This is a genomic window from Streptomyces xingningensis (assembly GCF_054957865.1).
This window is the reverse complement of the sequence record NZ_JBDJPF010000062.1, coordinates 1-44,930: the sequence shown is the minus strand read 5'-3', so window position 1 is coordinate 44,930 and position 44,930 is coordinate 1. Positions and strand designations below refer to the sequence as shown.

General features: G+C 69.6%; 45 protein-coding genes and 2 pseudogenes. 16 read left to right on the top strand and 31 right to left on the bottom strand.

The genetic code is table 11. From position 1 onward, the window contains the following. Nucleotides 1-132 precede the first annotated feature (132 nt). From ABCR83_RS26420 to ABCR83_RS26390, 7 genes are all read right to left on the bottom strand, one after another. On the bottom strand, nt 133-435 hold the full coding sequence (locus ABCR83_RS26420) for a hypothetical protein (protein ID WP_462697698.1): 303 nt from the start codon (nt 433-435) through the stop codon (nt 133-135). A 160-nt stretch (nt 436-595) separates the two neighbouring features. Beyond that, nucleotides 596-853 (bottom strand): hypothetical protein, encoded by a 258-nt coding sequence (locus tag ABCR83_RS26415; RefSeq protein WP_462697697.1) that lies wholly within the window; start codon nt 851-853, stop codon nt 596-598. Beyond that, nucleotides 850-1,812: an ABC transporter substrate-binding protein gene (locus ABCR83_RS26410; RefSeq protein WP_462697696.1), complete on the bottom strand. Its 963-nt coding sequence runs from the start codon at nt 1,810-1,812 to the stop codon at nt 850-852. Before ABCR83_RS26410 ends, ABCR83_RS26415 begins: the two co-directional genes overlap by 4 nt. Further along, a complete protein-coding gene (locus tag ABCR83_RS26405; protein WP_462697695.1) occupies nt 1,802-3,790 on the bottom strand; it encodes an ABC transporter permease subunit in 1,989 nt (662 codons plus the stop codon). The genes ABCR83_RS26410 and ABCR83_RS26405 overlap by 11 nt, the downstream gene beginning before the upstream one ends. After that, on the bottom strand, nt 3,787-4,860 hold the full coding sequence (locus ABCR83_RS26400) for a quaternary amine ABC transporter ATP-binding protein (RefSeq protein WP_462697694.1): 1,074 nt from the start codon (nt 4,858-4,860) through the stop codon (nt 3,787-3,789). Before ABCR83_RS26400 ends, ABCR83_RS26405 begins: the two co-directional genes overlap by 4 nt. Then, nucleotides 4,857-6,419, bottom strand: a complete 1,563-nt coding sequence (locus ABCR83_RS26395) for a GMC family oxidoreductase (protein ID WP_462697693.1) — start codon at nt 6,417-6,419, stop codon at nt 4,857-4,859. The genes ABCR83_RS26400 and ABCR83_RS26395 overlap by 4 nt, the downstream gene beginning before the upstream one ends. 72 nt (nt 6,420-6,491) lie before the next feature. Further along, nucleotides 6,492-7,997, bottom strand: a complete 1,506-nt coding sequence (locus tag ABCR83_RS26390; RefSeq protein ID WP_462697692.1) for an aldehyde dehydrogenase family protein — start codon at nt 7,995-7,997, stop codon at nt 6,492-6,494. A gap of 263 nt (nt 7,998-8,260) precedes the next feature. On the opposite strand from ABCR83_RS26390, the gene ABCR83_RS26385 reads away from it, so the two are divergent. The 5 genes from ABCR83_RS26385 (at nt 8,261) to ABCR83_RS26365 (ending at nt 12,012) form a co-directional block, all read left to right on the top strand. Then, entirely contained in the window at nt 8,261-8,638 is a 378-nt protein-coding gene (locus ABCR83_RS26385; RefSeq protein ID WP_462697691.1) for a hypothetical protein, read from the top strand. A 14-nt stretch (nt 8,639-8,652) separates the two neighbouring features. Then, on the top strand, nt 8,653-10,194 hold the full coding sequence (locus ABCR83_RS26380; RefSeq protein WP_462697690.1) for a WXG100 family type VII secretion target: 1,542 nt from the start codon (nt 8,653-8,655) through the stop codon (nt 10,192-10,194). A 138-nt stretch (nt 10,195-10,332) separates the two neighbouring features. Then, nucleotides 10,333-10,692 (top strand): protease inhibitor I42 family protein, encoded by a 360-nt coding sequence (locus ABCR83_RS26375; RefSeq protein WP_462697689.1) that lies wholly within the window; start codon nt 10,333-10,335, stop codon nt 10,690-10,692. 13 nt (nt 10,693-10,705) lie between these two features. Continuing rightward, a complete protein-coding gene (locus tag ABCR83_RS26370; RefSeq protein WP_462697688.1) occupies nt 10,706-11,077 on the top strand; it encodes a hypothetical protein in 372 nt (123 codons plus the stop codon). Between the two features lie 92 nt (nt 11,078-11,169). Further along, nucleotides 11,170-12,012 (top strand): NAD(P)H-binding protein, encoded by an 843-nt coding sequence (locus ABCR83_RS26365; RefSeq protein WP_462697687.1) that lies wholly within the window; start codon nt 11,170-11,172, stop codon nt 12,010-12,012. 10 nt (nt 12,013-12,022) lie between these two features. On the opposite strand, the gene ABCR83_RS26360 is transcribed toward ABCR83_RS26365, so the two are convergent. Next, nucleotides 12,023-12,859, bottom strand: a complete 837-nt coding sequence (locus ABCR83_RS26360; protein WP_462697686.1) for a ZIP family metal transporter — start codon at nt 12,857-12,859, stop codon at nt 12,023-12,025. Between the two features lie 192 nt (nt 12,860-13,051). Further along, a complete protein-coding gene (locus tag ABCR83_RS26355) occupies nt 13,052-13,444 on the bottom strand; it encodes an SgcJ/EcaC family oxidoreductase (RefSeq protein ID WP_462697685.1) in 393 nt (130 codons plus the stop codon). Between the two features lie 190 nt (nt 13,445-13,634). On the opposite strand from ABCR83_RS26355, the gene ABCR83_RS26350 reads away from it, so the two are divergent. Then, nucleotides 13,635-14,516 (top strand): esterase/lipase family protein, encoded by an 882-nt coding sequence (locus ABCR83_RS26350; RefSeq protein ID WP_462697684.1) that lies wholly within the window; start codon nt 13,635-13,637, stop codon nt 14,514-14,516. A 105-nt stretch (nt 14,517-14,621) separates the two neighbouring features. On the opposite strand, the gene ABCR83_RS26345 is transcribed toward ABCR83_RS26350, so the two are convergent. Further along, on the bottom strand, nt 14,622-15,452 hold the full coding sequence (locus ABCR83_RS26345) for an SDR family NAD(P)-dependent oxidoreductase (protein ID WP_462697683.1): 831 nt from the start codon (nt 15,450-15,452) through the stop codon (nt 14,622-14,624). Between the two features lie 104 nt (nt 15,453-15,556). On the opposite strand from ABCR83_RS26345, the pseudogene ABCR83_RS26340 reads away from it, so the two are divergent. Beyond that, nucleotides 15,557-16,543, top strand: a pseudogene (locus ABCR83_RS26340) (JmjC domain-containing protein); the annotation flags it as partial. Further along, nucleotides 16,480-16,764 (top strand): annotated as a pseudogene (locus ABCR83_RS26335) (aldo/keto reductase); the annotation flags it as partial. The pseudogenes ABCR83_RS26340 and ABCR83_RS26335, both read left to right, overlap by 64 nt. A gap of 10 nt (nt 16,765-16,774) precedes the next feature. Here the strand turns inward: ABCR83_RS26335 and ABCR83_RS26330 are convergent. Then, nucleotides 16,775-18,100 (bottom strand): RNA-guided endonuclease InsQ/TnpB family protein, encoded by a 1,326-nt coding sequence (locus ABCR83_RS26330; RefSeq protein WP_462697682.1) that lies wholly within the window; start codon nt 18,098-18,100, stop codon nt 16,775-16,777. A gap of 23 nt (nt 18,101-18,123) precedes the next feature. Between ABCR83_RS26330 and tnpA the strand changes: the two genes are divergently transcribed. Further along, nucleotides 18,124-18,555, top strand: a complete 432-nt coding sequence (gene tnpA / locus ABCR83_RS26325; RefSeq protein ID WP_462697681.1) for an IS200/IS605 family transposase — start codon at nt 18,124-18,126, stop codon at nt 18,553-18,555. An 89-nt stretch (nt 18,556-18,644) separates the two neighbouring features. On the opposite strand, the gene ABCR83_RS26320 is transcribed toward tnpA, so the two are convergent. Together ABCR83_RS26320 and ABCR83_RS26315 are read right to left on the bottom strand one after the other, a co-directional pair. After that, on the bottom strand, nt 18,645-19,211 hold the full coding sequence (locus tag ABCR83_RS26320) for a transposase (protein WP_462697680.1): 567 nt from the start codon (nt 19,209-19,211) through the stop codon (nt 18,645-18,647). Next, on the bottom strand, nt 19,208-19,960 hold the full coding sequence (locus ABCR83_RS26315; RefSeq protein ID WP_462697679.1) for a transposase domain-containing protein: 753 nt from the start codon (nt 19,958-19,960) through the stop codon (nt 19,208-19,210). The genes ABCR83_RS26320 and ABCR83_RS26315 overlap by 4 nt, the downstream gene beginning before the upstream one ends. 457 nt (nt 19,961-20,417) lie before the next feature. Here ABCR83_RS26315 and ABCR83_RS26310 point away from each other — a divergent pair, with 457 nt between their 5' ends. After that, nucleotides 20,418-20,783, top strand: a complete 366-nt coding sequence (locus ABCR83_RS26310) for a hypothetical protein (RefSeq protein WP_462697678.1) — start codon at nt 20,418-20,420, stop codon at nt 20,781-20,783. On the opposite strand, the gene ABCR83_RS26305 is transcribed toward ABCR83_RS26310, so the two are convergent. Next, the gene (locus tag ABCR83_RS26305) at nt 20,771-21,628 is read right to left on the bottom strand and encodes a hypothetical protein (RefSeq protein WP_462697677.1); all 858 of its coding nucleotides are present in this window, start codon (nt 21,626-21,628) and stop codon (nt 20,771-20,773) included. The two genes, ABCR83_RS26310 and ABCR83_RS26305, sit on opposite strands and share 13 nt — an antisense overlap. A gap of 322 nt (nt 21,629-21,950) precedes the next feature. Here ABCR83_RS26305 and ABCR83_RS26300 point away from each other — a divergent pair, with 322 nt between their 5' ends. Next, nucleotides 21,951-22,610, top strand: coding sequence for a class I SAM-dependent methyltransferase (locus ABCR83_RS26300; protein ID WP_462697676.1), 660 nt, complete (start codon nt 21,951-21,953; stop codon nt 22,608-22,610). Between the two features lie 51 nt (nt 22,611-22,661). Here ABCR83_RS26300 and ABCR83_RS26295 read toward each other — a convergent pair whose 3' ends face one another. The 6 genes from ABCR83_RS26295 to ABCR83_RS26270 all read right to left on the bottom strand — a co-directional run bounded on the left by ABCR83_RS26295 (nt 22,662) and on the right by ABCR83_RS26270 (nt 26,348). Continuing rightward, nucleotides 22,662-23,192, bottom strand: coding sequence for a DUF6879 family protein (locus ABCR83_RS26295; RefSeq protein WP_462697675.1), 531 nt, complete (start codon nt 23,190-23,192; stop codon nt 22,662-22,664). 26 nt (nt 23,193-23,218) lie between these two features. Continuing rightward, nucleotides 23,219-23,752, bottom strand: a complete 534-nt coding sequence (locus tag ABCR83_RS26290; RefSeq protein ID WP_462697674.1) for a DUF6879 family protein — start codon at nt 23,750-23,752, stop codon at nt 23,219-23,221. A gap of 63 nt (nt 23,753-23,815) precedes the next feature. Beyond that, nucleotides 23,816-24,337, bottom strand: a complete 522-nt coding sequence (locus ABCR83_RS26285; RefSeq protein ID WP_462697673.1) for a DUF6879 family protein — start codon at nt 24,335-24,337, stop codon at nt 23,816-23,818. A gap of 398 nt (nt 24,338-24,735) precedes the next feature. Continuing rightward, nucleotides 24,736-25,584, bottom strand: coding sequence for a helix-turn-helix domain-containing protein (locus ABCR83_RS26280; RefSeq protein ID WP_462697672.1), 849 nt, complete (start codon nt 25,582-25,584; stop codon nt 24,736-24,738). Between the two features lie 25 nt (nt 25,585-25,609). Next, a complete protein-coding gene (locus tag ABCR83_RS26275) occupies nt 25,610-26,134 on the bottom strand; it encodes a DUF6879 family protein (RefSeq protein ID WP_462697671.1) in 525 nt (174 codons plus the stop codon). Further along, nucleotides 26,109-26,348: a hypothetical protein gene (locus tag ABCR83_RS26270; protein ID WP_462697670.1), complete on the bottom strand. Its 240-nt coding sequence runs from the start codon at nt 26,346-26,348 to the stop codon at nt 26,109-26,111. The genes ABCR83_RS26275 and ABCR83_RS26270 overlap by 26 nt, the downstream gene beginning before the upstream one ends. A gap of 35 nt (nt 26,349-26,383) precedes the next feature. Here ABCR83_RS26270 and ABCR83_RS26265 point away from each other — a divergent pair, with 35 nt between their 5' ends. Both ABCR83_RS26265 and ABCR83_RS26260 read left to right on the top strand, forming a co-directional pair. Further along, on the top strand, nt 26,384-27,595 hold the full coding sequence (locus ABCR83_RS26265) for a transcriptional regulator (protein ID WP_462697669.1): 1,212 nt from the start codon (nt 26,384-26,386) through the stop codon (nt 27,593-27,595). 164 nt (nt 27,596-27,759) lie between these two features. Beyond that, complete coding sequence (locus tag ABCR83_RS26260; protein WP_462697668.1) at nt 27,760-28,695, top strand: hypothetical protein; 936 nt, start codon at nt 27,760-27,762, stop codon at nt 28,693-28,695. A gap of 83 nt (nt 28,696-28,778) precedes the next feature. Here ABCR83_RS26260 and ABCR83_RS26255 read toward each other — a convergent pair whose 3' ends face one another. The 5 genes from ABCR83_RS26255 to ABCR83_RS26235 all read right to left on the bottom strand — a co-directional run bounded on the left by ABCR83_RS26255 (nt 28,779) and on the right by ABCR83_RS26235 (nt 34,513). After that, a complete protein-coding gene (locus ABCR83_RS26255) occupies nt 28,779-29,960 on the bottom strand; it encodes a multidrug effflux MFS transporter (protein WP_462697667.1) in 1,182 nt (393 codons plus the stop codon). A 199-nt stretch (nt 29,961-30,159) separates the two neighbouring features. Then, nucleotides 30,160-31,149 carry a malate dehydrogenase gene (locus ABCR83_RS26250; protein WP_462697666.1) on the bottom strand — a complete coding sequence of 330 codons (990 nt, stop codon included), beginning with the start codon at nt 31,147-31,149 and terminating at the stop codon, nt 30,160-30,162. Nucleotides 31,150-31,319: 170 nt separating this feature from the next. After that, entirely contained in the window at nt 31,320-32,477 is a 1,158-nt protein-coding gene (locus tag ABCR83_RS26245) for a helix-turn-helix domain-containing protein (protein ID WP_462697665.1), read from the bottom strand. 321 nt (nt 32,478-32,798) lie between these two features. Then, a complete protein-coding gene (locus ABCR83_RS26240) occupies nt 32,799-33,737 on the bottom strand; it encodes a helix-turn-helix domain-containing protein (protein WP_462697664.1) in 939 nt (312 codons plus the stop codon). After that, nucleotides 33,734-34,513, bottom strand: a complete 780-nt coding sequence (locus tag ABCR83_RS26235) for a helix-turn-helix domain-containing protein (protein ID WP_462697663.1) — start codon at nt 34,511-34,513, stop codon at nt 33,734-33,736. Before ABCR83_RS26235 ends, ABCR83_RS26240 begins: the two co-directional genes overlap by 4 nt. Before the next feature lie 320 nt (nt 34,514-34,833). On the opposite strand from ABCR83_RS26235, the gene ABCR83_RS26230 reads away from it, so the two are divergent. Then, nucleotides 34,834-35,274: a hypothetical protein gene (locus tag ABCR83_RS26230; RefSeq protein ID WP_462697662.1), complete on the top strand. Its 441-nt coding sequence runs from the start codon at nt 34,834-34,836 to the stop codon at nt 35,272-35,274. Nucleotides 35,275-35,358: 84 nt separating this feature from the next. Here ABCR83_RS26230 and ABCR83_RS26225 read toward each other — a convergent pair whose 3' ends face one another. The 3 genes from ABCR83_RS26225 to ABCR83_RS26215 all read right to left on the bottom strand — a co-directional run bounded on the left by ABCR83_RS26225 (nt 35,359) and on the right by ABCR83_RS26215 (nt 38,032). Continuing rightward, a complete protein-coding gene (locus ABCR83_RS26225; protein ID WP_462697661.1) occupies nt 35,359-36,573 on the bottom strand; it encodes an NADP-dependent isocitrate dehydrogenase in 1,215 nt (404 codons plus the stop codon). A gap of 159 nt (nt 36,574-36,732) precedes the next feature. Beyond that, entirely contained in the window at nt 36,733-37,155 is a 423-nt protein-coding gene (locus ABCR83_RS26220; RefSeq protein ID WP_462697660.1) for a DUF3017 domain-containing protein, read from the bottom strand. Beyond that, nucleotides 37,145-38,032: a bifunctional methylenetetrahydrofolate dehydrogenase/methenyltetrahydrofolate cyclohydrolase gene (locus ABCR83_RS26215; RefSeq protein WP_462697659.1), complete on the bottom strand. Its 888-nt coding sequence runs from the start codon at nt 38,030-38,032 to the stop codon at nt 37,145-37,147. Before ABCR83_RS26215 ends, ABCR83_RS26220 begins: the two co-directional genes overlap by 11 nt. A 258-nt stretch (nt 38,033-38,290) precedes the next feature. On the opposite strand from ABCR83_RS26215, the gene ABCR83_RS26210 reads away from it, so the two are divergent. Further along, nucleotides 38,291-38,878 (top strand): hypothetical protein, encoded by a 588-nt coding sequence (locus ABCR83_RS26210; protein WP_462697658.1) that lies wholly within the window; start codon nt 38,291-38,293, stop codon nt 38,876-38,878. Nucleotides 38,879-38,936: 58 nt separating this feature from the next. Here ABCR83_RS26210 and purH read toward each other — a convergent pair whose 3' ends face one another. After that, nucleotides 38,937-40,508, bottom strand: coding sequence for a bifunctional phosphoribosylaminoimidazolecarboxamide formyltransferase/IMP cyclohydrolase (gene purH / locus ABCR83_RS26205; RefSeq protein WP_462697699.1), 1,572 nt, complete (start codon nt 40,506-40,508; stop codon nt 38,937-38,939). Nucleotides 40,509-40,519: 11 nt separating this feature from the next. Next, complete coding sequence (gene purN / locus ABCR83_RS26200) at nt 40,520-41,149, bottom strand: phosphoribosylglycinamide formyltransferase (protein ID WP_462697657.1); 630 nt, start codon at nt 41,147-41,149, stop codon at nt 40,520-40,522. A 312-nt stretch (nt 41,150-41,461) separates the two neighbouring features. Here purN and ABCR83_RS26195 point away from each other — a divergent pair, with 312 nt between their 5' ends. Further along, complete coding sequence (locus ABCR83_RS26195) at nt 41,462-42,244, top strand: hypothetical protein (protein ID WP_462697656.1); 783 nt, start codon at nt 41,462-41,464, stop codon at nt 42,242-42,244. 112 nt (nt 42,245-42,356) lie between these two features. Here the strand turns inward: ABCR83_RS26195 and ABCR83_RS26190 are convergent, their stop codons facing one another. Next, complete coding sequence (locus tag ABCR83_RS26190) at nt 42,357-44,606, bottom strand: cell division protein PerM (protein WP_462697655.1); 2,250 nt, start codon at nt 44,604-44,606, stop codon at nt 42,357-42,359. Nucleotides 44,607-44,930: the final 324 nt, after the last annotated feature.

Sequence of the window (44,930 nt, the reverse complement as noted above, 5' to 3'; positions counted from 1 at the left end):
GTGAAGTGCCATCTATCTCGGCCAACTGGCCCAGCTATTCAGTTAGTTCAGAGAAGCCCAGGTCCAGACACGCTGGGTCACCGGGCAACTTCTCGGCAAGGCCGAGGAGTTGAGCAGTGTCCACATGTTGGGTCATGCGACCGCAGACCGCTTCTGCAACCGGCGCAGCTCGCGGCTGCCCATGGGCGCCTCATCCGTCTGACCGATCACTTCCTGCCGCTGAGCTGCCTCGCGCTCGGTAACGACCGGCACCAGTCGCTCGATTGAGACCTGGGCGTTCATCAGCGCGTGGTCAAAATTCCCATCGACCTCCGCCATGATCGCGTCATGAGCGAGTGATTGCATGCTGGTACCGATCCGGCGTGCGGCGGCCGCCAAGCGTTCAAGCTCGTCTTCATCGAAGCGGACGTTCAAACCACGTTTCGTCTCAGCCATGAGATCGACGGTACCAGCGGTACCACCCCCTACCGCGGAACCTTCACCGATACGGATGCCGCACCTCAGAAACCCACCCGACGGCAGAGCTGGATCTGCTAAGCCACTCAACGCGGCTGGCCATGGCTGCCAACAAGTGAAGGCGGCGGAGCACCCGCCCTCAACGCCCCGCCCCCTTCAGCGAATCCAGCTCCGCCCGCCACAGCCGGATGTACGCGATCAGCTGGGCCCGGTCGTCGGCGGGCACGGCCCGCGCCGTGCCGCGCAGCCGCAGCGCCTTCTCCCCCCAGCGCTCGCGCGCATTCCCGTCGGTCTCCGACAACGCCTCGTACTGACCGGCCAGCCGGGCCGCCGTCTCGGTGAAGATGTCGTGGACGACGGACGTGTCCACATGCTCGTACCGTAATGACCCGCTCACAGCCACTTCTTCCATACCTCCGGGTGCGCCTTCACCCACCGCTTGGCGGCCTCGTCGGCCGAGAGCTTCTTCTCGGCCATCAGCTGTGCGACCTCGTTCTGATCGGCCTTGGTCCAGCGGAACTCCTTCAGGAACCGGGCCGCATCCCCGCCCTTGCGGGTGAAGTCGGCGTTGAAGAACTTCTTCAGCGAGGACGTCGGATACGCGCAGTTGACGGACGACGGATCCTTGGTGCCCTGCTCCGCGCAGGCGTCCGAGTAGGCGGGCAGCTTGACCTCGGTCATGGGGACTTCGTTGAAGAGCCACTGCGGCTCGTACCAGTAGGTCAGGAAGGGCTTCTTGTCCTTGGCGAACTGCTTGATCTGGGTGATCTGCGCGGCTTCCGAGCCGGCGAAGACCACCTGGTAGTCCAGGCCGAGGTTCTTCACCAGCGCCTTGTCATTGGTGACATAGGAGGGCGAGCCGTCCAGCAGCTGGCCCTTGCCGCCGCTCTCGGGGGTGCGCAGTTGCGAGGCGTATGTGTTGAGGTTCTTCCAGTCGAGGACGTCGGGGTGGGCGTCGGCGAAGTAGGTGGGCACCCACCAGCCGATGTGGCCGGTGACGCCGAGTTCGCCGCCGTCGACCACGGTCTTCTTGTCCTGGACGTAGCGCTTCTCCTGGTCGGGGTGGCCCCAGTCCTCCAGGATGGCGTCCACCCGGCCCTGGCCGAGCGCGTCCCAGGCGGGCACCTCGTCGACCTGGACGGTGTCCACCCGGTAGCCCAGTTCGTGCTCCAGCAGATAGGCCGCGACGGCCGCGTTGGCGCGGGCGCCGACCCAGGACTGCACGGAGAGGGTCACGGTCTTGGCGCCCGCCGCGTTGGCATAGGGCGAGCCCTGCTTGGTCATGTCGGCGGCGCCGCAGCCGGTGAGGGCGAGCAGGCCGAGGGCGGCGACGGCCGCCAGTGGTTTACGCACCATCGCGCGCTCCCTTCGTCGGCTGGGTGACCCGGTCGAGCATCAGCCCCAGGCAGGCGATGGAGACGCCCGCGACCAGGCCGGTGGCCAGGTCGCCCTGGGCGAGGCCGAAGACCACGTCATAGCCGAGGGCGCCGCCGCCGACCAGGCCGCCGATGATGACCACCGACAGCACCAGCACCACGGCCTGGTTGACGGCCAGCAGCAACTCGGCCCGGGCCAGTGGGAATTGGACGTGCAGCAGCTGCTGGCCGCTGGTCGCGCCGAGGGAGCGGGAGGATTCCAGGGCGGCCGGGTCGGCCTGGCGCAGGCCCTGTCCGGCGATCCGGATGACGGCGGGCAGGGCGTAGACGATCGCCGCGGCGGCGGCCGGGGCGCGGCCGACGCCGAACAGCGCGACGACCGGGATGAGGTAGACGAACTGCGGCATGGTCTGGAAGACGTCCAGCACCGGGCGCAGCAGCCGCTCCGTCCGCCGGCTGCGGGCCACCGCCACCGCCACGGCGAAGCCGACGACGAGGGTGACGGCGACGGCGGCCAGCACCTGGGACAGGGTGTCCATGGCGGCGTCCCAGCGACCCAGCACGCCGATCGCGGTGAGCGCGAGCGCGGCGGTGAGAGTGGTGCGCCAGGTGCCGATGGGCCAGGCGAGGAGGGCCACCAGCAGCAGGGCTCCCCACCAGGGCAGGCCCTGGAGGCCGTCCCGCAGCGGGTCGAGCACCCAGCCGGTGTAGTGGGCGGCCCAGTCGGCGGTGCCGCCGATCCCGGGGATGCCGGAGTAGAGGTGGTCGACCATCCAGTCCTTGGCCCGGTTGACCGGTGCGGTGATGGCGACGGTCCAGCCGTCGGGCCAGCTCTGCGAGCCCGCCAGGCGGCCCGCGATCGCCACGGCGGCGGTGGCGGCCCCGGCCGACGCCCAGGCCCAGGGGGCGGGCACCCGGCCGAACGGCCCGTTGGGCGCGGGGTGGGCGCGGCCCGGGGCGTCCGTCCCCGCGGTGGTGCGGTCCAGCACGATCGCCAGCAGCACGATCGGCACTCCGGCGGCCAGCGCCGCACCGACGTCGACAGTCGACAGGGCCTGGTAGACGCGGTCACCGAGGCCGTCCGCGCCGATCACGGAGGCGATCACGGCCATGGAGAGGGCCATCATGATGGTCTGGTTGACGCCGAGCAGCAGCTGCCGCCGGGCCAGCGGCAGGCGCGCGCCGAGCAGGCGTTGCCGTCCGGTGGCGCCCAGCGAGTCGACGGCCTCCAGCACGCCCCGGTCGGTGGAGCGCAGGCCCAGCGCGGTGAGCCGGGCCATGGGCGGGGCGGCGTAGACCACGGTGGCGAGCACGGCGGGGGCCACTCCGATGCCGAAGATCAGCACGATGGGCAGCAGATAGGCGAAGGCGGGGAGGGCCTGCATGGTGTCCAGGACGGGGCGCAGTGCGCGGAATGTACGGTCCGACAGCCCGGCCGCGAGGCCGAGCAGCGCGCCGACGGCGACGGACACCGCGACGGCGACGGCCATCAGGGCGAGCGTGCGCATGGTGGGCACCCACATGCCGAGCAGGCCGCACACGGCGAAGGAGGCCAGCGCCGTCAGGGCGGCGCGGCGGCCGGCGGCGCGCCAGGCGATCAGGGTCGCGCCGGCCGTGACCCCGGCCCAGCCGAGGGCGAGCAGCACCACATAGACGGCCCGGACGGAGGCGATGATCGCCTCGCTGATGTACCCGAAGAAGTAGCGGAAGATCCAGTGGCTGTCGCGGTTGTCCACGATCCAGTCGTTGGCCCGGCCGAGCGGTCCGTCCAGCGAGACGGACAGCTGGTGCGGCCAACTGCCGCTGCCCCAGAGGGCGTTGGCGATGGGTGCGAGCACCGCTCCGGCGGCGAGCAGGACCAGCACCTTGCGGGCGGCCCGGTGCCGCAGCAAGGCGCGCAGCGGGTTTGGTTCGGACCCGGTGGCGACGGCCACCGGGGTGGTACTGCTGATGCTCATGCCGCGGCTTTCTCGATCCGGTCGAGGCCGCCCGGGCCGTCGAGGCCCGCGACGACCCTGAGCAGGCATTCGAAGTCGACCACGCCCACGCACCGCCCCTGGTCCACGACCCGGGCCGATCTGCCGCCCCGGGCGACCACGTCGATGGCGTCGGCGACCGTGGTGCCGGGGGGTACCGCCGGACCGTTCTCCGCCTCGCCCAGGGTGACCGGCCGCATGGCCCGGCGGACGGTGATGACCTGTTCGCGGGGGACGTCCCGGACGAACTCGCGGACATAGTCGTCGGCCGGGGAGCCGACGATCTCCTCGGGGGTGCCGCACTGGACGACCCGGCCGTCGCGCATCAGCGCGATGCGGTCGCCCAGGCGCAGCGCCTCGGAGAGGTCATGGGTGATGAAGACCATGGTGCGGCCCTCGTCGCGGTGCAGCCGGACCACCTCGTCCTGCATGTCCCGGCGGATCAGCGGGTCCAGGGCGCTGAACGGCTCGTCGAACAGCAGGACTTCGGGGTCGGCGGCGAGGGCGCGGGCGAGCCCGACGCGCTGCTGCTGGCCGCCGGACAGCTGGGTGGGGCGGCGCGCCTCCAGGCCGGTGAGGCCGACCTTGTCGACCATCTCGGCGGCCTTGGCGCGGCGTTCGGCCTTGCCGATGCCCTGGATCTCCAGGCCGTAGGCGACGTTGTCGAGCACGGTGCGGTGCGGCAGCAGCCCGAAGTGCTGGAAGACCATGGCCGCGCGGTGCCTGCGCAGTTCGCGCAGCGCGTTCTTGTCCATGCCGCACACGTCCTCGCCGTCGATGGCGATGGTGCCGCTGGTGGGCTCGATCAGCCGGGTCAGGCAGCGGACCAGGGTGGACTTGCCGGAGCCGGACAGGCCCATGACGACGAACACCTCGCCCGGGCGGACGTCGAAGGAGACGTCGCGGACGGCCACCGTACAGCCGGCCTGCTTGCGCAGTTCTTCGGGGGGCAGTTCGGCCAGCGGGCCGCCGGGGACACGGTCGGCCTTGGGTCCGAAGACCTTCCACAGGTTGCGTACGGAGAAGACCGGCGCGGTCTCGGTGGTACTCACTGCGCATCACCCCTCTCGTCGGAGCCCTGCGCAAGCAGCGTTGCGCACTTCTCCCCCACCATCAGCACGCCGATCATCGGGTTGACCGCGGTCATGGTCGGGAAGACGGACGCGTCGGCGATCCGTACCCGCTCCAGGCCGCGTATCCGCAACTGCGGGTCGACCACCGCGAGTTCATCGGCGGCGGCGCCCATCCGGCAGGTGCCGGCCGGATGGTAGACGGTGTGGGCGACCTTGCGGGCGTATTCGCTGAGCTCCTCGTCGGAGGTGATCTCCGGGCCGGGGCACACCTCGCGCTTGAGCCAGCCGGCCAGCGGTTCGGTACCGGCGATCCCGCGGGCGAGGCGGATGCCGTCGACGAGGGTGCGGGCGTCGTAGTCGTCCTCGTCGGTGAAGTAGCGGAAGTCCAGGGCGGGCTTGACCTCGGGGTCGGCGCTGGTGAGGTAGAGGCGGCCGCGGCTGCGCGGCTTGGGGATGTTGGGGGTCATCGACACTCCGTGCTCGGGCTTCTGGTAGCCGAGGCGCTCGGGGTTGTCGGTGAACGGGATCTGGTAGAAGTGGAACATCAAGTCGGGCCCGCCGGCGGCCGGATCGCGCCGGACGAACAGTCCCGCGTCGGAGTCCATCGCCGAGTTCTCGGGGATCGGCCCGTCCGTCTCCCAGACGATCACCGACTCGGGGTGGTCGAGCAGGTTCTCGCCGACGCCCGGCAGGTCGTGGACGACCGGGATGCCCAGCGCGTCCAGGTCGGCCTTGGGGCCGATGCCGGAGTGCAGCAGCAGCCGCGGGGTGTCCACCGCGCCCGCGCAGAGCACCACTTCGCGCCCGGCCTCGACCAGCAGCTCCGTGCCGTCCTCGGTGCGGACCCTCACGCCCGTCACCCGGGTGCCGTCGAGCTCCAGCCGGTGTGCCCAGGTCTCCAGCAGGATGCGGAGGTTGGGCCGGTCACCGGCCTCGATGTGCGGGTGGAGGTAGGCGACGGAGGCCGAGGAGCGCTTGTTGTTCTCCGGGTGGTAGGCCAGGTCGAAGAAGCCGACGCCCTCGTGAAAGGGCTCCTTGTTGAAGCCCTCGACCCGCGGCACCCCGGCGGTCTTCCGCGCCGCCTCGACGAAGTCGCGGGCGATGGCGTTGCGGTCCTTCTCGTCCACCGCGACGATGTTGTTGCGCAGCCGGTCGAAGTAGGGGTCCATGGCCGTGGCGTCCCAGCCCTCGGCTCCGGCGGTCGCCCACTCGTCCCAGTCGCCGGGCAGCGGCTTGAAGGAGATCAGGGTGTTGTGCGAGGAGCACCCGCCGAGCACCCGGGCCCGGCTGTGCCGGATGTGTGAATTGCCGCGCGGCTGCTCGGTGGTGGGGTAGTCGTAGTCCAGGTCGCCGCCGAGCAGGCCCAGCCAGCGGCGCAGCGTGAGCACATCGTCCCGGTCGATGTCGGTGGGGCCGCCCTCGATGACGATGACGCTGGTGCCGGGGTCCTCGGCGAGCCGGGAGGCGATCACCGATCCGGCGGTGCCGCCGCCGACCACGACGTAGTCGGCCGTGAGCTTCTCAACTGCGGGGGGCATACAGGTACTCCTCGTGGGCGAAGGTGCTGCGCGGTCGTCTTGGCCTTTGCCGGGCCGGCCGGGCTGGCCGGTTCAGCCGGCGAACCAGCGCACCGGCCGCGGCGCCAGGTTCTGGTAGATGTGCTTGGGCTCGCGGTACTCGGCGAGCCCCGAGGGGCCCAGTTCGCGGCCGATGCCGGACTTGCCGAAGCCGCCCCACTCCGCCTGCGGCAGGTAGGGGTGGTAGTCGTTGATCCATACGGTGCCGTGGCGCAGCCGCCCGGCGACCCGGCGGGCCCGGCCCGCATCCTGGGTCCAGACCGCGCCCGCCAGCCCGTACTCGGTGTCATTGGCGAGGGCGACGGCCTCGTCCTCGGTGCGGAAGGTCTCCACGGTGAGGATCGGCCCGAAGGTCTCCTCGCGGATGACCTTCATCCCGCGGTGGCAGTGGTCCAGGATGGTCGGCTGGTAGAAGTAGCCGGTGGCGGGCCGGTCGTCGGAGGGCTCGGGCCGGGCGCCGCCGCCGCGCAGCACCGCGCCCTCGCCGAGTGCGGAGGCGACATAGGCCTCGGTCTTGTCCAGCTGTGCGGCCGAGACCAGCGGGCCGCACTCGACGCCCTCGGCGGTGCCGCGGCCGAGCCTGATCCGCTGGGCGCGGCGGGCGAGTTCGGTGACGAACCGCTCGCGGACGGATTCCTCGACGATCAGGCGCGAACCGGCCGAGCAGACCTGGCCGCTGTGGATGAACGCGGCGTTGAGCGCCTGGTCGACGGCGGTGTCAAAGCCCTCCTCGGTGGTGCAGGCGTCCGCGAAGACCACATTGGGGTTCTTGCCGCCGAGTTCCAGGGCGACCTTCTTCACGGTGGGCGCGGCGGCCCGCATGACCTTGGTGCCGCTGGCCAGTCCGCCGGTGAAGGAGATCAGGTCGACATCGGGGTGTTCGGCGAGCCGGGCGCCGACCGGGTCGCCCGCGCCGGTCACCAGGTTGGCCACTCCGGCGGGCAGCCCGGCCTCCACCAGCAGGCGGATGAGGTGCACGGTCGACAGCGGGGTGACCTCGCTGGGCTTGATGACAAAGGTGTCGCCGGCCGCCAGCGCGGGGGCGATCTTCCAGCTGGCCTGCAGCAGCGGGTAGTTCCACGGCGTGATCAGCGCACAGACGCCGACCGGCTCGTGCACCACCACGCTGTGCACCTCGGCCGAGCCCGCGTCGACGACCCGGCCGCCGCCCTCGTTGACCACCAGGTCGGCGAAGTAGCGGAAGGCGTTGGTGACGTCGTCGACGTCGACCCGGCCCTCTTCCAGGGTCTTTCCGGTGTCGCGGCTCTCGGTGAGCGCGATCGCCTCGCGGTCGCGCTGCAGCAGCTCCGCCACTCGCCGCAGCAGCGCGGCGCGTTCGGCGACGGGCGTGTGCGGCCAGCGGCCGGAGTCGAAGGCGCGACGGGCGGCGGCCACGGCCGCGTCGGTGTCCTCGGTCCCGCCTTCGGAGACCACGGCGAGGGTCGTGGCGTCGGCGGGGTCGAGCACCTCCCGGTGCGCGCCGGACGTGGCGGAGCGCCACACCCCGTCCACGTGGATCGTCTCGACGTGGCTCGTCATGTTCCTCTGTCCTCCGGTTCGACAACATGGCGCGCCTAACCAGAAAGACGGAACGTATGCAGCTTTTCACGCAAAACGTGACCTTAATCACTGTGGACTGCGGTTTTCACGGGGGTGCACGGGGGTGCACGGGGGTATCGGCGAACCCGGCTTCCGCGACCGGGCTCGGCGAACGCACGGGCCCCGGCTGCCGGTTGGCGAAGATCCGGTACGCTCACTGCCCGGCGTGAACCTGTCACGCCATTCTTGCCGGGGGGGACCAGGTGACAACGGGCGGCGGGGCACAGCCTGACCTCAAGTTCGATCACGGCGGGGTGCGCACCCAGGGAAACCTGCTGCACCAGGCCGCCGAGGAGCTGGCCGGGGTCAACAAATCCCTGGGCGGCGGCCACGGCGGCGGCCTCCTCGACCTCTCCGGCATGCTCGACACGGCCCTGGCACCCATGCAGTTCGGGGAGTACGCGGGCGCCGCCTTCCATGCCTTCGCCCAGGCGTGGCACACCGAATGCGCCACGCTCGAGGGGGCCCTGCGCGAGCTGAAGGGCGGGCTCGGCACCAGCGGCGGTGACTTCCATCACACCGACCACCAGATCAAGGGCGGCCTGGAGGCCATCGTCCCCGCCCCGCGCGGCCGGTCCTGAGCAGGGCGCACGCCATGGCGAAGAGCACCCAACAGCAACTCCGCGACCTGCTCGGCCAGGTCGAGCGCCTCCAGCCCGAGGATGACAACCGGCTGGCCTGCCAGGCACAGCTGGCCGCCGCCATCACCCAGGCGCGAAGCCACCCCGCCCCGCTCGGCGACCCCGGCCACATCGAGTCGGTGTGCTCGCGGTACCGCGACGCCGCCTCCCGCGTCGACGGCGTATCCGGCAAGGTGCGCGCCATCGCCACCGAAGGCCTTCCCGGCTCCTGGACCGGCCATGCGGGAGAAAAGGCGGGTGAGGCGATCCACGCGGCAGCGCATTCCACCGGCCGGATGGCGCAGAAGTTCCAGGAGGCCGGACCCGTACTCCTCGCCCTCGCGGACGGCATCCGCGAGGCCCAGGATTCCCACGCCCAGGGACTCAGCGCTCTGCAGGCGGCCGGTTCCGTGGTGGACCTGAGCCCCCTGCTGCTCCATGCCGACGACCTCAAACGCGTCCGTGCGGCCGTCAGCCACGGCATCGGCCTGCTCATCAAGGCGGCGTCCCGGGCCGAGGAATCGGGCCGGCAGGCGGAAAAGGCGCTCCACAAACTGGCCTCCGAGGCCCGGGCGGGAAGGCTCGGCACAAACAGTCTGACCGACACCGACCGTCTGGTACTCGCCGACGCCGCGGGCCCCGAAGGCCCATCGGATCTCAATGAGATCCTCACCGCCAATGAGCTCAGCCGCTCCTCCCAATTCCGCGACCGGCTCGGCGAAACCGACCGCGGGGAATTCGACCGGCTGCTCGGCCAGGCCAAATCCCCGCAGGAACGGGCCTATTTGATGAAGGCCCTGGCCGCCGGTTACGACATGAACGCCCTCCGCCCCTATGCCGAGCAGATCCACGGCCGGGAGCCGATGTGGCTGGCCCGGCATCTGGCCCCGTTCCACACCGAAAGCACCAACTCCACCACCCCCGCCGAATTCAGCCCCGGCGCCCCCTGGGCCCAGGCCCCCAACGAGGGCACCTGCGTGGCCTCCTCCACGGTGACCGCACGCGCCATGGCCGACCCCCTCTACGCCCTGCGGCTGACCACCGGCGGACGCCCGGGCGACCCCAAGGAGGACAGCCCGGAGAGATTCCAGCAGCGCCTGCTGGACGAGCAGCACCGGGTGAACGAGGAGGGCCACGGCGGCCCGCTCCCCGAGGCGGGAATGGGCCTGGAAGGCAAAACCACCGTCCTGGGCGACGAACTCACCCCGCACACCGGCGGCCGCTACGAACTGCGCAACACACCCAGCGCACAGGCCCGCCACGACGCCCTGCCGGAGATCGAACAGGCCGTGGACGACGGCAAACCGGTCCCGATCGGCGTCCAGGGCTTCGACGCCCAGGGGCGGCGCTCCGGGCACGCCATGCTCATCGTCGGCCACGAGGGAGACCGGCTCCAGATCTACAACCCCTGGGGCCACACCACCTGGGTGACCGAGGACGACTTCATCAACAATCACATGGACAAGGCCTCGGACTCGCGGCTGCCCGAGTCATACGCCTACCACCTGCCGAAGTGAGCCGCAGTGCCGACATCCTCCACGCCGCCCGCCCGGCTGTTCGCCGCAGCCGCAGTGCTGTTGGCCCTGACGGGCTTGACGGGCTGCGGCGGCGAAACGACGAAGGCCGCACCGAAGGCGTCGGCCTCACCATCCCGCATGCCGACTTCGCCCTCCCCGCTCGGCACCGTCCACCAGGGCAAACCCGAAAACCCCATCGTGGTCCGGCGCGCCGAACGCTTTTCCATCGCCATGCGCCAGAACATCTCGGCCCGCCAGGACTGGACCGCGTCCGTGACCTCCCGGGACATCGTCCGGGCCGCCGGCACCAGCACCCGGCAATCGCCCGGAGAACAGCAGGCGGACGGCGCCGGCCACACCGAGTTCTTCATCTTCGAAGGGGTGAAACCCGGCAACACCCGCATTGTCTTCAGCAACCGCTGTGGCACGGACAAAACGCAGGGCTGCTACTCCCCCCAGCTCGCCCGCACCCTCACCTACCGCATCACCGTCCACTGACGGGACCCGCCCCATGACGCACCAGAACCTGACCGACGCCGAACTCCTCGCCCTCGACGTCCCCTTGATGCTCCGCTACGGCCTCCTCCTGGGCCAGGACCACCGCACCGTCCTCTTCGGTGACGGGGCCGTCTCCGCCGCCCTCGCCGCCGAGCGGCAGCGCGTCCTGCCCCGCTCGCTCGCCTACCTCGGCGAGGTCGTACGGCGCGGGGGCGTACGAGCCGCGGCCGCCCTGCCCGAGCCGCTGCCCGGGCCCGCGGCGGCCGCACTGGCCCGCGAGTGGCTCACCAGCGCCGCGTCGGTGGCCAGGGACGTGGACGACGACGAGACCGTGGCCCGCTGGCTGGAGGCCGTGGCGACGGTCCTCACGACGCGGCGCCGCTGAGCGCTCCGCCGGCAGGACTGCCTGGACGCTCGCGTATGCGGCCGAGCCTTACGGCCATGGCCCGCCACGACGCACCCGTCTTGACTGGAGACATGACTCAGAACGCACCGCACACCACCACCACGACGCTCATCATCGGCGGCACCGGAAAGACCGGCCGCCGGGTCGCGGACCGGCTCACCGGGCGCGGCCTCCCGGTACGCATCGGATCGCGCTCCGCCGCAGTCCCCTTCGTCTGGGAGGACCCGGACACCTGGGAGGCCGCCCTGGACGGCATCGGCGCCGTCTATGTCACGTACTACCCGGACTTGGGGTTCCCCGGTGCCGCCGAGGCGGTGGGCGAGTTCGCCAGGGTCGCCGTCGCCAAGGGCGCCCGGCGGCTGGTGCTGCTGTCCGGGCGGGGCGAGGAGGGCGCGCAGGCCGCCGAGCGCGCACTGCAGGCCTCCGGCGCCGACTGGACGGTGGTGCGGGCGAGTTGGTTCAACCAGAACTTCAGCGAGAGCTTCTTCGTGGAGCCGGTACTCTCCGGTGAGCTCGTCCTGCCCACCGGGGACGCCGTGGAGCCGTTCGTCGACGCCGACGACATCGCCGACGTGGTGGTGGCCGCCCTCACCGACGACCGGCACATCGGCAGGACATATGAACTCTCCGGCCCCCGGCTGCTCGGCTTCCACGAGGTGGCGGCGGAACTGTCCCGGGCCACCGGCCGGGACATCCGCTATGTCCCGGTGCCGATGGACGCCTACCGCGCCTTGCTCGCGGAGCATGGCGAACCCGTCGAATTCGCCGACCTCTTCGGCCTGATCACGGACGGACGCAACGCCCATCTTGTGGACGGCGTGCAGGAGGTACTGGGCCGGGCGCCCCGGGACTTCACCGAGTTCGCCCGTGCCGCGGCCGAGGCGGGTGCCTGGAAGGCCTCCGAGCCCAGGTAGTCCGCAAGGGTCAGGCACCCGCCGCGGTGACCACGGCATCCGTCGCAAAGCCGAGCACCAGCCCCAACAGCACACACCAGGTGGTCAGTTCCTTCCGCCCCGCCTTGCGGGCCACGGCCAGCAGCTCGATGACGACATAGAGGATGGAGCCGGCCGCCAGCCCCAGGAAGGCGACGGAGAGGGTGCTGTTGACCAGGCTCTGGCCCACCAGGGTGCCCAGGAAGGTCGGCCCGCCGCCGATCAGCCCCAGCCACAACAGGCTGGACCAGGACGGACGTTCGCCCTCGGCCGCCAGCGGCGCGATGATGCCGAAACCCTCGGTGGCATTGTGCAGGCCAAACCCGACGATGAGCAGCACGGCAAGGGAAATCTCGCCCTTGGCGGCCGAGTTGCCGATCGCCAGCCCCTCGGCGAAGTTGTGCAGACCGATGCCGATGGCGATCATCAACGCCAGCTCACCGGCCTGGGTGCGGACCCGGCCCATGGGCGCGGAAATGGTGACCGCCCCGGGCCCCTCCGGGCGGTGCGGTACGGCGGCAGTGCGGCGGCGGCGCACGGTCCAGGCGTCGTAGTGGACGAGTCCGGCCAGGCCGACGGTGAGGCCAGCGACCAGGACGAGACCGCTCGAGGCGACGGTGCCCCAGCGGTGATCACCCAACGCACCGTCGATCGGCTCCCAGGCATGGGTCAGGACGTCCCACACCAGGAAGACCAGGATGCCGATGGCGGTCGCGTTGAGGCCCGCCTTCAGGCGGGGGGTGGGCCGGCGCAGGCGGCCTATGGGCAGGCCGAGATAGATGGTGAAGCCGGCAATGGCGCCGAGCAGCGCGATATTCGAGCTGGACATGGGGGGCTCCGCTTCAGAGAAGGTGGGGGGAAGCGAACGCCGACATTAAGCCAAGTTAGGCTTACCTAACAACTCTCCGGTCAGGATTTTGGGAGAGCCATTACCTTGCAGGTCAGGGCGTTATCAGCGGTGCGAGGCGATGGCAACCCAGCTCTTTTGTCCGCAGTAAACACATTCGAAACTGGCTTGATCTCAGCTCTCCCGCACCTCGGTGTTCTGGCAGGCGTGCAGCAGCCACCGCCCATCACCTTGCTTGGTCATGATGTAGAGCGGGGCACCCTCCGTGACACCCTCCGCCGAGCGGTAGGCCTGCCGGACCTTGACGGCCGCCACATCGGGCCGCAGGAACCGCGTGTGCACCACCTCGTAGGTGACCTCGCCGTCCCAGCTCGCATGTGGCAGCACGGCGCGGGTGAACTCGGCGATCGCGTCAAAGCCGATGAGGACCTTGCCGTGGGCGGTCGTCCACAGGGCGTCGGGATGAAAGAGCGCAAGGAACCCCTCGGCGTCCTTGGCACGCTGGGCGCGCTCGACGGTGGCCACCACCTGTTCGATGGCCTTGATGTCCGCGGTTTCGGTGTTCATGCGGATCACCCTGACACCTCAAGCGAGCTTGAGGTCAACGGTGGCAGTCAGCCGGTTCATGGCGTAGCACCAGGCCCACGCGGTTCACGGAAGGGGGAGCAAGAGCGCTCTTGCCGCACTGCGCCCCGGAGAGGTCGTTCTCCTGGTGGCGTCGTCACACCGCAGCCACCCTGACCCACGAGGAGTTCGCATGAGGCCATGTCGCGTCACCAGCAGATACCGCCGATTCCTCCCGTTGCTCCTGATCGTGTCGGCGCTGCTCCTGCCCGCGCCGTCGGCCGCCGCCGCCAGACGCACCCATCACGAGGCGGCTCCCCTGGCCGGAGGCGTGAACGACTTCTCCTGCAGGCCTTCCACCGCGCATCCCCGGCCCGTCGTGCTCGTCCACGGCACCTTCGAGAACGCCGCGGACAACTGGGCCGCCCTTGGCCCTTACCTGACGGGCCGGGGCTACTGCGTCTTCTCCTTCGACTACGGCAAGACGGGCGTTCCTCGCGTCTTCGGCCTCGGTCCGATCGAGGACTCCGCGAGGGAGCTGGCCACGGAGGTCGACACGGTTCTGGCGGCTACCGGTGCGTCCACGGTCGACATCGTCGGTCACTCCCAGGGCGGCATGATGCCCCGCTACTACATGAAGTTCCTGGGAGGCGCAGCCAAGGTCGGCGCACTGGTCGGCCTGGCTCCCAGCAACCACGGCACCACCGCCGACGGCCTCAGCAGACTCGCGAACGCCATTGGTGTCACAGGAGCGGTGGCCGACAACGCCCCCGCAGTATCCGAGCAGCTGGTGGGCTCGGACTTCATGAGGCGGCTCAACGCCGGCGGTGACACCCTCCCCGGGGTCCACTACACCGTCATCGCGACCCGGTACGACGAGGTGGTCACCCCCTACCAGACCCAGTTCCTCACCGGCCCCGACGTCCGCAACATCCTGATCCAGAATCTGTGCGCAACCGACCTCTCCGAGCACTTGGCCCTGGGCACGGTCGACCGCATCGCGTTCCACGAGGTGGCCAACGCTCTCGACCCCGCCCACGCGACCCCGACGAACTGCCTCTCCGCGCTGAGTTGAGCAACCTCGAGTGTCCAAGTCACGGCAGGTGCCACCTCCGTTGCCCGCCCGGCCCCCCCACGTCACGGACCGTGGCCATCGGCCACAGCACCTGCGGTCGTCAGTTCACAGCCCCGCTTCGAGCTGTCCGATCAGCCCGTGGGTCAGCTCCATGAGGCGTCGGCGGGCCTTGTTGTCGTACGCCTGCTCGTGCGCGCGAGCGTCCGTGAACTGGTCGAAGTAGCGGCCGGTGGTGGATCCCAGATCCGGGTCGGCGATCAGCCGCACGGTTGGCCGTACTCCCTCGTCGATGCTTGTCGCCGGGGTGAGGCCGTATTCACGTACGCCGTTGGTGTCCATCAGATGGGCCGGGTGGAGGGCGTTCACGGTGACGCCGGTGCCGTCGAGTTCTGCTGCCAGCTCGAAGGTCGCCATGATCATCGCGAGCTTGCTCCGGCAGTAGGCGCGCAGTCCCTCATAGCCCCGCTCCAGCATGACGTTGTCAAAGTCGATGGCGTCCTGCCCAATCGAGGCCACATTCACCACTCGGGCGGGCGCGGATGTGGTGAGCAGCGGCAGCAGAGCGCGAGTGAGGGCATACGGGGCGAGGTGGTTCACAGCGAACCGCAGCTCGTGCCCCTGCCTGCTCAGTTCCCTCCGCAAGGGCTCGGAGCCGCCACCTGCAACCGCGTTGTTGACCAGCGCGTCGAGCCGGGGCTCCGCCGCACGCACCTGGGCGGCCATCGCGTGCACCTGGTCGAGGTCGGCCAGATCCGCAAGGTAGGTGCGAACTATCGCGTCCGGGGCGGTGGCGCGGACCTCGTCTGCAACCGCATCGAGGCGGGTGCGGTCGCGGCCGTGGAGCAGGACGGTGTCGCCGCGTGCGGCAAGGTCGAGTGCGATACCACGGCCCAGCCCTTGGGTCGCACCGGTGATCAAGACGGTACGTCGGTTCATGACCACGATCCTGGCAGACGTGGCGCGGGGCTCGGGAGTGTGTGCTGATCCTGGTATTGCCACCACCAGCCGGGATTCCCAACGCCGTTGGCGACAAGGTGCGCCAGGCGCTCTACTACACCGACAGCGTCAGCCCTCGCGGCCAGAGCATCCCTGTGGTCAACATGCGTAGTCTGGGCAGGCTGCTGAGGGAGGGCGCGACGCTCATCCTCGACCAGGTCAACGTCTTCGATCCGACGATGGAAGTCGCCTGCCGGGCGTTGCAGTGGTGGTCGCACGAGCGGGTGCAGGTCAACGCATACCTGACCACGAACGACGCAGCGGGCTTCCCACTGCACTGGGACGACCGCGACGTGGTGATCGTGCAACTCGCGGGGGAGAAGGAGTGGGAAGTGCGCGGCACCTCCCGCAAGGTCCCCATGTACCGGGACGCCGACCCCAACACCACCCCGACCGATGAGATCGTCTGGTCCGGCGTGATGAAGACCGGCGACGTCATGCACATCCCCCGGGGCCACTGGCACCAGGCGACCCGAACAGGAAGCGGCTCGGGCAAAAGCCTCCATGTGACCTTCGGCATCACCAAGCGCACGGGCGCGAGCTGGCTGGCGTGGCTGGCCGACTGGTGCCGCGCGGAGGAGATTTTCCGGCACGACCTGGACCGCCGACAGGAAACCGGCAGCGCGGCCCTGGCCGCAGCCGCCACCCGACTTATCGGCGAACGCTCCCCGGCCGACTTCCTGACCGCGTACGAGCAGGCGACAACACTGCCCCGGCACGTGCCGTTCCTCGACATCCTGGGCCCACTCGACGCCGTGGTGTGTACCACCCAATTCCCGCCCCAGCTCCGGGAGAACGGCGAGACCGTCGACATTGTGGCCTCGGGCAAGAAGCTCACTCTCACGGCCAAAGCCGTCCCCGCACTGCGTCTCTTGCTGAGCGGCAGCCCCGTACCCCTGGAGCGGGCGGCGGCCGTCGTCGGAGCCGAAATGGCGGAAGTCGCAGAGATCCTGGTGAAGGAGGAGATATGCGCGACTCTGACCACCGAGTTGTCCTCGGGCTACACCGGTCTCGTCACGAACGCCGTCTCCTGTCCGGTGCGTTGGACCTCGGCGTCACCGCAATCGACACCAGCTCCAACTACCTCGGTTTCCGCTCCCATGAGGTCCTGGCGCGGACAGCCAGTGATCTGCTGCCAAAGCTCACTCTCTCCACGAAGGTGGGCTACTTCCCGGGGCCGGAGAGGTCGGAGCACTCCCTGGACCCCAACCGGCTGCACTCGGCCTTGAAGCTCTCCCCGGCTGAAGCCGGGGGATTCCTGCCTACCTTGCGGCGGCGGGCTGGACGCCACGAGTGCGCCTGACGACTGCTCTCCCAGCAGCCGGGATGACCACGGTTCCGTGGCCGATCCGGTACAGGTGCAAGATGTTCCGGGCTGCGTTGTGGTCGGCGTTGCCCGACCATCCGCAGTCCGGGTTCTTGCACACGAACGTGGCCTGGTCTTCCCGGCTGCCGGGCGTGATGAAGCCACACGCCGAGCAGCGCTGGGAGGTGTACGGGGCCGGCACCCTGACCAGCTCGCCGCCGTAGCGTTCGAGCTTGTACGTCAGCATCGTGACCGTGCGTCCCCACGCCTCTTGGAGGTTGGAGCGGTTCAGCCCGGACTTGGCCTTGACGCCCGTGCCCGGCTCTTCGGCGGTGCCCCGAGCGGACTTGACCATGTTCGTGATGTTGAGTGCTTCGACCACGATCACGCCGTACGTGCGGGCGAGATAGGTGGTCGTCCGGTGCTGCCAGTCCAAGGCTCGTCGCGTGGCTGTTGCTCGGAGCTGCTTGATCCGGTCGTAGGTGTATTGCAACCGCTTGGAGGACTTCTCCCCGCGCTTGCGGAAGCCCTTGCGATGCGCGGCCTCGCGCTCCAGGCGCAGCAGCTTGGTCTTCTCCTTCGGGGTGAGCCACTTGTCGCGGTCGGAGTTGCCGTCCGGGAGACGGGGCGGACGTCCGTGGTCCTGGTGGTCCTCATTCGAGAGGGCGAGGGGCAGGTTCACCCCGGCGTCGATGCCTACCTCGGGCCCCTGGTGCGGCTCGGGCGCTGGTTCGAGGGTCTGGACGCGAAAGGCGATATGCCAGCCCAGGGCGTCCTTGACCAGCCGGGCACCGGTGATCCGGTTCTCCTTGCCCGCCCGTTTCCCCACGGGCAGGTCTTTGGTCCATCGGAAGCGGACCCGGCCCAGCTTGGGGATGCTGACCATGCCCCAGCGGCGGTGGACACGGACGATGTTGAGGTCCCGCCCCTGCGGGATGTCCACCGACATGACGGTACGGAAACGGCCCTTGTAGTTCGGCTCGTCCGCACGCCCTTCCCAGCAGTTCTTCCAGCTCTGGAAGTACGTCTTCAGCACCGCCTGCGCGGCCTGCGCCGGGAGCTCGGCGAGATAGTCGAGATCCTTACGCGCCTGCCGTATCGCGGCGTCCGCCAAGGACAGTGACCGCTTGTCCTTCGGCATCATCTGCCACCAGGAGTGCAGGCAGTTCCACATCGTGCGGGCAGCGTGCGCCTGATCGTCCAGTGTCAGCACCTCGGCAGGCGACAGCGCAAGCCGGGCGCGGTGCCCGAACTGCCGCTTGACCGTGGTGGGTTGACTCATGATCGGAAGCATATCATTGGCTTATGTCACCTCGATGGAATCCCAACCCTGATGTACGCACCGGCCGTCACGTCGTCTACAACCTGCACGTGCACTTGGTTTTCGTCACGAAGTACCGGCGCAAGGCCATGACGGACGCCATGCTGACACGCTGCGAGGAGATCATGCGGGAGGTGTGTACCGACTTCGAGGCCGAACTGAAGCAGTTCAACGGCGAGGACGATCATGTACACCTACTGGTGCACTATCCGCCGAAGGTCCAGCTCTCCAGGCTGGTCAACTCCCTCAAGGGCGTCTCCGCCCGGCTGCTGCGCAAGGAGTACGACACCCACGTCCGCCGCTATCTGTGGGGTGGCCACTTCTGGTCCGGCTCCTACTTCGCCGGAAGCTGCGGCGGGGCACCCCTGACCGTCGTGAAGCAGTACATCGAGAACCAGAAGCGCCCCGTGGGCTGAGGTGAACAGTGCGGACCCGTGCCCACGGCGCGAGTCAGAGCAGTTCCGAGATGGCCTTCACCCCCGACCTAAAGGACAAGGCCGTGAAGTTACGGGCTGATCGGCGCTGTCAAGATGTCGATGCTGATGGTGGCTTTGTAGGTGTGGCGGTCGACGCGCAGGCTTTTGTGCGCGTAGCGGGACATGGGGCGTTTGACGGCACGGGGGCTGAGACGGGGGCGCCGGGCGGGCATGGGCTGGTCCAGGATTGCGCGTCCGATAGTGCCGATCAGGTCGATGACGGTGTCGGCGGTCACGTTCGCGGCCTGGACGACCTGATCCCGGGCAGTGTTCACGGCGGTGGTGAAACTGCACCGGTCCGAGTCGGTGCCGGCGGTGTGGGCCGCGTCCGAGATCGCGATCCGGATCAGCTGATATGTGCTGAGCAGGGCGTAGATCTCCTGGGCGATGCCGGGCCAGGTGCGGGAGCGCAGGACACGGCGGCCGAGCATGGTCTTCTTGATCTCGAAGTAGGCCGATTCCACTTCCCACCGCTCGTGGTAGAGCCTGACCAGCTCGAACGCGGGATGCCGGTGGGGATCGAGCAGGGTGGTGGCCATCCGGTAGCTGCCAGTGCGGTGCCCCTGGCTGGTGGCGATGGTGATCTCGCAGGTCACGATGCGGACCTCGATGCCGGCGAAGCGGGAGAGGAACGAGCCGTCGGGGCAGCGGGCCAGGACCGGGGGTTTCCAGTGGGAGGAGAGACGGGCCAGAAAGTGGGCACCGCTGGAGGCTGTGGCGTCAGGAAGTCTGTGGTGGCAAACCCCCGGTCGAGCAGGACGAGCATTCCGGGATGCAGGGACCGCATCAGACGGCGGCCCAGGATCGATTCGCCGGGTTTGCCGGGGCCGAACACCGCGTCGATCACCGCGCGTGTTCCGCAGGCCACCAGCGCGACCAGCAGGACCTGCGGGTAGCCCGAAGCGGAGGTGTACTGGTTGGATGCCTTGCCCAGTTTCGCGCGGACCGCCTCGTCATCGCAGACGTCCAGATGGGTGCCGTCGACCGCGACGACCAGCAGGCCCGCCCACCTGGCCCCGGCCGTGCGGATCGCCGAGGCCGGTCCGCGCAACAGGTCGAACAGGGCCCGCATCGGACGCACCCCCAGACGGCAGCGCGCCTGCCACAGTGCCGCAGCAGTCACGCGGGGCACCGGCAGCCTGGACAGCGCACCCGTCAGTTTGCGCCACACCGCCGGATAGCCGCATTCCTCGAACAGTCCCGCCGCGAGCAGGACATAGACCACCACCCGTGCCGGGAGCTTGCGTATCCGCTCCTGGACGGCCCCGCACTCGGCGAGCACCGCGTCGACCATCTCGAACGGCACGATCTGCGTCAGCTCACCCAGGTGTCCCGGTGCGAACACCCCCGTAGCTACCGAGATTTCACTGCTGATGACACACTGGTCCGACAGCGGAGCCTCCGGTGACGTGAACGGCTGTCTTGGTCGACTGCCAGTTCTACCGGGGCTCCGCTTCCTGTGTCTCCGGCTTCACCAGAAACCCCACCAGGACCTGTTGACAGCGCCGATCAGCCCGTAACTTCACGGCCTTGACCTAAAGGACGGAGCACTGGCCAAGATCAAAGGTAGAATGCGCCGCCCATGACCTCAGACGAGAGCCGGACACCGTTTTCCTGCACAACCCGGAACACACGCTTCAGGAGGCCGCCCCACACAACCGGGACGTCCTGGCCCAGGCCTGCGCCGCCCTCGACGACGTCACGACGAAGGGGCTGTGCGGTGCGCCTGGGGCATCGCGACCTGGGACCCCTCCCCGCTGCTCTGCCTGATCGATACGACCGTGCCGAGACCGTCTGTCCTCATGGTCCGCGCCGGCCTGCTGGTCGGAACCAGAACGCTCGATGCCGCCGATGCCCTCACCGCGGCGTGGGGCATGAGCAGCGGCAGGGTGTGGGGCATGAGCCCTTTCGCAGGCAGCACCCGGGCTCCAGTGTGGGACAGGTTCGACCCTCGCGTCTTCCTCCGAGGCGGCGCCGGACTCTCCCGCGCGCAGGCGGCCTTCCGCGTTGCCTACCACCTCCCCCAGGCCGACACCGTGGCTGTGGGCACCGACGAACCGGTCCACCTGGGCGAACTCATCGATGCCTTGGCCGGTGAGATCGACAAGCGAGCGATCCGCCAGTACCGGAGCCTCCTGCGAGACCGGTCGCCCGATCAGTCCGCCTGAAGTTCCGCGATGACCTGCTCCGCTGTCCGACGGGCGGGCTCCAGCCGAGGATCCTCGGGGTGCGCATCCGGCCCCAGGATCTTCGAGCAGACGAACAGCATCATCAGCTTGCCGTCCCGGCTCTCGAAGTCACGGCGCCGCTCCTGCCGTACGCGATCGGCCAGAGCCGGGATGACAAGGGAACTTCCCCACAGCGAAGCGGAGTCCAGGCCCCGCGGCGCGTTCCCCCAGTCTTCCCAGTCGAAGAGGCAGAACGTAGGCGCGGTCATGTTGGCCCAGTTCAGATCCGCGTGGGTCGGCACCCACCGCTCAACCGTTGTGTCGAAGGCGCCGGAGAAAACGCCACGGATGGACTCGGTGATGAGGGCCTGCGTGATGGTGACGGCGTCCGGCGTCGCGATGCGCCTCGTGTCCTGCGCCGCGAGTGCGTCCAGCGAAGTATTGAGCGCCTGCCACCACTCATCGGACAGTTGCGGGTCCTCGCTCAGTACGGCAGTGCCGATCGGCGCTCCCGGCAGGAGCCCGGTCTCGTCGGCCCGCCACATTACCGGCTTGTCCGGCTCCCGCCAGACCACACATCCCTGCCACACAGGCTGGGCGACGCCTTCCAGGCGCGCTGCACACTCGGTGCCGTTCCAGCCCTGATCGCTGATCTTTTCGAGCAGGCGACGTTCAACCCGGACCCAGGAGTCACGGTCTGTCCGTGCCCCCACGGAGCGACGCTTGCGCACCACTGTGTCCCGGACGAAGCGCACCTGGAGACACCGCTCGACACGGTCAAGAACCTCATCGACCGGCTGGACGCGGAGATCAACGGAACGAGCAGCGGAGACCGAGAGCGTCATGAAGGTGACCGTAGCAGCGTGCCGATCAGGTGCAGGGGCATCCCAGCCAGATGCGGGGTGCACGGCTTCGGTGTCGCTGTCCCTCTCGCGAGGTCGCGGAGGCGCCCCTGCACCCACACCATCCCAGTGATCCTTCCCGCCGCGACGCGCAGGACCCGGTGTACAGGGTCACTCCGCGCCACCTGGCTTTCGACAGCGCCGAGATCTCGACCACTGCGATCCTGGACAGGTCAAGCTCAGCCTGCACTGCGTGTTCAGAAGGCAGACGCCCCACTTGAGCCCGCTTGAGCGCGGTAATGCCCGCGCAGCTACAGTCGCCCGCGTGACTGATCTCTCCTACCTCGCCACCGTCCGGGAGTCGTACGACACGGTCGCCGTCGACTATGCCGAACAGGTCAAGAACCCGGTGGAGTTGGATCCGCTGTCACGCGCGATGCTGGCCGCGTTCGCCGAGGTCGTGCGGACGGCCGATCGTGGGGCCGTCGCAGACCTGGGATGCGGGCCCGGGAAAATGACGGCGCACTTGGTGGAGTTGGGCGTGCCGGCGTTCGGCGTCGACCTGTCGCCCGTGATGATCGAGCTGGCCCGTCGGGCCTACCCGGATCTGAGTTTCACCGTCGGTTCGATGACCGCGCTGGCGGTCGACGACGCCGAGCTCGGGGGCATCCTTGCCTACTACTCCGTCCACCACACGCCACCGGCGTTGCTGCCAGTCGTGTTCGGCGAGTTCCGTCGCACGCTCGCACCCGGCGGCTGTCTGATGCTCGCCGGACATGTGGGAGCCGGTGAGCATCTGCGTCCCACGCAGGCGTACGGCGGTCACCCGGTGTCCTACGAGTCTCACCTGTTGCCGCCGGACCGGATCGCCGAACTGCTGGACCAGGCCGGGCTTGACGTCACCGCGCGACTGGTGCAAGAGCCCGGCGAAGGAGCCAAGAGGACTGTCGCCACCTTTCTTGCCCGAAAGCCCGAGCGGCCTTGAGAGGTCGGTGAACGCGCGCACAAGGTGCTGGGTATCCGCGAGGGCGGCTGATCAGACCTTGAACTCCCCATGCGGAATGGCGCGTTCCCAAACGGTTTCGAAGGCCGATGAACAGAGGTCTGCCACTGACGAAGCTTCCGTCCACTCCTCTCCGGTGTACTGGCCATCACCGGAGAAGTGCCCGAAGCGAACGATCTTGTTGTCGAAGACCCAGTAGTCATTACCGGGCAACGCGAGGTCTGACGCCTCGCGCCTGGGGAGCCAGCGCACCAGTTCACCCGCACCGACATTCATAAACGTTCCGTCGTACTCGAACCGGATGTACTCGCTCACCGGCTCGGAGACGATTCGCGCGCGACGCACCACGATGCCACGGGCGACCGTCTCGGAGATCAGCGAGTGCCATGGGCGCCACCACGATGCACGGTCGCTCGGGTTGTATCGGTGCCCGGCCCTCCATGCGGCAAAGCGGTCGGCCTCGTTGTCCACCGCATAGGCGTCCCGCATCTCCAGATGCACGGCGGAGCGGGTACAGCGAGCCAGCACGTCATCGAATTCGGGCTCAAGCACCTTCCGGAACATCCACATGCCTCCTTCAGAAACAGCATTCAGTCCGGACGGTACTCCCCATGGGAAACCGCCCGTTCCCACACCGTTTCAAAAGCCCCTGCAGCCAGTTGCACTACTGACGACTCGCTACACACTTCCCAACCGGGGTCAGCCCAACCACCGTCGCCCGTGAAGTGGTTGAAGAGCACCGTCTCCGTGTCGAACAACCAGAAGTCGTTCCCCGGCAACGCCAGGTCCGAGGCGTCACGTCGCGGAAGCCAGCGGACCTGTTCTCCCGCGTGCACATTGACGGACGTACCCGCGTGCTCGTACCTGATGTAGTCGGTCACCGGCTCGGACACGATGCGAGCCCGACGAACAACGACACCTCGGGCAACGGTCTCCGCGATCAGGGCAACCCATGGACGCCAGTACGGCGATGCGACATTGACGTCGCGCTGCCGTGTACGCTTCCAGTTCTCGAAATCAGCGGCTTCATCGCCCACGCCGTACGAGTCCCGCATCTCCAGGTGCACGGCGGAGCGCCGGGCGGAAGCCAACAGGTCGTTGAAGCTCGCCTCGTTCTGTGACATCCATACGCTCCTTTGGGCGCTGATACATCAGTCTGGCAATCGGCTCCGCTCCCCGCATGCCGCTCAGGCCGGCCGGTACTCCTCGTGCGGCACCGCCCGTTCCCACACCGCCTCGAACGCCGAGGCGCAGAGTTCGATCAGCGCCGGATCGGTGACGACCTCCTCGGCCATGAACTGCCCGTCGCCACCAAAGTGGTTGACCACCACCGTGGAGCCGTCCAGCAACCAGAAGTCGTTACCCGGCAGGGCAAGACCAGTGGCGTGATGGCGAGGCAGCCAACGAACTTGTTCGCCAGACGCGACGTTGGTGAACGTCAGGTCGTACTCAAACTGCACGTAGTCGGAAACCGGTTCGCTGATGACACGGGCTCGGCGCACCTCCACACCACGGGCCGTGATCTGTTGCATGAGGGTCAGCCAGGGGCGCCACCACGACTCCCGGTCGGCTGGGTCGTCCCGGTGCCCGCTCTGCCAGGCCACGAACAGTGGGTCATCACGCATGTAGCCGTCGCGCATCTCCAAGTGGATCGCCGACCGCTGGGCCGTGGCCAACAACCCTTCGAAGTCAGACAGTTTCGGGGACATCCACACGCTTCCTTCCTGGTCGGCACAGACTGGCCGGTCATCGGCTACGTCCAACACAGCGAGCACCTGCACACAACCCATCCGTCTCGCAGTCTGCCCAGCTCCTGCACGGGTACTTGCTTGGTTTGGGCCTTCTCCGGGGTGATGCCGGGCTCGCGCTTGTAGATGGTGACCATGTGGGTTCCGTCGCTGGTCATAGTGCTCTTCATCGCTTGCCCCCGTATGGACGGCGCCCACTCCACACGTTGCCGTCAGCGTTTTCGTACGGGGGGGGCAGGGCAGGATTGGCCCCACACGCCAATTGTTAAAGCTGCCGGTCCGCTTGCTCAGATCCATGCCAGAACCGTAGGAACACGCAGGGCGTTCGCTCCACACTCTTGCACAAGCTTGCAAAGGAACTATCCCAGCGCGGCGATGGCCTTGCTGATCAGTCCACGTGCCGCCGGGCCGTGAACAGCGATGCTGGACAATAGCCCGAAAGCCTTTCCGTAGGAAGCAATTTCACCGGGCTGAGCGACCTTGACCTCGGCCGTCAGCAGTTCCACGTGCACCTCATGGTCATCGAAGATCATGAACGTTTCCACCGTCCACATGCGCCGATAGGCTTCGCGCGGAATGATCCCCAGCGATACCGACGGAAGGGTCATCACCGCCAACAAGTAGCCGAGTTGTCCGGCCATCACCTCGGAGTCACCATAGAGGTGGTACAGCAGGTCTTCCTCTATAACCAAGGCAAACTGATGACGTCCCGCACGGATGACGCCAGAGCGTTCAACACGCGCTGCTGCGGCCTCTGGTGCATCGTTCGGGGTGTCCTGGAAATCACTGATGGTTGACAGCAGCGCCGTGGCGTATGCCTCGGTCTGCACAAGCCCTGGAATGACGTTAGAGCAGTACACGCGGAACTGGCGTGTCCGCTCGTATAGCGGAACAACCGACTCCTGATGCCTACGGATGCCCGTACGGTGAAGCCGCTTCCACTGGACGTACATGGAGTCGGCGGTGCGATTCGCGGCGATCAGATCCGGTGCCTGATCATCAGCACCGCAGATGGCACACCACTTGCGGATATCGGCGTCAGAAGGAGGGGTCTTGGTGTTCTCGATCCGTGAGGATTTCGACTCGCTCCATCCACACCGTACAGCCAGCTCACGCCCTGTCAGCTCGGCATCCAACCGTAGATCACGGAGGCGGGCCGCGACGGACTCACGGGCCTGCTGAACGCTGCTGGATTTGGGTTCGGGCATGAACCGGCTGTCTGGTAGAGCCTACTCAGGCGATCTTGTACTCCTCATGCGGTACAGCCCGCTTCCAGACTGTCTCGAAGGCGGTACCGCACAGCTTGACCACAGCGGGATCGCGGCTAAGCTGCGGATCTGTAGCGGCGCCGTCTCCCGTGAAGACATTGAACCGGACAACCCGGTCATCGATCAACCAGAAGTCGTTCCCGGGCAGCGCGATGTCCGAGGCAGCGCGGCGCGATAGCCACCGCACTTGCTCTCCGGCACCGACGTTGACAGGCGTACCCGCATGCTCGTACCGGATGTACTCCGTTACTGGCTCCGACACAATGCGCGCCCGCCGCATCACCACGCCGCGCCCCACCGTGCGCTTGACCAGCTCTACCCAACCGGACCACTGTGCGGAGTTGGGGTCATCGGCCCGTCCGCCCAGCTTCCACGCGGCCAAGTGCTCCCGCTCCTCGTCCACGCAGTAGATGTCGCGCATCTCCAGGTGTACTGCGGAATGCTGCGCGGAATCCAGCAACTCGTCAAAGCTGGGTACGCTCTGCGACATCACATGCCTCCTTCACCAGCGACACCATCCGCAACGGGATCCGGACAACTGCCTCTGTCTCAGGGATCGCTCCGGTCTTCAGGCAGTCCTGCAGCGTCAGCTCGTCCACCTTCCACCCCTGAACGATCAGATCGGAGGTTTCCTCATCGACCCATACGGTAGGGCAGTTTCCGCCGCCCGTGTTGGGATCGATTCCCACGAAACGCAGTGCCACGCCAGCCTCCCCAGTGAGTGGTTGCTCTGCCTTGCATGAGCTTGCTGCTCCTTGCCGTGCCGGTCAACGGCGCGTACGGGATATACCGGGGGCGCAGAGAGGCATGCACGCCTCTCTGCGATTGCAAGCCGATGGCACAGCGCGACGCGCCGGACATTGACCGCGCGCTCACCTACAGCCCATCGTGGGCCGTGACCGTCGAATCCGTCACCGAGCTTGGGAGAGCGGACGTGGACAGGCGGGCATTCCTTGCAGGGGCACCCTTCGCAGCAGTCGCCGCGGTGGGTCCATCCCGAGACTGGTTGCTCAACACCCTTGACCAGACGCCCGAACCGGGGCGCCGGGCGCGCCTGGAGGACGTAACAGCTGTCCGGAGCATGTTCGGCGTGTTCCAGGAGATGGACATCTTCCAGGGGGGCGGCTCCGGGAGGGCGGTCCTGGCCGCATACCTAAACCAGCACGTCTATCCACTACTCCCGCGTGCCCACACCGACGACGTACGCCAAGCGCTCTGCGAAGCCGCGGCCGAACAGACCTATCTGCTCGGCTGGATGGCGTTCGACAACGGAGAGCACGGCACCGCGCAGCGGTACCTGATTCAAGCGCTGCGCCTGGCCGAGGAGTCGACGAATGCCGCGCTCGGCGCGCACGTCCTGGCGGGCATGGCCGATCAAGCCACGCTCCTTGGTCATCCGCAGGAAGGGCGAAGGCTCGCCCAGGCCGGTCGGCAAGGGCTGTCCCGCTCCAACTCACCGGCCTGCCTGGCCGACTTGTGGACACTGGAAGCCCGCGCCCTGGCCTCGCTCGGCGACAAGAAGGCCACCGCTCACGCGGTCAACGAAGCGGAGCGGGCGTTCGCGAGGGTGGTTCCGGAGGACGAACCGGAGTGGGCGAAGTTCATCGACCCCGCCTATCTCGGCGGCGAGTGGGCCAATGCCTTCCGCGATCTCGGCCAGCCCGAGCACGCGGAGGAGCACGCCCGCCGCTCGATCAGCCATGCGCACAAGCAGAACCGCGCCCGGCGGGGAGCGATGTCACAAGCCGCCCTCGCGGTAACGCATTTGCAGCGGCGCGACCTTGAGGCCGCGCACGCGGCCGGAGTCCGCACGGTCGACCTGGCTCGGCGAGTGAAGTCCTCGCGATGCGTGGAAGCGGTCCAGGATGTGCGGCGGCGGATGGCCCCGTTCGGGAAGCATCCGCTGGTGGCCGACTTCAATGAGCGAGTCGTGCAGCTTCGGGCAGCTTGAGCCCTTTAGCACAGATATCACGCAGCGTCCAACTATGCTCGCTGCACGTGAAGTTGTGTGTACGCTCAGCCGCATAGAGCTTCGAGAACGAAGCGGCCCCCGCAACGTCGGACCAGGACACCGCGAGGGCCTACACCACCAAGGTTCCCAAGGAGGACCTGGAGATGCTGCGGCATTTTAGCGCGCCCGAGGCCCGCTTCACCCAAGTACCGAACGACATCATCCGCCACCCGCGACTGGGCTCCGACGCCGTGCGGCTGCTGCTCTGGCTGATGTCGCTGGCGGACCCGTCGAACGTATCGCTGTCCGAGGCGGCCCGCCGCGCCGGGATCAAGAACGCCGCGTTCCAGCGCGCCAAGAAGCAGCTGAAGGCGGAGGGTTACGCGCACGAGTGGCGCCGCCAGGGTCCCGACGGGCGCTGGGCCACCACCCAGCTCGTCTCCAACGTCCCGCTGACGGCGGACGACGCGACCGCCATCCGGGACGGGCACCGTCCTCCGACTGCCGTAAAACCGGCCGTCGGTGAGCCGACTCCTCGGCCCGTCGGTCGTCCCCAAGAAAACACGGAAGGGGAGAAGAAGACTTACCGCCCTCCCACCCCACAGCCTCCGGCGTCGTCCCCAACTCCTCCCCTGCATCTGCCCGATGAGCTGATCGAGCGTGCGGCGCTGATCCTCGCCTCCGTCTCGCACCAAGAGCCGCGCCTCTGCCTGACCGGCCGCGAGGTCAAGCAACTCGCCCCGCTCGCCGCCGACTGGTTGCTGCGCGGCGCCACCGCCCGCGAACTGCGCGAGCAACTGACCACCGGACTCCCGGAGCCCGTCCACCACCCGGCAGCGCTCGTGCACAACCGCCTGGTGCGCAAGCTGCCGGACGCGCCGCCGGTCTCAGCGCAAATCCCGGCGCCCAAGCAGCCCGAACCACGGGTAGCGCAGTCCCGCGAATGCCGGGGCGACCACACGCAACCGCTGCTCTTCCGGCCCGTGGGCGACGAAACCTTGTGCCGCACCTGCCTTTCGCAGTCCGCGGAAGGGGACGTGTCCGGGGCCGTGGCCGTGCGGGGTGCCGCCGCAGCACGGGCGGCGCTGCGTGGAGCGTGACCACGCCCGCACCTGACGTCGGGGCGAATCTCAACCGGTGTTGAGCGGCCTGCCGTGGGCGTGGGATGCCGGGGTGCGGGCGCTCAGCCGACGGGGGCGAGGGCGGCGGTTCTGGTCAGGCGCAGGGCGGCCAGGGCGAGCAGGGCCGAGACGGTCATGCCCGTGAACATCGGGACGGCAGTGCGCTCGCCGCCGAGGCCGACCAGGGGAGCGGCCACCGCGCTCAGGAGGCTCTGGACGGTGCCGAGTACGGCGGAGCCGGTACCGGCGGCCGCAGGAACACGTTCCAGGGCGAGCGCGGCCGCATTGATGCTGACCATGCTGATGCCGACGAAGGCGGCGTAGAGCAGGACCAGGACCACGACCAGGTTCAGCCGGCCGGTCAGGGACAACGCGCACAGGGCGGCGGAGCAGGCCGTCATCACGCCCAGGCCGGTACGCAACAGTGCTGCGGGCTTGAAGCGGCCGACGAGCTTGGTGACGGTGATGCCGGCCACGACGCTGACGACGCCGACGGAGGCGAAGGCCGCCGAGGTCTGACCGACGCTGAGGTCGAGGAGGTTCTGGAAGAGGAAGGAGGCACCGCCCAGGTAGCAGAAGAGCACGGCCAGGGCCATGCCGAAGCAGAGCGTGTGGCCGAAGTAGGCGCGGTTGCCCAGGACATCGCGCGCGGCGCGGGCGGTGGCCGCGATGCCACCGCGGTGGCGCCGCTCGGGCGGCAGGCTTTCGGGCACCGCGAAGGCCGCGGTCACCAGGGCCAGGAGCGAGGTGGCCGACAGGACCCAGAAGACGCTGCGCCAGTCGCCGGCCTCGATGACGGCACCGCCCACCACGGGCGCGATGACCGGGGCGATGCCCATGAGGGTCATCAGGACACCGAGCAGTTTGGCGGCCTTGTCCCCCGTGGCGACGTCGGAGATGACGGCACGCCCGATGACCACGCCGGCGGCACCGCTGAAGCCCTGGAGGAAGCGCAGGACGACCAGCCAGCCCAGGGAGGGTGCGAGCGCACAGCAGGCAGTGGCTATGACACAGGCGATGCCGCCGGTCAGGATCGGGGTGCGGCGTCCGAAGCGGTCGGAGAGCGGGCCCAGGATCAACTGGCCCAGGCCCATGCCGACCAGGAAGGCCGTCAGCGTGAGCTGTACGCCTGAGGCATCGGTGTGCAGGTCGCCCGTCATCTGCGGAAAGGCGGGCAGGTACATGTCCGTGGCCAGCGGCATCACAAAAGCGAGCAGCACCAGGGCCGCGGTCATCAAGGGCATCGAAGAACTCCGTAGGAAACTGGCGTACTCGCCGGTGACGACCCTAGGAGGCGATCTTTTGCGGCCGCATCGGCCGCGGGACCGGAGGAGCACCCTCCGTAGGCCCTAGGACAAATGGTGCGCCGAGCTCGCCGAGCCCCTAAAAAGGATCGGCCCCGCCAATGGCGAGGCCGATCCCGTACAGCTCCTACAGCTCAGGTCAGATGAGGCCGAGCTCGCGCACCGCGGCGCGCTCCTCCTCGAGCTCCTTCACCGAGGCGTCGATCCGCGCCCGGGAGAAGTCGTTGATCTCCAGGCCCTGGACGATCTCGTACTTGCCGCCCTTCACCGTGACCGGGAAGGAGGAGATCAGGCCCTGCGGGACGCCGTAGGAGCCGTCCGAGGGGATGCCCATGGATGTCCAGTCGCCCTCGGCCGTGCCGTTGACCCAGGTGTGGACGTGGTCGATGGCGGCGTTGGCGGCCGAGGCGGCCGAGGAGGCGCCGCGGGCCTCGATGATGGCGGCGCCGCGCTTGGCGACGGTGGGGATGAAGGTGTCGGCCAGCCATGCCTCGTCGTTCACGACCCCGGCGGCGTTCTTGCCCGCGACCTCGGCGTGGAAGATGTCCGGGTACTGGGTGGCGGAGTGGTTGCCCCAGATGGTCAGGCGGCGGATCTCGGAGACCGGGACACCGGCCTTCTTCGCCAGCTGGGAGACCGCGCGGTTGTGGTCGAGGCGGGTCATCGCGGTGAAGCGCTCGGCCGGTACGTCCGGGGCGGCGGCCTGGGCGATCAGGGCGTTGGTGTTGGCCGGGTTGCCGACGACCAGGACCTTGATGTCGTCCGCGGCGTGGTCGTTGATGGCCTTGCCCTGCGGCTTGAAGATGCCGCCGTTGGCCTCGAGGAGGTCACCGCGCTCCATGCCCTTGGTGCGGGGACGGGCGCCGACCAGCAGTGCGACATTGGCGCCGGCGAAGGCGACATTGGGGTCGTCGGTGATCTCGATGCCGCGCAGCAGCGGGAAGGCGCAGTCGTCGAGCTCCATCGCGGTGCCCTCGGCCGCCTTGAGCCCCTGCGGAATCTCCAGCAGTCGCAGCTTGACCGGCACGTCCGCGCCGAGAAGGTGGCCGGAGGCGATGCGGAAGAGCAGCGCATAGCCGATCTGGCCGGCCGCGCCGGTGACGGTGACATTGACGGGAGTGCGGGTCATGGCGATCTCCTGCTGCGAACTGGGGTGGGTGTCCCTGCCCATGTGTGCGGACCTCGGTGTCAAGAGATCCGGCGTCAGGCTATCCGACCCGGCCCGCCCCGTACGGCCGACCCGGTGTGGGACGCCTCACCCGGCGCCCGCCAGGTGCTCGCCGGGTGCCCGCCAGGTGCTCACCCCTCCGTCACCGGCTCGGACGCCGCCGGGTGCGGCGCCGTGCAGCCCCGGCGGCCGGAGGCGAGCACCGCGCAGGCCCGGGCCTCGCCCGGGGCCGAAACCGCGACCATGGTGGTGTGGCCGTCCGTCCCCCGCTGTATCCGGCCGCTTCCGGTGACCGTCGCCGCACTGACCCGGAATGTGTCCCCGGGGGCACCCTGGGTGATGCGGGCCCAGGCGGCGGCGCAGGCCTTGCTGTAGCGGATCTCGAGATAGGCGGTGCCGACCGTCGCGGAACCCGCCGAGGTGGCGCGCTGTCCGCCGCAGCCCATGGACTCCGGATCCTTGCCGGTGCAGGCGCCGCCCGTGCACTTCACCCCGGCCGGGACGCCGGACGTGCCGATGGAGCCGCTCGGGGTGGCGGGGGTGGGCAGCAGATCCGTCTTCTTCGAGCCGTCCGGGCCGTCGCGGAGCAGCAGCACGGCGGCGACGATCACCAGGCAGGTGCCGACGGCGCCGATCACAAACAGCACGGCCGTACGGCGGCGCGGGCGGCGTGAACGGCCGTCGGGGTCCAGGGGGATGGCCTTGTCCCGTACATCCACCTCGGACGATCTCGCCGAGCGGGGCCGCTCCGGCGGCCGGTTGCGCTGCCGGGCGCCCTCGCTGCGGAGGGCGGTGGTACGGGCCGTGGTGGTACGGGCCGTGGCCTGTGGATCCCGCTCCCGGGCCGGCGAAGCCCCCGGGGCCTGCGCGGCCTTGGCGGGTTTCGAGGCCTTGGCGGGCTCGGCGGCTTTCGAGGGCTCGGCGGCTTTCGCGGACTGCCGTGGCGGGCCGGACTCGCCGAGCGCGGCACGCGCCTCGGCCACCCGGACCGCCTCCATCGTCACATCGTGCCGCAGCTCGGCGCGGCTCCAGGCCCGCTCGGCCAGCTCCCACAGGGTGCCCAGGTGACCGGCGTTGGTGCCGGTCGCCTCGGCCAGGGCCTCGGTCGCACCGCGCGGCGGCAGCAGCCGTCCGTTCAGATAGCGCTCCCACGAGGTCTTGCTGTATCCGGTGCGGTCCGCGACGGCGCCGATACTCAGCCCGCTGCGCTCGACCAGCCTGCGCAGCTGTTCGGCGAACTCACGGACCTGCGGGTCGAGTTCGTCCGGTAGTGCCCTCCAACGAGGCATTGCCCTCCCCTTGTCCCCCGACACCAACCGTGGTGCTCCCCGTGCCGCTCCGCAACGCCCCTTCACAGCCTCACTACCTGTTACCCACGGGGATGTCCCAACTCAGCATGTCAGTTCCCAACAGGGCGGCGCACGGTGGCATTTGGGGTTGATCAAGGTCAAGGGGCGCACGCCCCTGCGGCCGTCGGGCACGCGTCCGCCGATGAGATCCGGCCACCGTGGCACAGCTGCGGTCGCTTTGGTACAGAATGGAGACCTCATGCCGGAATGGTCACTTCCGCGCCACAAGCGCAGCTGGAGGCTTGATCCGGAATTTCTCCTTCACTGATCCTGAGCACCGGGCGCGGTGGCACAGTCGGGCCCGCCGCCCGCGGCGGGCAGCAGACAGACCCGCGCCCCGCCGGGATCCCTGGTCGCCGTCATCGCGGTCGACAGATAGACCTCCGTGTCCCGCTGGCCGACGGCCTTGATCTCCTTGGTGTCGGCGCCCGGCAGGGACAGCCGGACCCGGTCGCCGAGGCGCAGCCTCATGGCGCGCACCCACACCGCCCCGCACCGGGCGCTGTACCGGATCTCCAGCCGCCGGCCACCGGCAGCCGTATGAGTGAGGAGCGTGTCCACCAAGCCCTGTGCGCCGCACCCCATTTGAGCGGGATCGGCACCTTCGCACTCCTCGCCGGTGCAGCCGGGCGCATACGACTGGGGATAGGGAGAGGTGGCCGCGGCGCTGCCGGGCGTGCCACCGCCGGATGCGTGCCCATCGGCCATCAGGAACAGCGGCACCGCGACCGCCGCGGCCACGGCGACGGCGCCGGACATGACGAAGGTCTTCCCGGCCCGGCCGAACACCCGCCGCGGACCCCCCGCCTGGGGCCCGCCGGCGGCGTCACCGGCGGCCTCACCTGCGGGATTTGCGGGGTCACCCGCGGACTCACCGGCGGGATCACCGCCGGACTCACCGGCGTCCTCCGCGACGGGCCCGGCCGGGGCCGCCGCTCCGGCGCGTCCGCTCCAGGTCTGTTCCGCCAGCTCCCACAGCGCCAGCAGCCGTCCGGCCGGCTCGTCCGCCAGTCGGCACAGCGTCTCCACGGCCTGCCGGGGCGGCAGCTTCTTGCCGTTGAGATAGCGCTCCCAGGACGACTTGCTGTACGGGGTGCGCTCGGCGAGCGCGGCCAGGCTCAGCCCCGTACGTCCCCGCAACTCGCGCAGCTCCCCGGCCAGCCGGGCGCACTCGGCGGGAAGGTGGCGCTCACCGCTCACTTGCGCAACTCCTTCCAGGTGTCCGGCCCGACGATGCCGTCCACCACCAGGCCGCGGGCCTGCTGGAAGCCCTTGGCGGCCGCCTTGGACCGCTCGCCGTAGGAGCCGTCGGTTATGCCGGGGTCAAAGCCGTGGTACCGCAGCAGGCACTGGGCCTCAAGGACCTCCCAGCCGGTGCTGTTGGTGTCCATCAGCTGGGTGCGGGTCGGGCTGTAGCCGACCCGCAACTCCCCGTCCTGGCGCTTCACCTCGCAGGGGTGGGCCCGGCGCTGCACAAAGACGAACGGGGCCTGGCTGTTGCCGCTCGCCGCGCCGTCGGCCTTTGCGTCGTCGTCCTGCCAGGGACGGGCGACCAGCAGCCCGACGGCCAGGGCGACCACCAGCACCGCCACCGCCGCGACGATCACCGTGGTCCGCCGGCGGCCGACACCCCGCGCCGGGTCGGTCCCGGCCGCGTCCTCCGGCGCGCCCTCCGCCTCGGACTCGGCCTTCGTTTCGGCCTCTGTTTCGACGGACCATGCCTCGCTCGCGAGTTCATGCAGCACCAGCAGGCGGGTCGGGTCGGCGGCACACACCCGCGCCAGCTGCTCCACGGCCTCGCTCGGCGGCAGCTGCCTGCCATTGAGGTACCGCTCCCAGGAGGAACGGCTGTAGGAGGTCTTGGCCGCGAGCGCGGCAAGACTCAGCCCACTGCGGTCCTTGAGCCTTCTGAGCTGTACGACGAGTTGACGCACTCGCTGGTCCAGCGAGGCGGGCAGTTCCTTCCAACGCGACATGTTCCACCCCATACGCGTCACAGAGTCACCGGAGGCGACGAGCCTCCTATGCCGCACATCATGGCGATGCTTGGGCACCGGTTCGCGGAAGAGCCGGCGGCGAGGGCGAGTTCCGGCCAGTGCCGCCATCCCCCGCCGTCCCACCACGACGTCTTCAGGGCCGTCGGATGCGCAGGTCAGAGCGTGGGACGTCCCATGATGACCCAATTCCCGGCGATCAGCTGGCCGTTGGGGAAGTGGCGCATCAGAGTCAGTGGTGCAAGCCGGGCGGCGCGGTCCACCCCGTGCCGCCCGTCATCGCAACGGGGAGGAATCACACCATGAACGCACGCAGGAGCATCGCCGCCGCCGCGGCGACCCTCGCCCTCGGCGCGGGGCTCGCGATCGCGGCCCCCGCCCAGGCGGCGCAGAGTTCGGCCACCGGAGCCCAGGGAGCCCAGGGCTGGCACTACCTGTGGGGCGGCACCCACGGCGCGGCCAAGCGGTGGTCGACCCCGGACTTCGTCCCGGACATGAACAACCTCTCCGTCAACTTCGGCTGCTGGGGCCACGACGGCGAGAAGATCAGGGCCCGGGTCATGCACACCGATGGAAAGCACGCCATGACGGACTGGACCAAGCCGGTGTACTGCCACGACGGTGAGCAGCAACGGCTCGATGTCCCCCGGGTACGGGCGGGCGAGGCGGCCTACCTCAAGCTGGAGGAGTCGGGCCCGCATCTGCACTCCATGTACGCCAAGGCCTGGACCTACCACTACTAGGCCGTGCGCCGAGACCCGGCGGCCCGTCCTCTCACGGGGGAGAGGACGGGCCGCCGTTCACCGTGCGGTCAGGTCACCGTGCGGTCAGGCCATCCGTTTGCGCAGGTTCTCGTCCAGCGCCGTCAGGAACTCCTCGGTGCTGAGCCAGGGTTGTTCGGGCCCGATCAGCAGTGCCAGGTCCTTGGTCATCCGGCCGCCCTCGACGGTCTGCACGCAGACCTGTTCCAGCGCCTGGGCGAACGCGGTGACCTCGGGGGTGCCGTCCAGGCTGCCGCGGTGGGCCAGGCCGCGGGTCCAGGCGAAGACCGAGGCGATCGGGTTGGTCGAGGTCGGCTTGCCCTGCTGATGCCGGCGGTAGTGCCGGGTGACGGTGCCATGCGCGGCCTCGGCCTCGATGGTCCGGCCGTCGGGGGACATCAGGACCGAGGTCATCAGGCCCAGCGAGCCAAAGCCCTGCGCGACGATGTCGGACTGGACGTCACCGTCGTAGTTCTTGCAGGCCCAGACATAGCCGCCCGGCCACTTGAGGGCCGCGGCGACCATGTCGTCGATCAGACGGTGCTCATAGGTCAGGCCCTTGGCCTCGAACTCGGGCCTGAACTCGGCGTCGAACACCTCTTGGAAGAGCTCCTTGAAGCGGCCGTCGTACTTCTTGAGGATCGTGTTCTTCGTGGACATATAGACCGGGTAGTCACGGGCCAGGCCATATCGGAATGAGGCCCGCGCGAAGTCGCGGATCGAATCGTCCAGGTTGTACATCGCCAGCGCCACACCGGGGCCCGGGAATTCAAAGACCTCGAGCTCAATGGGCTCGGAACCGTCCTTGGGGAGGAAGGTCATGGTGAGGGTGCCCTCGCCCGGGACCTTCAGGTCGGTGGCGCGGTACTGGTCGCCGAAGGCATGACGGCCGATGACGATCGGCTTGGTCCAGCCGGGGACCAGCCGCGGCACATTCCGCATGATGATCGGCTCGCGGAAGATCACCCCACCGAGGATGTTGCGGATGGTGCCATTGGGCGAGCGATACATCGCCTTGAGGTTGAACTCCTCGACCCGCGCCTCGTCCGGAGTGATCGTGGCGCACTTGACGCCGACGCCGTACTCCTTGATGGCATGGGCGGCATCGACCGTGACCTGGTCATTGGTGGCGTCGCGGTGCTCGATGCCCAGATCGAAGTACTTCAGCTCCACCTCGAGGTACGGCAGGATCAACCGGTCCTTGATGGACCGCCAGATGATCCGGGTCATCTCGTCGCCGTCGAGCTCGACGACGGGGTTGGCAACCTTGATCTTGGTCATGAGCGGATCCTCCCCCGTCCGCCCCGCACCGAATGTCCGGGCCGCCGGACGGGCCGAATTTTCAGCCCGTCCGGCGGCCCCGCCTCCGACGGTTCCCGCGCCTGATGGACCACTGACAGATCGCCCTCATGCCGGTAGACCGCATGCTGTTGGACCGCCCTAATAGACCGTGAAGTGCAGCACGTCGTCCAGGAACGGGATCTTCAGCCAGGCATGCGGCTGCGCCATCAGGGCCAGCAGCAGGATCGCCAGCCCCAGCCCGCCATAGGTGAACATGTCGGTGAACCGGGACCGCACGGCCAGCATGCCGACGGACGGCAGCATCCAGCGCAGCACCGCACCACCGATCAGTGCGATGCCGATCAGGAGCGTCCCGATCCGGAAGCCGTCCAGCGCGACGATCAGCAGCCCCAGGCCCACCAGCCCCAGCACCAGGAGCAGCGGCCACTGCCGCGCGGGCGCGGGGGCGCCCCCGGGCGCCGCACGCCCGCCGCCCTCGGGCCGGGCGGTGTCCCGGGTGATCTGCGGGAAGCGGCGCGATCTGCGGCGGGGCTTGGGGGCCCGGCCGGGTTCAGCGCCCATCGGCACGCTGTTCACCAAGGGGGGCGGCGGCTGCGCGTTCGGCGGCCTCCACCACATTCACCAGCAGCTGTGCGCGGGTCATCGGGCCGACTCCGCCGGGGTTCGGGGAGAGCCAGCCGGCGACCTCGGCGACCCCTGGGTCCACATCGCCGACGATCTTGCCCTCGCCGTTCCGGCTGACCCCGACGTCCAGCACGGCGGCGCCCGGCTTGACGTACTCCGGCTTGATCAGACGGGCCACGCCGGCGGCGGCGACGATGACATCGGCCTGGCGCAGCTGGGCGGGCAGATCACGGGTACCGGTGTGGCAGAGGGTGACCGTGGCGTTCTCGGACCTGCGGGTCAGCAACAGGCCGATCGAACGGCCGACGGTGATGCCGCGGCCGACCACCACCACATGCGCGCCGTCGATCCGCACCCCGTGGTGGCGGAGCAGCTGAATGATCCCGTACGGGGTACAGGGCAGCGGCCCGGTCTCGTTGAGCACCAGCCGGCCGAGGCTCATCGGGTGCAGGCCGTCGGCGTCCTTGGCCGGGTCCATCAGCTCCAGCACCCGGTTGGTGTCGATGCCCTTGGGGAGCGGGAGCTGAACGATATAGCCGGTGCACTCCGGGTCGTCATTGAGCTCGCGGACGACCGCCTCGATCTCCTCCTGGGTGGCGGTGGCGGGCAGTTCGCGGCGGATCGAGGTGATGCCGACCTCGGCGCAGTCGCGGTGCTTGCCGTTGACGTACCAGGTGCTGCCGGGGTCGTCGCCGACGAGGAGGGTGCCCAGGCCGGGCGTGCTGCCCTTGGCCTTCAGCGCTTCCACGCGGGTGATGAGTTCGGACTTGATCGCGGCCGCGGTGGCCTTGCCATCGAGAATCTGGGCGGTCATGGCTCCATACTCCTGGATCCGGCGGCGGTCGTTCCAATCCGGAGGACTCACCGCGGTGGTCGAATGCACATCGAGTTCATCGAGATCACGGTCGCGCGGCGCTTGGGCATCGCCGAGGGGTACTGGCTGGACAAAAGTCAAGAGGGCAATCACGATGCATATCCAGTGCCGCGGGCGGTGACGGGGGAGGCAGGCCGCTCAATCACCTCCGGTTGTCCGCGTACGTCCCCGCACGACCAACGGAGGAACTTCACCATCATGAGCTTCGGCGACCAGCACAACCCCTACGGGCAGCCCCAGCAGCCCGCGCCCGGCTACGCCTACCCGCAGCAGCCCGGCCAGCCGTACGCGCCGTTCCCGCAGGCCGCCGGTGGCTACCCGGCGGCGGCGTATATGAGCGAGATGCCGGGCCTCACCAAGGCCGCGCGGGTCATGATGTTCGCCATCGCCTCCGTCCATGTGGTCCTGGCGGGCGTGTTCATCGCCATGATCGCCGTGATCAACGACGCGGCCCACAAGAACACCGAGCGCACCATCCGCACCGCGAACGGTGACGAGGTGGACGCGGACACGGTCTTCAACGTCGGCAAGGGCGTCTTTGTTTTCCTGGGTGTGCTGGCCGCGATCTTCGCGATCATCGGCTTCATCCTCGCAGCGCGTTACGGCAAGGGCGGCAACGGCGTCCGGGTCGGCTCGATCGTCTATACGTCGTTCGGCATCATCAGCGGATTCTTCACCTCGTTCGTCTACGGCCTCGGCGTGCTGGTGCTCGTGATGTCCATCCTGGTGATCGTCTTCTGCGCCAAGCAGGCCTCGGCGCAGTGGTTCCAGCGCCCCCGGTACTGAGCACACCGAGCCCCGGCCGAAGGCCGCACCCTCTCGACGGGGTGCGGCCTTCGCCGCATCAGTGGAAGAAGTGGCGGGTGCCCGTGAAGTACATGGTCACGCCCGCCGCCTTCGCGGCCTCCACCACCTGCTCGTCCCGGACCGAACCACCGGGCTGGACCACGGCCTTGACGCCCGCGGCGGTCAGCACCTCCAGCCCGTCCGGGAAGGGGAAGAACGCGTCCGAGGCCGCGTACGAGCCGTGCGCCCGCTCCGCACCGGCCCGTTGGACGGCCAGCTTCGCGGAGTCGACGCGGTTGACCTGGCCCATGCCGACGCCGACGGTCGCACCGTCCTTGGCGAGCAGGATGGCGTTGGACTTCACCGCGCGGCAAGCCTTCCAGGCGAACGCCAGCTCGGCGAGCTCGGCGGCGGACAGCGCCTGGCCGGTGGCGAGCGTCCAGTTGGCCGGGTTGTCGCCCTCGGCCTGGAGGCGGTCCTTGGCCTGGAGCAGCACCCCGCCCTCGATCGACCGGGACTCGCCGCCCGCGGCGGGGGTGTCGGCGCAGCGCAGCACGCGGATGTTCTTCTTGCGCGCCAGCACCTCGACGGCACCGTGCTCGTACTCCGGGGCGACGATGACCTCGGTGAAGATCTCGGCGACCTGCTCGGCCATCGCCCTGGACACCGGGCGGTTGACGGCGATCACGCCGCCGAACGCGGACAGCGGATCGCAGGCGTGCGCCTTGCGGTGTGCCTCGGCGACATCCGAACCGACCGCGATGCCACAGGGGTTGGCGTGCTTGATGATCGCGACACCGGGCTCGGTGTGGTCGTACGCGGCGCGGCGGGCGGCCTCGGTGTCGACGAAGTTGTTGTAGGACATCTCCTTGCCGTGCAGCTGCTCGGCGTGGGCGAGGCCTTTGCCGCCCGCGGCGGAGCCGCTGATGGACGATGTGTCGGTGAAGAGGGCGGCGGGCTGGTGGGGGTTCTCGCCGTAGCGCAGGACCTGCTTGCGGGCGTAGGTGACGCCGATGAAGTCGGGCCAGGGGCCCTCGTCGGCGGCGTAGCCTTCGGCGAACCAGTTGGCCACCGCCACGTCGTATGCGGCCGTGTGCTGAAACGCTTCGGCGGCCAGCCGCTTGCGGGCGGCGAGGTCGAAGCCGCCGTCCGTGACGGCCTTCAACACCGCACCGTAGTGGCCGGGGTCGACCACCACGGCCACCGAGGGGTGGTTCTTGGCGGCGGCCCGGACCATCGACGGACCGCCGATGTCGATCTGCTCGACGCACTCGTCCGGCGAGGCGCCGGAGGCGACGGTCTCGCGGAACGGATAGAGGTTGACAACCAACAACTCGAAGGGGCGCACTTCAAGTTCCTCGAGCTGGGCCCGGTGCGAGTCGAGGCGCAGGTCGGCGAGGATCCCCGCGTGGACGCGCGGGTGCAGCGTCTTGACCCGCCCGTCCAGGCACTCGGGGAAGCCCGTCAGCTCCTCGACCCTGGTGACCGGGACGCCCGCGCCCGCGATCCTCGCGGCCGTCGAGCCGGTGGAGACGAGCTCGACGCCCGCCTCGTGCAGCCCACGGGCCAGCTCCTCGAGCCCCGTCTTGTCGTAGACGCTGATCAGCGCCCGGCGGATGGGCCGCTTCATACCTTCGGCGGTCACTGGATCCGTACCTTTCGTCCCTCAATGCGGTAGCCGTGCCGGGCCAGACGCCCCACGACTTCGACGAGCAGCTGTCGCTCGACTTCCTTGATCCGCTCATGCAGAGCGGCTTCGTCGTCCCCGTCACGGACCTCGACCACGCCCTGGGCGATGATCGGGCCGGTGTCGACGCCGTCGTCGACGAAATGGACGGTGCACCCGGTGACCTTCACGCCGTAGGCGAGCGCATCGCGCACGCCATGGGCTCCGGGAAAGCTGGGCAGCAGGGCGGGGTGCGTATTGACGACGCGACCGCCGAACCGCCGGAGGAATTCCTTCCCCACGATCCTCATAAAGCCCGCCGAGACCACCAGGTCCGGCTCATAGGCCGCCGTCGCCCGGGTCAGCGCCGCATCCCATGCCTCGCGCGTGGCATGGTCCCGCACCCGGCAGACGAAGGTCGGCAGCCCCGCGCGCTCGGCGCGCTCCAGCCCGGCGATCCCGTCGCGGTCGGCACCCACGGCCACGAGCTCGGCACCGAAGCCGTCCGGGTCGGCGGCGATCGCGTCCAGCAGGGCCTGCAGGTTCGTACCGGAACCGGAGACCAGCACGACGATGCGGGTGGGGGCAGGGGGCGGCGAGGCCACGGCAGGGCCCTTTCTCGCGGGCGGTGCGGTTTGTATGGTCGTACGAGACAGCGGGGTCCCCGAATACGGGGGACCCTACGAAGCCGCCGACCGCCAGCAACGATACCGGCACCCGGATCGGCCCCCACGGGACGGGGGCGCGTGCGGAAGGTAGCGTCTGGGGAAGCGCCGCACAGCCGAAGTGCGACGCCGGTACGGACGCCCAAGGGACGGACGCGGACGCCCGACGGCTCCGGTGAACCGCGCGCGCACCCGTACGCTCGATGTGCAGGACGCAACAAAGACGACATCCCAGGGGAAGACACACTCCACATGCCGGACCGACGCCGCCACGCGGTTCACCGCCTCCCGCTGCCCGCCGCGTCCGCCGTGGGAGCGGCGCGGGCGAGCGCCCACCCGACGCCCGGGGACGCTCCCCGGCAGGCCTGGGTGGCCACCCGGGAACAGGACGAGCGGAAGGACCGGCGGGACAACCCGTTCGCACCGCCGCCGGAGGGCGGTCCCGACCGGCCGTGGCAGCCCCGTCGGCCCGAGGAGCAGGGCGGCGGCGGGGAGGAGCCCGGTCAGCCGGAGCAGCCGCCGGCGTGGGGCAGCCAGTGGAGCAGCCGCCAGCCCGGGCGGCACAACGGCGGCTTCGGCGGTCCGCAGGGCGGCGGCCAGGACCCCTCGAACGGCTCGGGCGGCGGTCCCCGCTGGGATCCCGCCGACCCGGCCCAGCGCCGGGCGCGCTATGCGCTGCTCGCCGGCCTGTGGGGGTTCTTCTTCGCCCTCTTCAGCCTTCCCGAGGTGGCCCTGCTGCTGGGTGCCCTCTCCGTCTACTGGGGGGTCAGCGCGCTGCGCGCCAAGGCCGGGCCGCGCGACGCCAACGCTCCGGCACCGCCGCCGGGCGGCTTCCGGCCCCAGGTGACGGCGGCGGTGAGCGGGCTGGTCATGGGCGGGCTGGCGCTGGCGATCGTGGTGTCCACCTTCGGTTTCCAGCTGGTCTACCGCGACTACTACACCTGTGTGGACGACGCCCTGACGCAGACGGCCCGCCAGTCGTGCGAGACCCATCTGCCGAAGCAGCTCCGGCCGCTGCTGAGCGCGGAGGACTGAGCGGGGCTTCGGGTCCTCGGGCTCCCAGGCCTTCGGTCTTCCGGGCCTTCGGGTCTTCCGGGCCTTCGGGTCTTCCGGGCCTTCGGGTCTTCCGGGCCTTCGGGCCCTTGGGTCAGCCCCGGCTGTCGTCGAGCGGCCGGGCCGGGTCCCGGGATTCGAAGTCGGGCATCAGGCCGCCGCCGGAATCCTTGAGCGCGGCCCAGCGGACCTGCCGGGCGCCGGTGTTGTGCCAGCCGGAGTCCGGGTGGTCATCGGCCTGCGCGGAGTGCGCGGGCCGGGGCACCGCCGCGTGGCGGGCCCGCTTCCTCGTCCTCCGCGCTTCTCTTCGCACCGCCCGTCTTGCCTTCCGCACCTCCTTGGGCAGCTGCCACCAGCGACGCCGACGACGCGGTGGGGCGGCCTTGGCATCGGGGCCGAGAACGGCGCCGTGCACGGGGAGAACCGGCAGGACGTCGGGTTCATAGGCGACGGCCGGCGTCGGCGGGGCAGCTTGCGAAGCGTCCTGGGCAGCGGCTTCCGTCACGGGGTGGTGTTCTGACTCCTCGGCCTCCTCGGCCTCCTCGGGCCGTTCGACCCCCTCGGCCGCTTCGGCCGCTTCGAGCTGTTCGAGCTGTGCGGTTTGTTCGAGCCGTTCAGGCAGGGGCTGCCGGGTCGCGCGCTGGCCGGTCGTGGCCTCAGTGCCGCTGCCACTGCCACCGCCGCTACCGCTGTCACCGCCACTCGCCGCGAAGCCCAGCCAGCCGGCGAAGCCGCACCACCAGGACCTGCGGGGCGCGCGCACCGGCTCCGGTTCGGGCGCTGATTCCGGGGCGGGTTCCGGGGGCGGTTCCGGGACGGGGACGTCCAGGCCCAGCGCAACGCCGGTACGGCGCCACCAGCTTGCGTCGCGGCCACCTGCGGCCCGCGCGGCGGCGCGCAGCTCGGCGCGACGGCGCCGGCGTACGACCAGGGCGCCCGGAACGCCGATGGCGACCGTCCAGGCGAGGCAGGCCGCGCCCATGAACCGGTACGGCGGACCGAAGTGCGCAAGGGTTGCCCTGCCCAGCGGACCGGCCGCCGCATAGCCGAGGAGGGTGGCCAGGGCCGCGCAGACCAGCGCGGCGAGAAAGGCGATCGCGGCGACCTCGCGCCGGCCCACCAGGGCGGGCCGGCGCGGCACCGCCGCGCACGCGATCGCCAGACCCACCGCCGCCGACAGCACGCCAAGGCCCGCCAGTACCAGCGGGCTGGCGTTGCCCTCCGCCGGCAGCGCCGCCAGCAGCGGGAAGCGCGGGAGTACCGGACGGACGGGCGTCCCCAGCCGGGCGGCCGCCACCGGGGCGACGATGCTGCCCGCGCCGACCGTGAAGCCCGGCCCCAGCCCGTAGGCCGCCGCCCAGACCACGGCGTTGGGCACCAGCGCCACGCTCAGCAGCACCACCGCCACCCGGCCCGACCAGCCCGCCGCCAGCTGGGTGACGGCCTCGTGCGCCGCACCGGCGTGGACGGCCAGGGAGACGGCCAGCAGCAGCGCCCCGCCGCCGAGGAGCACGACCGTGCCCGCCGCCCCGGCCCGCGCCACCGCGCCGAGCCGGGGGCGGGTGAACCACCCCCGGACGCGCCCGGGCAGCACACGGAGGACCCGGCGGATGGGTGCGGGTGGGGTCCATCCCGGGCAACCCGCGGCCATCCACACCCCGGCGCCGGCCGATCCGGCGGCGACGAGCGGCAGGTGCAACAGCGCACTGAGGGGCTCCACGCGCATCGGCCCGGACGAGGCATAGAGCGCGGCGGCCGCGCTCACCAGCAGATATCCGCCGAGGAGGGCGGCGAACGCGGTGCGGGGAGGCAGCGGCGGGGCGGGGTTGTCCATGGTGCTGAAGCCCCTCGCCGAGGCCCAGAGTTCCTCGGCGTACTCGGCGTACTCGGCGTACTCCCGGTCCCGGGCGGAGCCTTCCAGGGCCCGGGCGCCTTCCGGTGCTTGGACGGCTGCCGCGTCGTCGGCGCCCGCTGTCCCGCCGGTGCTCTCGACGAGCAGCGGCACCTGGCGTGCGGCGCGGTAGAACAGCATGCAGGGGATCACGGTGAGCAGTAGCGGGGTGAGTCCCATCGGGGCAGCCACCCCGGTGGCGGTCTCGGTCCGTACCAGGTCCGCGCCGTGGGCCAGCAGCCAGAGGTCGGTGGCGATGTGCAGCGCCCCGGCCGGGCCGCTGTCGGGGTACGGGGAGACGATCCACAGGGCGAGTACGGCGGTGGCGAAGACTCCGAGTCCCAGGCCCGCGGCGACCGCGCCGGCGAAGATCGCCGTGCCTGTCGCGGAGGGACCGCGCGCCGCGGACCGGGGGCGCGAAGGCAACGGCGGGTCGTGGGCATATTGGGTCACGAGGGCCATGCTGCCAACAACGCGCCTTTCGGGCGGGTAGCGGCAAATGACCGTCGTGTCGTGTTCAGGAGGTTCGGCCTGAAAGCCGGAAAGGGCGTGGGGCCCCCCCCCGGGGGGGGTGGGGGGCCCCGGGCCGCGGTGGCGCGACGCCGGCCGTGAGCCCGGCGCGCGCGCGGCGGGGCGGCGCGCGCGCGGCCGCGGGGTGGCCCCCCCCCGCGGCGAGAACCCCCGCGCCCCCCCCCCAGGAGGGGCGGGGGGCCGCCCCCCCCCCGGGGGGCGGCCCCCCCCCGCGGGGGGGGGGGGCGCCCCCCGGGGGGGCGCCCC

Bases quoted from the DNA above. Each gene is read 5' to 3' on its own strand.
- ABCR83_RS26420 (WP_462697698.1), bottom strand. From the start codon at position 435: ATGGCTGAGACGAAACGTGGTTTGAACGTCCGCTTCGATGAAGACGAG.
- ABCR83_RS26410 (WP_462697696.1), bottom strand. From the start codon at position 1,812: ATGGTGCGTAAACCACTGGCGGCCGTCGCCGCCCTCGGCCTGCTCGCC.
- ABCR83_RS26405 (WP_462697695.1), bottom strand. From the start codon at position 3,790: ATGAGCATCAGCAGTACCACCCCGGTGGCCGTCGCCACCGGGTCCGAA.
- ABCR83_RS26395 (WP_462697693.1), bottom strand. From the start codon at position 6,419: ATGCCCCCCGCAGTTGAGAAGCTCACGGCCGACTACGTCGTGGTCGGC.
- ABCR83_RS26390 (WP_462697692.1), bottom strand. From the start codon at position 7,997: ATGACGAGCCACGTCGAGACGATCCACGTGGACGGGGTGTGGCGCTCC.
- ABCR83_RS26380 (WP_462697690.1), top strand. From the start codon at position 8,653: ATGGCGAAGAGCACCCAACAGCAACTCCGCGACCTGCTCGGCCAGGTC.
- ABCR83_RS26375 (WP_462697689.1), top strand. From the start codon at position 10,333: ATGCCGACTTCGCCCTCCCCGCTCGGCACCGTCCACCAGGGCAAACCC.
- ABCR83_RS26370 (WP_462697688.1), top strand. From the start codon at position 10,706: ATGACGCACCAGAACCTGACCGACGCCGAACTCCTCGCCCTCGACGTC.
- ABCR83_RS26365 (WP_462697687.1), top strand. From the start codon at position 11,170: ATGACTCAGAACGCACCGCACACCACCACCACGACGCTCATCATCGGC.
- ABCR83_RS26360 (WP_462697686.1), bottom strand. From the start codon at position 12,859: ATGTCCAGCTCGAATATCGCGCTGCTCGGCGCCATTGCCGGCTTCACC.
- ABCR83_RS26355 (WP_462697685.1), bottom strand. From the start codon at position 13,444: ATGAACACCGAAACCGCGGACATCAAGGCCATCGAACAGGTGGTGGCC.
- ABCR83_RS26350 (WP_462697684.1), top strand. From the start codon at position 13,635: ATGAGGCCATGTCGCGTCACCAGCAGATACCGCCGATTCCTCCCGTTG.
- ABCR83_RS26345 (WP_462697683.1), bottom strand. From the start codon at position 15,452: ATGAACCGACGTACCGTCTTGATCACCGGTGCGACCCAAGGGCTGGGC.
- ABCR83_RS26330 (WP_462697682.1), bottom strand. From the start codon at position 18,100: ATGAGTCAACCCACCACGGTCAAGCGGCAGTTCGGGCACCGCGCCCGG.
- tnpA (WP_462697681.1), top strand. From the start codon at position 18,124: ATGTCACCTCGATGGAATCCCAACCCTGATGTACGCACCGGCCGTCAC.
- ABCR83_RS26310 (WP_462697678.1), top strand. From the start codon at position 20,418: ATGGTCCGCGCCGGCCTGCTGGTCGGAACCAGAACGCTCGATGCCGCC.
- ABCR83_RS26305 (WP_462697677.1), bottom strand. From the start codon at position 21,628: ATGACGCTCTCGGTCTCCGCTGCTCGTTCCGTTGATCTCCGCGTCCAG.
- ABCR83_RS26295 (WP_462697675.1), bottom strand. From the start codon at position 23,192: ATGTTCCGGAAGGTGCTTGAGCCCGAATTCGATGACGTGCTGGCTCGC.
- ABCR83_RS26290 (WP_462697674.1), bottom strand. From the start codon at position 23,752: ATGTCACAGAACGAGGCGAGCTTCAACGACCTGTTGGCTTCCGCCCGG.
- ABCR83_RS26285 (WP_462697673.1), bottom strand. From the start codon at position 24,337: ATGTCCCCGAAACTGTCTGACTTCGAAGGGTTGTTGGCCACGGCCCAG.
- ABCR83_RS26280 (WP_462697672.1), bottom strand. From the start codon at position 25,584: ATGCCCGAACCCAAATCCAGCAGCGTTCAGCAGGCCCGTGAGTCCGTC.
- ABCR83_RS26275 (WP_462697671.1), bottom strand. From the start codon at position 26,134: ATGTCGCAGAGCGTACCCAGCTTTGACGAGTTGCTGGATTCCGCGCAG.
- ABCR83_RS26265 (WP_462697669.1), top strand. From the start codon at position 26,384: ATGAGCTTGCTGCTCCTTGCCGTGCCGGTCAACGGCGCGTACGGGATA.
- ABCR83_RS26260 (WP_462697668.1), top strand. From the start codon at position 27,760: ATGCTGCGGCATTTTAGCGCGCCCGAGGCCCGCTTCACCCAAGTACCG.
- ABCR83_RS26255 (WP_462697667.1), bottom strand. From the start codon at position 29,960: ATGCCCTTGATGACCGCGGCCCTGGTGCTGCTCGCTTTTGTGATGCCG.
- ABCR83_RS26250 (WP_462697666.1), bottom strand. From the start codon at position 31,149: ATGACCCGCACTCCCGTCAATGTCACCGTCACCGGCGCGGCCGGCCAG.
- ABCR83_RS26245 (WP_462697665.1), bottom strand. From the start codon at position 32,477: ATGCCTCGTTGGAGGGCACTACCGGACGAACTCGACCCGCAGGTCCGT.
- ABCR83_RS26235 (WP_462697663.1), bottom strand. From the start codon at position 34,513: ATGTCGCGTTGGAAGGAACTGCCCGCCTCGCTGGACCAGCGAGTGCGT.
- ABCR83_RS26230 (WP_462697662.1), top strand. From the start codon at position 34,834: ATGAACGCACGCAGGAGCATCGCCGCCGCCGCGGCGACCCTCGCCCTC.
- ABCR83_RS26225 (WP_462697661.1), bottom strand. From the start codon at position 36,573: ATGACCAAGATCAAGGTTGCCAACCCCGTCGTCGAGCTCGACGGCGAC.
- ABCR83_RS26220 (WP_462697660.1), bottom strand. From the start codon at position 37,155: ATGGGCGCTGAACCCGGCCGGGCCCCCAAGCCCCGCCGCAGATCGCGC.
- ABCR83_RS26215 (WP_462697659.1), bottom strand. From the start codon at position 38,032: ATGACCGCCCAGATTCTCGATGGCAAGGCCACCGCGGCCGCGATCAAG.
- ABCR83_RS26210 (WP_462697658.1), top strand. From the start codon at position 38,291: ATGAGCTTCGGCGACCAGCACAACCCCTACGGGCAGCCCCAGCAGCCC.
- purH (WP_462697699.1), bottom strand. From the start codon at position 40,508: ATGAAGCGGCCCATCCGCCGGGCGCTGATCAGCGTCTACGACAAGACG.
- ABCR83_RS26195 (WP_462697656.1), top strand. From the start codon at position 41,462: ATGCCGGACCGACGCCGCCACGCGGTTCACCGCCTCCCGCTGCCCGCC.